Raw genomic sequence first — 57671 nt, forward strand, 5'->3', positions numbered from 1 at the left:
GCCGAATGAGCAACACCGACAGTGGCGTCCCAGTCGGTAGTAAGTGAAAAATATACTCTTACCCGATCATTGAAACCATCGCTTGCGGTGCTGAGTTTCACCCACGAATCTCCTTCAAGATAGTAGGTGGAAATTGCGCCGTTTTTTCGGGCAATTTTAAAAGAACGGAATGGCTCGCCTGATAGAGACTGGGAATTGAACCTTCCCCAGGATGCGCCTATGCACATGTCTGTGTAGACGGCGTACTGTCCTCCCGACCACCCTGTAATTCCTGCAGTTTTCTGGAGAATCCCAATATAAGCCTGGTTTGTTCTCTGACCCGACACATCGGACACCACAGAAAAAGTAGCATATCTGTTCTGTCCCTGTTGAAGCGTTTTTTCGGACATGCGGATACTCGCGGTTATTTCAAAATCACCGGTCAGGGCTTTTTTACTGACCGCAGAATATCCGGCAGGCTTTTCGTCCGTTAACTGAAGACTGACCTCGCTTCCGTTTATGGTAAAATTGCCCATCCGGTTAGAATCCTGTTCTTCCGGAATAAAAAACATCCCGACAGTTCCCGGGTCTCCGGCTGCAGGGGCTTTCAGGTTCGCACCGATCCATGCAACCGATTTGCCATCTTCACAAACCACCACCATAGCGCCGGATACCGGATCAAAGGAAATCGCTCCGGGGCTGGGAAGACCGGTGATTACCGCGGTGGTTTTCCCGTCCTCGATTTTCAGAATCTGACCGGCTTGCGAATCGCTCACATACAGGGCTTTCCCGAAGGCGCCTCCCCTGCTCATGGCTATGGAAGAAAAACTCCCCTTGATAACCTGCGTTGCAACGCCGTTCGATCCGATCTCGTATACGGCATCCTCACCTCCGAACGGCCAGCCGCTCCCCTGCCAGTTCAAGGCATAGATAGTGTCGTTCAAATCATTGTATGTTATCGTTCCCAGACCCGGCGGGATATCACTTTCAAGAATCGGAATCTCGTTTTTTCCTTCAGCCGGAACAAACCAGACGTTATCGTATTCAAAATCGGAAAAATATAAACCTTTGAAAGATTCTGAAGGTTCGGGCTGCGCAGTGAAAGAGGTTACGTTGCTGCCAAACCACACGATATACTGGCCATCGCATACCACGACCATGTTCCCCGTAACCGTATCGAATTTTATTCTTCCGGGATTTTTGAGCCCCGTAATAACCGGTGTCAGGGTTTTGTTTGATTCCACTCTGAAAATTCTGCCGCCCAGGCTGTCAGTCACATAAAAGGAGTTCCCGAATATGCCGCCTCTGGCGGCAGCTATGGAGAACAACCGGCTTCCTTCAGGCGCCTCGACAACAAGCTCTGCAGAATCGCCTGCCAAACGGTAAACCGCATTGATTCCGCCGTTGGACCACCACTCGCCGGGTATCCAGTTCACCATATATACATCGCCGGCATCGTTTGCAGCGACCGACCACGGCGCAACCGGAGATTCTTTAAACAGGGGTGTTTCAGCCTGATCCGGTGTCGTGATGTGCCAGATATTGTCATTTTCAAAGTCGGTAAAATAATAACCGCCCTGCGGGGCGGAAATGAGATCACTGATACCGCCGTGCCCCTGGGACAGATTCCATGTGGAATAGGTTCCGTCATTATTCATGACGTAAATTCCTCCAAACTGATTACCGGCATCAGGAGCATAGTCAACCGATACAACATATCCGTTTTCGTACAGAGCTCCGGCTCGTAAGTTTGTGCCCACGAGAATATCGGATTCCGCTGCCGCACCTGAAGAACCGTCCGCCGCAATTTTTGCAAGCATTTTCCTGTTGGCGCTGCTGGTAAACGCGTAGAGGCTTCCGTCCGGTCCGAAGAAAAAATTGCCAACCGGACCGAAGGTATAATTTGATTTGAGAACCTTGGCGGTTATACCCTGCTGCATACTGACACCCGCAGGAAGGGAAGCAGGTAAGAACAAACTGTTTTTGACTCCGGGTATAACAAAATTGGTTCCACCATGACCCTGGGATAATTTCCATTCGCTGAAGGTCCCGTCTTTTGCAAGCTTATACAAGGCTGAGTAGTTCGCTCCACCACTGGGATTATAATCAATAACAACGACCATATTATCGCCATAAACCATTCCGCTTCTTGAGCTTACACCTGCCAGAACATCGGAATCTGTATATGTCACGGCATTCCCTGCAGCATCCATTGTGATAAGCTTTTTTTCGGAAGGATCGTTTGAAAGTATATAAGCATCAGGAGTTTTGCCATCAAAGAATGAACTCGCGAGAATCATGGGAGCACTGTACAATCTTATATCTGTTCCCTGCGGAATCCGGACATCTGTTGAAGGAAGAACCACAAGCGGTGAAACGATTCCACAATATGCTCTCATGGGTATTCCTGCTGCCAGAATTGATATTATAACTGCTACAGTCAATATTCTTTTCATATAAAGTACTCCTTGGATTGTCGGCTGTTCAACAGTCGAGGTTTCAGGTAATAACCATAATTTTTTAGTTCATCCGGTAAATGCGTACCCGGATTCCCGGTAAACGTGCTGTACGTAAATGCCTGTCGTTACTCAGAAGGCAGGATATGCATATCACGATTTTTTCTTAACCGCATTGTTTTACAATGTGTTCTCTCACCCTTTAATTCCCTCTCACATGCATGGGAGAGGATTCAACTTTCAGCATCCGTTTGGAAGCTCTCCCTCGCCCGCGCGAAACGGGGGGTGAGGGCAAAAAAACAAGCTTATAATTCATGAATCGTTCAGGTACTCATTATTCGATGACCCAATCTTTTAGTGATTGCATCTCAGATTCAGTAAAAAAATGTTTACATAATCGACTGATACATGATTACTTTCACCTTCAGCCTGTTTATACCATATTTTGCTTTCACCTGACCTTTTTTTAGATTGTTGATAAACAAAATATCATAAACTACCTTCCATTTTTTTTTAAACCTTATAAGAGTTATAATTGAACTTGATCTTAATCGATCATCAATTATATAAAGCGATATGATATAATGCCATCCGGGAAAAATCAATACAAAAATAGCTGCTTATTAGAATACTTAAATCTATTGTTTATCTCGGAGTTTTACGATTGATTCAAAAAAACTCTCTTCCTTTCGCTTCATGACATCACCCATGTAAGGGGACAGGACAAGACTGCAAGAACCTTGCTGTTGCCTCACCGTTGAAAACGGGTGTTCATATGCTGAAGAGGGCTTGAGTAAAAAAAGAAAATTGATTGAATCGGGAATTGGGGAGATTCATTGAAACCCACACCGCGCTGCATTATGCCGATGATATGAAACTCATCCGGACGGTTCTGACATGAAAAATCACAATTTATTCATGATAGCATAAATAATCCTTTATATTTGTATCTTGATGCCTTCATACGGTGTTGCAGCGAGACGCGTCGTGTGTGCTGATCCTTTTTTATGAATAACGCCTATGACCATAGATAGTCATAACGAAGGAAGAAAATGTATGCAGATTGTATATGGATTCCCGATTAAAGATTCGGGAATGACTGCATCGCAGGGACTCCCGTCATCAGGCCGGGGCTTTGGCACCGTGAACTGCACATGCATTTTCAGAATAATCCGGGATAAAAGGGAAATGAAATAGTATATTTCACACCCTCTTTGATGATATGTTCGAAAATTAAAATCCGTGTATATCCGCCTGATCCGCGTGAATCCGTGTTCTATTGAATCGTGTAGACAGATATATACAGATCGGAAAGGATACGAATCGATGGGTAATATCGAAAAAATAGTCGTTCTCGATGGCTATACGCTCAATCCCGGAGACCTGAGCTGGGATGCCCTCCGGGAGCTCGGCGACTGCGACATCCATGACCGCACCGGCCCCCCCGATGTGCTCCGCCGTGCAGCGGGAGCGGGTATCGTGCTGACCAACAAAACCGTGCTCGACCGTCCCGTTATCGACAAGCTCCCCAAAATGAGATATATCGGCGTCATGGCGACAGGGTACAATGTCGTCGATCTCGATGCCGCCCGCGAACGGGGTATCCCGGTGACCAATGTTCCGGCATACAGCACGATGTCCGTGGCGCAGATGGTGTTCGCGCTGCTGTTCGAGATGACCCAGCATGTCGCCCATCACTCCGGTACCGTCCGCATCGGCAGATGGACATCGAATCCCGATTTCTGCTACTGGGACTACCCGCTCATCGAGCTCGACGGCCTTACGATGGGTATTGTCGGGTTCGGCAGGATCGGCAGGACAGTTGCCCGTATAGCATCGGCGTTCGGTATGAAGGTGCTCGTATACGACATCAGCCCGTTTCAGCCGGACAGCGCCGGTGTGATATTCACAGACCTCGACACGGTATTCATGACAAGCGATGTGGTAACCCTCCACTGTCCGCTGACACCCGAATCGGAGGGCATGATCAATGCAGCCCGTCTTGCGCTCATGAAGCCGTCGGCATACCTCGTCAATACCGGCAGAGGACCGCTTGTGAACCCGTACGACCTTGCCGAAGCGCTCAATACCGGGAAAATCGCGGGCGCCGCCATGGATGTGCTGCCGGTCGAGCCTCCCCCAGCGGATAATCCGCTCCTCAACGCGAAAAACTGCATCATCACCCCGCATATCGCGTGGGCGACGAGGGCTGCGCGGTCACGGCTCATGGGCATCGTGGTCGACAACGTTCGGGCGTTTCTCGCGGGAAACCCGAAGAATGTGGTGAACGGGGTGTGAATGAAAAAGTACAACAGTGTAACTATATCCATAGATGATCATGTAAAAGAAACCCTAATCACTTACTAAAGTAAAAAAGATATAAAATTGTATCAATAAATTTTTATTGAAATCTTTTCAGTATATTATTATATTATAAAGGCAAACTTTTTATTAACATTCCACAGACTAAATCTGCTCATTTTAAAAAATATTGAAAAAATATATTCAAATGTTTAATATTATTAATATTCAAGGGAGATAGTATGGAAAAAGAATGGGATCAGGAAATAATTCAGCACTATATTGATAATGGAATAGAAGAAAGTACAGGTTTAGAGTATAAAGGTGCTGATTCACTCGATAAAAGTGACGGTAAAAAGAAAGAAATAGCAAAAGATGTTTCCGGAATGGCGAACGCTTCCGGGGGATTGATATTTTACGGTATACAGGAATACCAAGAAAAATCTCACAAACATAAACCTGAAAAAATTGATCCCATCGATCGCACACAGTACTCTAAAGAGTGGCTGGAACAAGTTATTGCATCCAATATTCAACCTCCCATATCAGGATTTACCATTTATCCTGTGCCAATAAATACCGGAACAGATCATGTCGTTTATGTTGTTGAAGTTCCACAGAGCATGACTGCACATCAGGTTACTCAAAATAAAGATTATAGATATTACATTCGATTGAATTTCGAAGTTATACCAATGGAGGATTATCAGATAAGAGATGTAATGAACCGAGCTAACAAACCTGATGTTGTTGTTGAATTCAAATATATCGTAATAACAGATATTGGTAGTATTCATGAATATAAATTAGGAATAAAGATAATAAATAAAAGCCATTTGTTGGTAAATCATTGCATGCTGGAATTCTCATTTCCTGATTTAAAAAAACATGACGGAAGTGATGCCGTTATGTATGAAGTTATACCTGATTATTCCTCTGATAAGATTTGGGTAAAAAAAGAATCAGGATCAATACATGTAGTTTACCGTTCCGATGATGTTTTATTTCCAAAACAAGAGAAAGAGATTGGAGATATATTTACTTTACAATACAAGTTTAATCGTGATATTTTTAATAACTTAAATAGATATCCTAAAATAAAATGGACTTTATATGCCGATGATATGATACCTAAAAATGGGGAAATGTCTGTACCACATTGTTTTTAATTCGATTAATTCAGATATTTAAAGTTGAATTTTATTATCATAAAGATCCCCCCTGCCTTTCGGTATCCCACTTAGTTTTGTAAGGGGGAAACGGTGCAGCCGAGGGGATCAATTAAGTTAACTATTTTAAAAGGGATATACAGATTTTTATATCAAGTAGGATAACTGTCCGGTAAAAATATTTATTATCTCGTGTTTATAGCAGACTATGACAATTACCACCTTTATAACAGGAACTCACCCCGCGCATATCACTTTGATAATACAGATATTGGTGGCGCTTCCCCTCTCTTTGAAAGAGAGGGGATTGAGGGGTGAGTTCGGGTGGAGAAAAGGGGTAATAATCACATCCAAAACACTCCACATACTTATAAATAGACTATTTACACGATATTTCCAGCTTTATTAGAATTTTAACAGGACACTATTGATCAAGCAGATATTTACGTGTCATTATTGAGAACATACCATACTATTACATTCACTTTCCCTGAGCGTATCGTTCTGTCTGACTTACCAGCCACTGTGCGATCGTATCCAGCACAACGGGGGACATGGTTTCCTCGATGTCTTTGTATTCCTCCACAGCGCCGGTCTTGTCCGTTACCTGGAAAAGATGGTTCATATCCGGCATTTCTTTCACGGTGTACCGGGTGTTTCCTGCGGCCTTCAGCGATTCCTCGATTCCTCTGAGGTTTTCCTTTGCGGAAACCTGCACGTCCTTGCTGCCGTTCAATGCAAGCACCGGGCATGTTACTTTACGCAGCGTCGGCCGGGGATCGCCGGCTATGAATTCCCTGAACCACGGTGAGGAGAGGTCGGCGTCGATGGCGTGTCTTGGTGTGGGAACAATCCTTTTTTCATCTTCGGTCATATTGTCAAACAGGCTGTTCAGTTTCTTTCTGGCGACATCATCATCCTTTTCGTCTCTGAGAATGACATGATATCGTTCGATCCAGTCGTGGAATATCACGATGTCGGCTTCGCTCATGCCTTTCGCCCGCCTGATGGCGCAATTCTGTAAAACGATACCCTCACAGTTGCTGATTCCCGGCCCGGCGAGCATAACGATGAAGGCCACATCCGGGGATTCGGTAGCAATCATGGGAGCAATCAGGCCTCCCTCGCTGTGCCCGACAATGCCGACAGCACGCGGATCGACATCGGGGCGGCTTCTCAGATACCGGAACCCGGCAAGGGCATCGCTGGCAAAATCGGACGGTTTTGCCGAGTGATGATCCCCGGTGGACCTGCCTACTCCGCGCTTGTCATAACGGAGAACCGCGAACCCGTTCCGTGTGAGATAATCGGAGAGCACGAGGAACGGTTTGTGGCCGAATGCTTTTTCGTTACGTTCCATGGGACCCGAACCCGACAGGAGGAGAACCGCAGGATGCGGCCCCGGGGACCGTGGTATGGTCATCGTACCGGCGAGTTTGACCCCAACCGCGGGATTATCGAAAACAACCGTCTCTTCATCATAAGGATAGGGTTTTACCGGGTCCTGTTTCTTCGGGATAACGGGAAGTTCCTCAACGATTTTCAGGGGCAGGGGTATGGTGTTCCCCCCCTGCGTGAACTGTGCATCGATCGAGAGGTCATCCTCGTTGATCGGACCTTCGATGACAATATCCGCAACCTTTATTACAAATCGGGCAGTTCCGTTTTCAAAGGAAAACTCATCGGCCAAAATGCCGATATCCCTCTGGTCGATACTGGTCAAAAAAGCGGCAAGATTCCCGTCCGCTTTACGCAACACTTCAATCGCTATCCTGAACTGAGCATGGCCAGAGACGTTGAGAACACCGAACCATATATGTTCCCCGATCTCCTCCGTGGTCAGTGCCGCGAAGGAGATACCCGGGCAGAACAGGACAAGAACAATGATCGCGACAGCCAAAATTTTCAAGAGATTTTTCATGATACTCCCCTTTTTGGTGTTTCAAAATAAGAATAGTGTGTTATAAGCATGCTTTAAGAGGGCTGTGAAAAAGTATATATTTCACGAGCCCTATGACGAAATGTGTTGTTTTGTTGCTGTCAAGGGCATGTAAGCTTGTCCCCGAATCATTAATCGGGGATCGGCACTTCGTGCCGACCCTTGACAGCTTATATCCAAACTTACAGACTTTATCACAAGACTTTTAAAGCATTTGACGTGTGGGGTGAAATCGGAATTTCTCCGCCCTCTTAATTATTGTTCAAAAACAGTATTCCGTCTATTTACTGCTGACGTATTTTCCTGTCTGACCGGTCAACCACTGTGCGATCGTATCCAAAGCTGACGGGGCAATGGTTTCCTCGAGTTTCGAGTATTCATCGGGAGAACCGGTTGTGGCTGTCTGGAAGAGATGGTTCAGGTCCGGCATTTCTATCACAGTGTACCGGGTATTCCCTCCGGCTTTCAGCGATTCCTCGATCCCTTTGAGGTTTTCTTTCGGGGGACACTGGACATCTTTGCTGCCGGTCAGCGCGAGCGTCGGACATGTGACCTTCCGCAGTATCGGCTGCGGATCACCGGCTATAAATTCCCTGAACCACGGCGAGATGGCGTTCTTTGCCTGGAGAGTCCAGCCCATATTCCACTCGTTTTCGCCGATAAGACGTTTCTCGTCGTCGGTCATATTCGCGTACATGTCCCGCATTTTTTTCTCGGCGACCGCGTCATCCTTTTCGTCCTTCGCAATGGCATAAAACCGTTGCGACCAGCTGCGGATTACCGCGATGTCGGCATCGCCCAAACCTTTCGACTGTCCTATTTCCGCGCAATCCTGTAAAACCTCAAGATCGTAGTGGTTGATTCCTGTCCCGCCGAGCATCACGATAAAGGCCACATCGGGGCTTTCGGACGCCACCTGCGCAACGATAAAAGCTCCCTCGCTGTGCCCGATCATGCCGACTGCCCCGTGATCGATATCGGAGTGTCTCATGAGATACCGTACCCCGGCAAGGGCATCACCGGCGAAATCGGTCGTTGTTGCCGAACGATAATTCCCGGTCGAACGCATGATTCCGCGTTTGTCATACCGGAGAACGGCAAATCCGTTCCGCGTCAAATAATCGGCGAGCAGCCAGAAATGTCCGTACGATGTTCCATTGCGGTCATTCGGCCCCGAACCCGCCACGAGCAGGACTGCCGGATGCACCCCCTGTGTCCGGGGAATGGTCAGAGTGCCGGACAGTTTGACACCACCTTCGGGATTATCGAAAACTACAGCTTCCTCGATATAGGGATAGGGTTTTACAGGGTCCTGTTTTCTTGGAGGGCGGGAAGGCACCTCTTCAACAATTTTCAGGGGAAGAGGTAACGATTCGCTGCCCTGCTTGAACTGCGCATCGATCGTCATGTCTTTATCGTTGATCGGACCTTCGATAACAAGATTTGCGGCTTTTATTACAAAACGCGCGGTTCCGTCCGCAAGGGAAAATTCATCGACCGGGATACCATATGCGCCCTGGTCGGGACTACTGAGTGCAGCCGTAAGATTCCCGTCGGCTTTGCGGAATATTTCAATCACCATTCTAAGCTCAGCGTTGGGAACCTTCAGGACACCGAGCCAGATATGCTCTCCCGTCACGTTTTCGGCAGACGGCGCTGCGGAAGAAATGCATGGACAGATCGTAACAAGAGCGATAATCACAACGGCTGTTCTTCTCAAAAAGTCTTTCATATACTCTCCTTATTCGTTACAGTGTTTCAGAATATGAACAGTGTGTTATAAGCATGCTTGAGTGTATTTGACGAGGGGAGAGAAACAAAAATTTCAGGGGAATCGGTTTTCCCATTGATATATAGGAATTTTATGAATGATACCAAAAAAAATCCCCCCTTGAATAATGATCCAAGGGGGGGGTAAACTCTAAAACCGGTTATGACATCAGACAGTGAAAACTATATGTGGTATGTTCATACCAATTCGTATTTAAATATTCACTTTTAATCCAGATATGATTTACAATTAACGAATTATGGAGGTATATCATTCCAAAATCGTAAATCTAAAATCGTACATCGTAAATGCTTTTATTCCTTTATGAACGCAATGTGGTATGTTCACATCCATTTTCCCAGAAACTCCACGATCTCCTTCCGCATTGTCGCAGGCTCGAAATGGGCGATATCGTAGACTGTCAGCTTCCATGCTTCGGGTGCGTTGTCACGGCGGTAGACTTCCTTCATGTCGCGGTCGATGCGCTCGAGACCCCTGACCGGCGTAAGGGAATCATACCGTCCCGCGACCCCGAGATGCGGACGGGGCGATATGAGCCCGTTGATCTGCGATGTGGTGAAATGCCTGAGGAGGCTCGGAACATAGTAGTAGATGCCGTGCCCGTCCAGCCCGCGGGCCTCGATGAGGGCATCGAAGTCGGTCAGGCAGCAGATGTCCACACAGACCTTTATCCGCGTATCGAGCGCCGCTAGCCACCACGACATGGTGCTTCCCATGGACATTCCCATGGTTCCGATGCGCTTTGAGTCTATATCGTCCCGCGACACGAGGTAGTCGAGCGCGCGAATGTTGTCATAGACCATCATTCCCCACATGACCTGCCCTGTCCAGAGCATCTGCTTGAAAATCTCGCTTTCGGTCCTGCCGCGGCGTTCGCCGAATGCCCATGCATCGATGCAGAGCGCCGAGTACCCGCGGCGGGTCAGCTCTTCTGCGTATGGCGGTTTCTGCATCTCGAAACGGCCGAGAACGAACTCGTTCTTGCCCATGTCGTATTCGCCGAAATGGGCGTGGTTGTAGAGAATGACCGGTGTCCGTCCGCGGGCATCGAGCGGCCGGACAAAATAAGCCGGAACCGGCTCGATGCCGTTGAGGTCGAGCACGAGCTTTTCCAGAATGTACTTTTCGGTCTTTTCCTCAGAGATTTTCTGAACAGTGATCGGGCGATTACGGTCGGGGAGGTCGCCAAGGAGCGAATAGAGCTCCTTACGGCGTTTTTCCTTGTCCCCGGAATACGGGGAATCCGGTGATACATGGGCATTCCCCGCTGCGGGCGACAGAAATGACGAAATGGCTGTCAGGGCAACACTTCCGGCAATTCGCGAGCATGCATCACGGCGCGAGAGAGCAGTGAAGACGCTTTTTGTTAACAGGTGTTCAGACATGGTATAATCCTCTTTTTTGCACGGGTTTATCTGAAAATATTTTACCACGAAGACACAAAGACACAAATAGAGATAAGAGATTATTTATATTATATTTAGTAATTATCATTCGTTTACATGAAAAAACGATATATAAAGAAAAAAATCCGCGTATATCCGTCCAATCCGCGCAAATCCGCGTTCTATTCATCGTGAGATTTCTGTCCTGACCTCGGCGGCTAACTTACATCCATATATACGGGAGTTTCGCGTTGTTTTTCAACAGGTTTTTAACCGGTAATCAACACAGACGGCTTTCCTGGTTACGGGCAGCGGATGAAGATGTCTCCCGGCTGCTCGCATGAATTTTACCGGCAATTATCAGAGATACCGCTTTATCCGGCAGGAATAATGTGGTATTTTAGTGCCTTTAATTCCGCGCTGTCCGCGGGTTTTCAACATTTCAACACACAGGGGAGCACATGACAGCGGTTCTTGCGATTACAAGCATATACAGTCTTGGTATGATCGGCACCGTTATCGGCGCTTTCAAGCTCGAACTGGCGCGATCGCTCGACATCGACAATGCACGTGTCGGCGGGCTCATATCCGTCATGACCTTTACGAGCATGGTGGTGTCGCTTGTGCTCGGAGTTCTTGTCGATACCATCGGCTACCGTCCCGTGGCAGCATCAGGGTTTGTCCTTGCCGCGATTTCGGTATATATGCTCGTTTCCGCCCGGAAATATGGCAGCGCCGTGTTTGCATGTTTCATCATGGGTACAGGCTGGATGAGCCTCATGACATTCGGCAATAACCTCATCACCCGTGTGCTGTTCGACGGCCTGAATCCTTCCGCCGCGCTCAATTTCGGCCATGTTTTCGGCGCGCTGGGCGCCCTGACCCCGCCGCTCGTGATCGGACTGTTCGTTCGCCGTTTCGGATTCCGTCACACGGGGAATTTTTTCACGGTTCTGCTGCTGATTCCGCTCCCGTTTGTGCTGTTTACGGTGTTTCCGGATATTCACAGCCGGTTTGTCCCTGCGCAGGCTCTTGTGCTCCTTTCCAATCCCGCCGTCATCATTTTCAGCTGCGCCCTGTTCTGTTACGGCGGTATCGAAAGCTCCTTTTCCTCGTGGATTACCACATATGCGAACAGCCTGAAATTCACCGACCGCGCCGCGAACATCACGCTTTCGATTTTCTGGCTGAGCCTTATGGGCGGCCGGCTCGCTGCAGCGATGTATGTGTCTCCCCTCACAGAAACGGCCGTATTGATCACGTGCATCATTATCGTGGTTCTGGTTCTCGTGATTCTGGTAAAAAACGAGCATAAGGGTATTGCCACTGCGGCGGTGATCGTTGCAGGCTTCACACTCGGCCCCATGTTTCCCATAATCGCCGGGAAGGCGGTGGCAAAAGTCGATCCGCTCTTCCGCGGGAGCGCTTTCGGGGTCATCTTCGCGGCGGGAGTACTCGGCGGGAGCACCATTCCCGCGCTCATCGGTATTCATTCCAGATCGGGGAAACATTTCCGCAAAAGCCTCGTAATACCCCTTGCTGTTGCCTGCACGCTGTGTGCTATTCTCATGTCCGCCCGTCATATGTAACAGGAAAACAGTGGCATCTGCCGGAGAAATTGAATATATATTCGTATATGTAACCACGACCGGGCTATAATGCAGGAACGACGAGAAAAGTCAACAGGCTGACACAGAGCGGTTATGAAGACCCATCCCACGAACAGAACCACGGTATTCCGCCGGGCTTTGCTCATCTCACTCATCATTCATGGACTGCTTACAGCCCTGTTTACCGTTTACCGGTTTTCGACGCCCCGCAAAGAGACCGTATGGGAGGTGATACCGCTTGTCGAATTACCTCCGGAACCGGCCGAACCGGAGCCGCAGGAAGAACCATCGCCCCCACACTTACCCGAACCGGTTTCCGAACCTCCCTCACCTCCTCAACAGAACATCGAGCCCGAACCCGCCATATCACCCGAACAGCCCCGGAATGCGAAACCGGCTGTCGAACTCCCTCCTGCGGCAGATATTAAACCGGCTGAATCCGGTGAACAGCTGCCGCCCGACTATTTCCTCCTGAAGTCCGCACAGCCCGGTGAAACGCTGCCTCCTGCCGAAGTTCACGATACCGTTGAAATTTCTGATACCACTGATACTCCTGATACCACGGTAAAACGGGGTCCCGTATACTCGTTCGACACAACCCGGCATTATGGTGAAAAACCCGAAAAGAACAAACCACCCATGATAAATCCGATTGAGCTGATGATTCGGAAACTTCAGGGAAATCCCGAAGATGAACGGAGGAATTTTTCCGGTAAATTCCTGGGGCTTCCCATACCGCTCGGCGGTCCGGTGGGTCTGGTTCTGCTTACTGCCCAGCACGCCACAAAACGGCTCTTCTGGGCGGGAAAGGATCGCCTGAAAAAACGTAAAACCGAGGAAATACGGGAACAGCAATACATCATGCTCGATGAACGGGGTCTGCGCTTTCTTATCGTACTCTGGAGGGATGGCCTCGTGTATCCCGAACGCCTGTCCCATACCGACCGTGTGTTTCTGTGGGAGGGCGTTCCCTCCGGCGAACCGCTCATGACAAACCGCGCGTACCTTGAATCCATGGAAGAACAGGGGCTTGTGACGTCGCTCAAAAAAGGGGGAATAATCCGGTTCCGGTCGAATATCACCCGTGACGAGGTGCTCCATACCTTATCGATAACAATGCCCACAGCCGTCAGTGAAACGGAACAGGAAACGTTTCTCAGGTATATCGAGCTTATCGACCGGTGCTATGACTTCAGGAAACAACGGGTTGTCATTCCCCGGTGACTGTTCATGAATCCGGTTCGTGGGAATACACCGGAAACCGCACAGTTTATAATTGCCAATATTTTCTTGTTTTCACCGGACTTTCATAATTTCCCAGATACAGTGATATCCACCGAAAAATTCCTTTATAATTTGTAAGGTTGTCCTTGCGCGGCTTTTCAGGAATGCTATATTTGACAGGATAAAAAATGATGCACAGGAAGCGAACGGCAACAAAAAGATCGTATCAACGCAGAAAAATCCATACAGTCGGAAGTGAAACCGCATCACATTCTATTGTTTATGGGGTTTTCCGGGATGAACCTTCACCACGGCGTCCGCAGTCTCTGTTTTTTTGTCATGCTTTTGGCCGCGCACCGCTCGTCCGCCCAGATTGTCTATCCCTGCGATCACCGGTACGGCGCTGTGGCATCATGGAGCCAGTGTACCGATGTTCTTGTGCCCTCGACACGGTATGATGCGGAGCTGTGGGGTTTCAAATACAACCTCGCCCTCACGGTTTTCGATTCGCCGTTTTCCATAACTGTCACCACCGACAAATCAGAATGCTCGCAGACTGGAAGGCTGAGCTGGGAAGTCTATTTTCAGATCGACCGGTGGGTCAATCCAGACGGCTGGGAGTACCCGAAGGATTACAAGTACTATTCGGAAAAAGATTATCCGTATATCCCCGATTATTTCCTTAAGGAATGGACCGAAGTCGGGCAACATTATTTCCCCGATGTGACTGTCGGGGCAGTGAAACCCTACAAATACCCCAATCACGGCCAGCAGCTTTATGATCTCAGCGGCGGCAGGTACGGTTACAACTGGCAGAACGGCAGATCGGGGGAAATCGATGTGGTGAGCGATCTTATAGTCTATCACCGTGAATGGGTGAAGCAGATATCCGGCCGTTATCCCTCGTGTTTCAGTTACCGTATGGGAGAAATCGGCGTACGGTATGCCATGGAAAAATGGTTTATTGCGGGGAGGAATTCCGCTTTCAACGCTTCGGGAAAAAGCAGAACTTCGTACGGTGTCTCAAAGATCACCGGAAAGTACCTCGGGTATCCCGACAGGTTCAATTATACCGCCGATGAAGCGATCTGCCAGCCCTCCTCGACACGGTACTGGGACTGCTGGAATACAAAGCTCAGTTCACAGGCTTTTGAAACACGGATAGAGGGAATCGCATACTGCGAGTCGGTTCTCGAAAAGACGCTCGAAAACCACGGCTGGTATAACGATTTCACCCACTGGCACGATACCTGCAAGGACGATCTCGAAGTTTTTTTTGCCAGCCAGCGATTCGCGATTGGCGATGCATTCGTGTTTACGGGGGGATATGGGGAGTGCATGCAGCACCGGTTTCTCCGCGACTCTGTGGACAACATCACAACTCGCTGGGAAGGCAATACGTGCATTATCGAGGTGCATGAAAGCAATTGGATCGGAGGTCTTCCGATCGAGGTGTTTTCCATTCCCCTTTCAGTCCAGGTCGATCTCAGCGGAACGGCGCTCGCTGGGAACGACATAACATCCAATGACTCGCCGGGCATACGGAAGATAGCGCCGAATCTCTTCAGCGTCGATGTGCCTTTTACGGCGCAGGGCAATTTTCTCCCTGTTCACATCGCACCGACAACGACACCCCATTACCTTGATTTCGTAAGGCCCAACTTTCTCTCGATCACCGCCGCGGACAGGATTCTCACAGTAGAGACCGACAAACCCGTGCGGCTTGCACTGTTCTGGACTAAGCGCGATGAGCCTGAGTACGAGACGGTCATTCTCTGCCGGTGCAACGATCTTGCTACAAAACATGTCATCGACTTCAACGATACGGCTCTGCTCACCTACGGCGGCAAGCGGTCATGGACGGATGTCGAGACAGGCGACATCTATATCGGCGCAATCACCGAAACGAAACAATCCACCCTCTCTAACGTGTATCATTACGGCGAGGAGTATGTCAGTGTTGAATCCCCTTCCCTGCCGCTCCGGTTCACCCTCTCGCAGAATTATCCGAATCCGTTCAATTCCTCGACAACCCTCCGTTATGAAATCCCCGAAGAAGAGAGAGTCGCCATCCGGGTCTACAGTATCCTCGGCCAGGAGATCAGGACTCTCCTCGATGAGACGGTTCCCCCGGGAGTTCACACGGCGATATGGGACGGCAGGGATGACAGGGGCGGGGATGTGAGCAGCGGGGTCTACATCTGCTCGGTCCAGGCGGGAGGGAAAAACATGGTGAGGAAGCTCGTGCTCATGAAATAGAAGACAGTGATTTACACGTGACAATATAATTCGAATATATCCTGAAACGAGTTCAGGATGACGGTCATGCCGAACTCGTTTCGGCATCTATTTCAAAAATATACGCAATGAAATATTTCGTCATGTACAAACGAAGAGAGCCGTTTCGGAGGACTGCTTCTATTTTATCTCCCGTATCCCGATATTCCTGAACCACGCTTTCGAGCCGTGGGTCTGGAGGGCGATATAACCCTCGCGGGGTCTCGACGAGAGCGGCTGCCGCATCCGGTCGAACCAGCTGAACGGCGTATGGTATGTCCGCGCATCGATATCGAGAACTGTTTCCCCGTTGTATTCGAGTGTGATTTTCGGGCCGATGCAGGTTATCACGAACCTGTTCCATGTACCCGGGCCGCGGAACATCCGTTTCGATGCTCCGACAACGGCGTAGATGCCCCCGCTCAGCTCGATGGGGTCCTTCCCGAGGTATGACGGCCCGCTGTCGTCGCAAATCTGAATCTCGATAGCGTCATAGGCCGGATTCTGGTCGGGATCGTCCGCCATACGGAGGTAAATCCCGCTGTTGCCGTCCACCGCGATTTTCCATTCGCAGGACAGCACGAAATTCCTGTAGCGCCCCTTTGTGCCGAGCCAGCCCCGTTCATGTCCCTCCCCGTTGAGGATTATGACGCCGTCCCCGACCTCCCAGATATCCGCGGGTCCCTCCCTGACTTCCCATCCATCGAGGGTTCTGCCGTCGAACAGCGGCGTGAATTTCGTCCGCGCCGCACAGCCGTAAAACAGGCACACCGCGACGGCAAACATCATGATCATCAGACGCTTCATCCGGTATGCTCCGATATGTGAAAGGACAGAGGCACGAACATTACGAATACCGCTCGGCGATGTTGCGGATAACAGGAAGGCTTTCCAAAAGAGCGTCCACGACCTCGGGATCGAAATGGGTTCCCCGCTCACTCTGAATCGTCGCCATAACACGATCCTGATCCCACGCATCTTTGTAGATGCGTTGAAACGAAAGGGCATCGTACACATCCGCGAGCGCGACCACACGGCCGAAAATGGGAATCTCCCCGCCCATTTTCGGGAGCGGTTTCCCGCTGCTGTCGGTATGCCCTTCGAGCGGCAAACCGGTCATCAGGTCCACATGACCCGGGTATCCGGTGCCATCGAACCACTCGTGGTGGTTGAGGGCGACAATCTGGGCGGCTTTTTCGTACTCGGAGGTCGGGCTGCTGAAAAGCTGGGCGCCGAAGATTGTGTGCCGTTTCATGGTTTCGTATTCATCGGGAGACAGCTTTCCCGGTTTTTTCAGAATCAGGTCGGAAATAGCGGCTTTCCCCACATCATGGAGCATGGCGGCCATATGGAGGATATCCGCAGAATGGAGTATCTCCTTATGGGAAATGCCATGGTTTTTCGCCCATTTTTCGTATATCTCGAGCGAGAAACCGGCAACCCGGCGGACATGGTCTCCTGTCTCGTTCGGGTCGCGGAGCTCGGTCATCTTGATGAGACGGAGAAGAATTGTCCTCGTGAGAAGAGCCCGTTCGAGCGCGTTTGCGGCGCAGTTGGCGAAGTAATCGACATAGGGCTCGAATTCCTCCCTGAACGGAACAGCTTTGCCGCGCGGATTGAGCGCATTGATAAGCTGAAGAATACCGACAATATCGCCGCTGCTCGTTTTCAGGGGGACTGTCAGGATGGATCGGGTGTTGTAGTGGGAAAGCTCGTCATAACTCTTGTCAAAATGGAACGGCAGATTCGGCGGCAGGGAATATGCATCCTGAATGTTGAGGTTTTTCCCCGTCACGGCGACATATCCGGCAATCGAATTGTTGTCTATGGGAATGGTATGGGTTGTATAGATGAGCTTCTGGCCGGGAGCGAGATTCTTCCGGAGAGTATCGTTCTGCGTATAGCTGAAGACGAGGTTGTTTTCACGTTTTATGTAGATGGAACCCGCATCGCAGTTTACAAATTCACGGGCGGATTTCAGGATTTTCTCCATGAGAACGTCAAAATCGTTTACCTCGGCCAGCTCACAGCTGAGGAAGATGAGTTCTTTCAGGTGCTGCTGTGCATCAACGTTCATAATACACAACCAATCCGCCGCCCGTCTCCGGCCATCGTAAATGGAGTCCGGCGGCACAGTGCCGTCTTTTTTCTGCCCGTCCCTCTAATATATAAAGATAGTATCGAAATAAAAGAATAAAACTTGATTAATGTTCATAATTTTTTTCGTTATTTCCCGTTTTCAGTCTGATCCTTCCCATTCACAAAATCTGACAGAACGCGGATATATTAAAGATTTGAACGATTACTTATGATAGTATAAATAATAATTTATGTCTATTCGTGCCTTTGTGGTAATATTTTTCATGAATAATTCTCATGAACATAGATTGTGACAATAAAAGATGAAAACGTATATTAAATAAATCCGGTTATACGGTTAAATCTGCTAACATGATTGATCCCCCTCGGCTTCGCTGTATCTCCCTTATAAAAAGAAAGGGAGATGAAGAAAGTGCCCTAAAAGCCGCTCCCCCCTTAAAAAGGTGGGATGCCGGAAGACAGGGGGGATCTTTTGTGAGAATAAAATTCAAATTGATACATTAATCAGGATAAATGTGCGTTGAGAACCCGAACTGACATGGAACCGTTCTCTTGCCGGTAAGATATGCCGTCCGGTATGCTTTTATTCGTAGCGCCGGCTGATCGCGTGTATCGAGGGCAGCGCGGAGAAAAACGCGGCGGCTATTTCCGGGTCGAAGTGTTTGCCGCTCTCTTCATGGATTATCGACAGAACGCGGTCTTCGTCGAAAGCTTTCTTGTACGACCGCTGTGACGAGAGCGCATCGTAGACATCGGCGAGCGCGACAATGCGGCCAAAGAGCGGAATGTCTTCGCCCCGTTTCGGGAGGGGCCTGCCGTCGCTGTCCGTTTTACCGGGAACCGGCTTCCCCGTGAAGGGATCGACATGCCCCGGATACCCGGCGCCGTTGAATTTTTCATGGTGATTGAGCGCGACATCCCGCGCCGCAACCTCGAGGTCCGAAAACGTGTTCAGAAACAGCCGCGCCCCGAGCACGGTATGCATCTTCATGGTTTCGAATTCCTCTACGTCGAGACGGCCCGGTTTTTTGAGAATCGTGTCGGATATGGCAACCTTCCCCACATCGTGGAGCATGGCGGCCATACGGAGCGTGTCGCGCTGTTTGTCGATTTCCGTCCGGGATAGCCCGTTTTCACGCGCCCATTCGTCGAATATTTCCACGGAATAACCTCCGACCCGGTTGACATGGATGCCTGTCTCGCTCGGGTCACGGAGTTCCGCCATGCTTATCATGCGGAGCAGAATACCCCTCATGAGCTGCGCCCGTTCGAGGCCGACCGCCGCGTTGCTGGCAAAATACGTGACATAGAATTCCACTCCGGGATCGAAGGGGATGATCGTTCCCTCGCTTGACCTGGCGTTGATGAGCTGGAGAACGCCGATGACCTGATTGTTGTTCTTCTTGAGCGGCACGGTGAGGATGGAGAGGGTACGGTAACGGGCGTTCTCGTCGAAACTCCTGTCAAAACGGTACGGGAGACTGCCGCTGAGCGCGTAAGCGTCCGGAATGTTGAGCATCTCGCCGGTAAGCGCCACATAACCCGCGATGGATTCGTTGCTGATGGGAACCGTGAAGGTATTGTATAAGAGCTTCCTTCCCGTTTCGAGCCTTGACTGAAGGGTATCGTTCTGCGTGTAGCTGAATTTAAGCCGGTTGCCTTCCCTGATATAGATAGAACCCGCATCGCAGCCGACAAAATCACGGGCTGCCTTGAGTATCCGCTCCATGAGCACATCGAAGTCCTTGACCTCGGCGAGATCGGTGCTCAGCTTCAGCAGCTCCTGTAAACGTTCGTATTCATGCTGTATCATGGGTTTTCACGCTCCCTGCCGGAACGAGCCATCAATAGGGAAATGCGCCATTTCTCCGCACTGGGATAGAGAGATTATCGGAGCAAAACGTGTAATATGGTTATTGAACGCCTGTAAGGAAAAAGGGATGCACCCGGCATGTAAAGGGGATGTATTACGACGGATTACAAGTCCTTGTAGATTTCCTCGGAAAAATACAGCTCGACCAGGTCCTTGTCCAGTCTGCCGTGGTCGGCTTCCTCGCGCAGAATTTTCTCGGTGATGTTCAGCGGCAGCGGAGGTTTGTATGGCCTGTCCTTGGCGGTCAGCGCATCGAAGATGTCAGCAACAGCGAGCATCCGCGCCTGAAGGGGGATATCCCCGGCAGCGAGCTTCTTCGGATATCCGGTGCCGTCGAGCATTTCATGGTGGGTTGCGGCTATGACGGGGACACGCACGAGCTCTTCGGTGAACGGTATCTTTTCGAGAATTTTAAGGGTATGAAAAACATGACTTTCGATCTCGGTGCGCTCTTCCTGGGTAAGGTTGCCCTTCCGTACGAGGAGGTTGTCCAGTTCGAAAGGGGTCAGTAACGGCTGCTCGATTCCGGCCCAATCGACATACGTTTTCTGCCCGATTGTTTTCAGACGCTCGCCTTCCTCATCGGAGTAATATTTAGGACGGTTCAGGCTGAGGATCAATTCAAGGTCGGAGTCGACTTCGGCAAGCGCCGCGGCTGTAACAGCATCATTTTTCCTGTCATCGTCGGGAGAACGATCGGGCGTGTTCAGTTTGCGGAGATTCTCCCGGTTTTCGATATCGCGCTTGACAAAGCTGAATCTGTTGACAATGGCTTCGATTCTGTCATCCGACAGTTTGTTGACTTTATCGAGCACCCTTTCCCGAACACCGATTTTACCGATGTCGTGAAGGAGCGATGCGATCCGCAGCTCGTTGAGCTCTTCCGCCGAAAAGGTCACACCGGCGAAGGGTCCACCTGTCTGCCTGTTTATACATTCCGCCTGAAGCATGACAAGCTTCGAGACGCGTTCGGAATGTCCGGCGGTATGCGGGCTTCGGGCATCGATTGCCTGTGCCGAATAGGTGACGATGCTTTCGAACAGATTCTTGATATCCTGTATCAGCCGTGAATTACAGATTGCCACCGCAGCCTGTGAGGAAAGCGAGATTACGAGCTCTTCGAGGTCCTTGTTGAACGGTACGGGATTCCCGTTTGAATCGAGGGCGTTTATGAGCTGGAGAACGCCGATGATCTCGTCCTTGTGATTGCGCATGGGCACCACGAGCATGGAGACCGACTTGTACCCCATCTTCTGATCGAATTCGCGCATGGTCTTGAGGCTGTACGGAACATCGTCGCCAACCTCGTCGAGATCGGAAACGTTGATGATTTCACCGGTCGACTGTACATATCCGGCTATGCTCTTGTGACTTATGGGAATTTTGATGGATTTGAACGGAACTTTTCCAAACCGGCGGGTGAACGTATCGTTCTGGGCAACCTCAAACGAGAGCTCATCGCCATCCCGTATGTAGAGACTTCCGCCGTCCGAGCGGGTGAACGATCTCGCTTCCCGCACGATCAGATCGAGAAGATTGCCGAGATTGTGCTCGGAGGAAAGCGCAATTCCGATTTTGTTGAGCTTACTGACCAGCGACTCGAAACTTTGATCCATTGTCTGTCTTCCCTGGTATTCTAAAAAATTCTATCAGACTTTTATAATACTCTCGGAACAGTATGTCAAGGACATTTTAATATTCAAACGAACGGCATATTTGAAAAAATGATGTTTTTCGTAAAAAAAATCTCTTTTTTCAAGATTTTTTTATGCAATTCTCCTCTGTCTGTCCGAATTGTGTATTCGGATCATCGTGTGATGTTTTGTGAATCTTTCCGGTGCTGGCGGGATGACATCGCCGCAAAAAGCGCTATTCCCAGTACATCCGCCGCAAAATCAGCAATATCGCACTGACGGCCCGGCACAAAGAGCTGGTGAATCTCGTCGAGCGCGCCGTATGGGATGCCCGCCGCCAGCGACAGCATGTACGGATGCCGCAGAGGCCGGTAGAGACGGAATGCCCTGTACAGAAATATTCCCAGAAGCCCGAATTCCAGAACATGCAGCAGCTTGTCGAAATACGGGAAAGGGTACAGCCTGATGGCGCTCCCCGGCAGTGAAGACATGCCGAAAATGATCACTCCGTATCCTATGGCGGGGCCACAGTAAACAAGGAACGGATTCCGTTCATGCATCGCCGTGAACAAGACGAACCTCCCGTGACCCGGGCACAACACGGCCTATCTCGTAAACTTCTTCGCCCGATGAACGGAGAAGATTCGCCGCTGCGGCTGCATCCTTCGCGCCCACGGTGACTGTCAGGCCGATTCCCATGTTGAACGTACGGTACAGCTCCTTTTCGCTGAGACCGCCTGTTTTCGCCATGAACCGGAACAGAGGCGGGACAGGCCAGCTGTCCAGATCGATGAGCGCATCGAGGTGTCCCGGAAGAGTCCGGTCGATGTTTCCGGTGAATCCCCCGCCGGTGATGTGCGCCATTGCATGAATGGTGGTATCATCGAGGAACGGGAGTATGGAAGGACCGTACGAGCGGTGTACCGCGAGAAGGGCATCCGCTACTGTGGTTTCGGTTCCCGGCAGCATATCCCCGGGAGCAAGACCCGCTGTCTGAAACAAAAGCCTGCGCGCCAGGGAATACCCGTTTGTATGGAGACCGGTCGATGCCAGCCCCAGGATACGGTCGCCATCGGACACCCGCGAACCGTCCAGAATACGCTGTTCGCTCACGACACCGACGATTACTCCCGCAAGATCGTATTCTCCCGGATGGTAAACATCGGGAAGCTCGGCCATCTCACCCCCGACGAGGGCGCAGCGGTTTTCCCTGCATGCGCGGGTCATCCCCGAAATCACCGAACAGACCATGGTATCGTCATGACGGGAATATGCCAGGTAATCGAGGAAAAACAGGGGGCGCGCACCCATCACAAGGATATCGTTGCAGCAGTGGTTGACCAGATCGGCTCCCACGGTGTCGTGACGGCCGGTCATGCATGCCACCTTGAGTTTTGTGCCCACGCCATCGGCCGAAGAGACCAGCACCGGCTTGACGATCCCCGAAAAGTCGGGTTTGAAAAGACCGCCGAACGAGCCGATGTCGGTAAGGACTTCGGGCCTGAAGGTCGAGCGGACCATGTCCCTTATGGTGCGTTTTGTCGCCATTGCGGCATCGATATCGACACCGGCTTCCCTGTATGCATCATGCTCCATGATTTACCTCCTTAAACCCAAATATATACCGGTAATCGTTCCACTTCAAGACAAGAGTTGACAGAAACGTTTAAAAAATGCGAAAGAGAGAAGAAGCCTTACTGCGACGGGGGTGAGTTTCTCATCAGCTATACCTCGCAGCATATGGCTCGGCACTGCATTATTAAAAAATGCCCGAAATTATATGAAATAGAAAATATTTTATATACATATTTTTTTTAAAAATATACAATTATTGAAAGAAAATTTAAAAATTTAAAAAAAAATAAATTATTTTATTTGTGTTCCGCGATATTTATAGTATATTAGCATATTACATTGTATTAGCCTGTAATTATTAACCAGATTGACGGAGGAATAACGTGGTACGTTCATCATCATCAGACCTGATCAAAGAAAACGAGCTCGAGAAAATGTCCGAAACATTAAAAGCAGTGGCTCATCCTGTCCGGCTTCAGATTGTCAACATTCTCATGAGCGGCGAGCGTTCTGTAGGCGAGCTTGTTAAAACACTGGGAACCAAGCAGTCCCTTACCTCACAGCAGTTGAGCATCCTGAAGTCCAGAGGGGTTCTCAGATCGAGAAGGAACGGCAACGTCGTCTATTATTCTCTCGAGAACAGCGGTGTCAAAAATATAATGGCTTCGATTCTCAGTGAACTTGCATAAGATAACTTTTTTTAGCAAAAAAAGCTCCATGGTATTTCTCCTGGAGCTTTTTATTTTTCCGGTTATTCAATAAGCTCATAATCACTGATTTATTGTGCGAGTATTGTCATTCCCAGGCATGAAGTGAATTGGAAATCCAGTATCAACATACCTCTGTCATGAGCATCGGATGATGGATTCCCCCCCGATTAAAGATTCGAGGGTGATGTCTTTCACGAGAATGACACAGTAACAGGCAAAACATCTCATCCATAAGTTTTATGCCCTCATTGAATAACCGGATTTCTTTCTCCTCCTGTCGGTCTGATCCTGCTTTATTCCATCCTTTACCCGAGCACAACCTTTGACCCTCTTTTTACCGGAACGAGAAAGCGTGACTCGGGCGGTAATCCCCCTCTTGCTGTCGTTTGTGAACACTACTCCGCATCCGGAACGGACCGTAATTTGAAAATCGGTACGGCAGTAAAACACATGATCGTGACTCCCGTCGGGGCTATTTCTATAACAAATTGTATAATAATAATTTATATCTTTCATTCTCTTGGGAAATTTTTTTCCCGGAATGGATATTTTTTGCTTGCAGTTCATGAAAAAAAAGGATATACTCTTTCATGTTTTTTCTAATTATAAATTCATGATATAGAAAAAAGAGGTGGCACAAATTGAATCAGAAAATCCCTAACGGGCAAAAGGGCAAATCTGTCAAAACCGTTCCCGCCATAACGAGAACCTGGGGACCTGTCTCAGACCTGGAACGTCATCTTCCATCCGAATGGTGGAAGACACTGTTCAACTCTCTCTATCTTAAAACCGATGGCGATGTCGTTGAAAATCCTGACAACACGAAACGTGACATCGACCTTGTCATGCAGATTGCAGCATTGGAACCCAATGACCATATTCTCGATCTCTGCTGCGGTCAGGGGCGGCATTCAATGGAACTGGGAAGACGGGGCTTCCGTAACGTAACCGGCATCGACCGTTCGCATTACCTTATTCGGCTTGCCCGGAAACGTGCAAAATCCGAAAAGCTCTCCATAACATTCCGTGAAGGTGATGCCCGCAGAGTTCGTTTCCAGGGTGAACAGTTTCACTGTGTGATGCTGCTCGGCAACTCGTTCGGGTATTTTGAGCAGAAGAGCGACGACGAGATGCTGTTGAACAATGTTACGAACCTTCTTATTCCCAATGGGATCCTTGTACTCGATGTTGTCGATGGCGAATGGATGCACGATCATTTCGAACCCCGTTCTTGGGAGTGGATAGACCAGAATCATTTCGTCTGCCGTGAGCGCGCTCTTGCCCAGGACGGTGAGCGAATCGTATCGCGCGAGTTGATAGCGCATGCTGAAAAAGGAGTGCTCGCCGACCAGTTCTATGCCGAACGTCTCTACACCCGTGATCAGCTCGAGAGTCTCCTCGATACGTGCGGTTACCGTCTGGTGCATTTTCACAGCACGATCGAATCCGACTCCACGAGGGGTCAGGACCTCGGAATGATGGCTCACCGTCTCATCCTCACCGCACAGGCGCCGAAACGGGTGGTGAAAATGACCCGCAAAAAAGCGCCGTTGTTTCCTCATGTCACCGTACTCATGGGTGATCCCACCCTTCCCGACCGTGTCAAGCTGAACGGGAAATTCAACAGCGAGGATTTTGAGACCATCCTGAGACTGAAATCGGCGCTCGAAGAGCTCGATGATTATACATTCACATATATGGACAACCATCAGAATCTTATCCGTACTCTTCTCAAAAATCCGCCCCAGTTTGTGTTCAATCTCTGTGACGAGGGATTCAGGAACAACCCGTTTATGGAGCTCCATGTGCCCTCTGTTCTCGAAATGCTCGATGTCCCCTATTCCGGAGCGGGTCCGGCCTGTCTCGGGCTCTGTTACGACAAGAATCTGACCAGGGCGGTCGCGGAATCCCTCGAAATACCGGTTCCCCTCGAATCGGTTCTCGGACCGGAAGACATAGCGGTGACCCTGCCGGCAACATTTCCCGCGCTCATCAAGCCCAATTTCGGTGACAGCAGCATGGGAATCACCAAGGATGCGGTCGTCAACGACACCATGGAACTCATGAATTATGTGGACTGGTTACGGAAAACATACGGCCAGTGTTCCATCCTTGTGCAGGAATTTCTGACCGGCCCGGAATATTCCATCAGTGTTATCGGAAATCCGGGGTTGACATACAGGACGCTCTGTCCGCTCGAAGTAGATTATTCGGGACTGGAAGCTGGCCTTCCGCAGATTCTCGGGTATGAATCAAAGTGGGACCCCGAATCGCCCTACTGGACACAGGTTTCTTACAAGCCCGCCAACCTCGGGGAAGACATACAGCGTCAGCTGATCGATTATTCCGTCAAGCTTTTCGAACGTCTCGGATGCTGCGATTATGCCCGGTTCGATTACAGAACCGACAGCCAGGGAACGATCAAGCTTCTTGAGGTCAATCCCAATCCCGGCTGGTGCTGGGACGGCAAGGTGAATATCATGGCCGGGTTCGACGGTCTCCGGTATGCCGATCTTCTGCGGATGATCATCGAAGCCGCGCAAGAGCGGATCGCCGCACAGTAAAACGGGAATATGACCGGTCGCAGCTGAACCCTGCGTTTTTTCAAGATCATACACAGCGAACATGCCCGTCATAAACTTCGGGGGATAAAAGCAAACCTCACCCTTCGATTCCCTCTCCTTGAAAGGAGAGGGCCAAAATCGGGTATGTTTTGAGGCCCTCCTTCGCCCGCGAGACGCAGGGGAGAGCGAGTCGGGAGGGTGAGGGCAGAGAGCATTTACGGGCCTTTCTCGGAAAGAACGATTGACTCCCTCCGTTCCTGTTCATATTTTTTACTCATCACCTTCACTGTTCGTATTGACCTTGCTCACGGGAGAGTCTGAGTTTACGAATTATGCCCGGCTCTGCGCTTACATATTCCAAATCCGAGATCAACACCGGTCTCAGGGGGTTTTTCAACTGGATCGTCTTCATGGGCGGCTACTGGCAGACAACGCTCGCCAGCTCCCCCATATTCATCGGGTTTGTGCTTGCGCTCGGCGCAAGCGAATCCACGCCTTCGAATTTCATCTGTTTTCTCTACCTCACCGGGCTCATCCAGATAATCAGCCATCTTGTCACCAACCGTTTTAAAAACAAGAAATGGCTCGTCATAATTTTCGGCGCCATGGAAGGGTTGATCCTCACCCTGATCATCGTGCTGTCGATGTCGATCTCGCGCGACTCGCTGATACGGATCATTCCGCTCATCATCATGATGTCCGCCGCATTCTCCCATATCGTCAATCCGCTCCTCAACGCATGGTACGGGGCTCTCATACCGGACAGCATCCGCGCTTCCTACATCGGGCGAAGGATCATGATGTCCCAGATTGCCGGGATAGTCTCGCTCACCGTCGCGGGGAAGGTCGTGGATGTCATGAGCGGCCTCAACGGATTTTATCTTGTTTTCGGAATCGGCATAGCCATGGTGGTCGCCGCGTATTTCTCCCTCAGCCCTGTCCGGTTTCCCGCCGAAGTGAGCAGGAAACCGTTGAGCTTCGGGGATATCATCAGCATCGCTAAAAACGACAGGCAGTTCATCATCTTCAGCCTCTGTTACGGCGCATGGAGCATCGGATATTACAACGCCCTTCCCAATCTCAACGTCCTCCTGATCAGGCAGCTCCACCTGTCCTACTCTCGGGTGGCGTTTTATCAGAACTGCCAGTTTTTCTTCATGCTTGTCGGATATGCGCTCTGGCCGCGCTATATCCAGAAATTCGGCACCCGTCCGACCATGAGCCTCAGTCTCGTACCGCTCATATTCATCCCGCTCATCTGGCTCACCGTCGAATCGTTCAATCACCAGCTCCTTATCCCGGTCATGATGGTGTATGGGATCGGCATATCGGGGGTCATTTTAGGCGCGAGCACGCATCTTTTCACCATCATTCCGAAAGACGAGCGTTCACCCGCCTACCTTGTGTGCTGGTCGGTGATCGTGTTTCTCTCGATGGCGATCGGCCCCAAACTCGGCGCAGGAATCATGGAAATGTCCGAACAGGTCCGTTTTACCGTCTGGCACTTCACCATCATGAACATAAAGCTCGCGCTGATTGCGGTCAGCGTGTTCTATTTCATCGCGTTCGTGCTGCTTGGACGGCTCCGCGGGAAGAAACCCGTTCCGGCCACCGTGCTCGTCGACCAGATTTTCCGGCACAATCCCATTTCTCTTGCCTATAACCTGTTCGTGCTCGAAAAGTCGACCCACGAGGAGCCGAGAGCGGACGCCATCGAGAAACTCGGCAGGTCGGGCGGAGCCATGGCGCTCGATTCGCTCATCAACTCGCTGACCGATATCAGCCCTGTCGTCCGCCGTCAGGCGGCATCGAGCATCGGTGAGGTAATGCATCCCGAGGCTGTGGGCCCGCTCGCCCGTTTTGTCCGCGACCCCGAATCGGATATCAGGGGCGAGGCGGCTTCTTCGCTCGGCAGGATCGACACACCGGAATCGCGCAAGGCAGTGTGGGGTGCTCTCAGCGACACGAATCCGGGCGTTCGTGCGGCGGCAATACAGGCGCTCGGGAATTTTTCGGGCGCCGAGGTCGACGAGAAGCTCATTGACATGGTGAAGACGGTAAAAGATCCGGTCACCTTCACCGCGCTTGCCGACACCCTTGCGCGGAGGGGAACACTCGATGCGGTGGAATATATTCTCCGCAGCCGGGAGATGTTCGCTTCACAGAGGATACGAAAACAGACCCTCAACGCCGTCGCGGAGATGCTCGGTATGGTGAACGATTTTTACCCGATGATCTCCCAGGGAGCCACTCACGCTGTTGCATCCCTGGAAGAATACCTCGAACGGACGCTCGTTCTGCTTGAAAAAAGCCGCAGTCCCATCGTACCCGAACTGATACCCCCGGTCGAGGGTATGCTCACCGCCTTTGCCGGGAACGATACGGCTGCTTTTCTCGAACGGTCGTCCGAGTTCGCCCTCGGCATACAAAGCAAAGGGTATGAGCAGCCGAGAGTCCGGGCATCGATACGGGCGATAGATACCTTCGTCCGGTCGAAAACGGATAAAAGGGAAACGCATTTTGCCGGAAAAGCCTTTCTCGCCGTCTGCGCCCGTGTGATCATCGACGAGATTCTGAAGGAGAGGAACGGGAAATAGATTACGCCCGATGAAGACACAAAGGCAAGCTGTTACAGCATTTTTATTTTTCTTTACAGATTTTAACCGTGAATTTTATGAATAACGACAGGGAGGTGTCATGAGCCAGCAGACCGAGAGCCCACAGCAGAACCGTCAGGTCAGGATCGAGATAACCGATGATGTGGCGGACGGTATCTATGCGAACATAGCGTTCATCGCGACCAACAACTCGGAGTTCGTCCTCGATTTCGGACGGTTTCTGCCGGGTAATTCGCGGGGAAAAGTGGTCACAAGGGTTGTCATGAATCCCATGAATGCCAAGGGATTCCTCAAGTCGCTGTCCGATTCCGTGGAACGGTTCGAGAAGCAGTTCGGCACCATTTCACCGGAGAGCACGACGAAAAATATCGGCTTTACCATCGATTCAGATAAGGAAGAGAAAAAGAAAAAATCGGAGTAGAAACAACTGTCATACGTTTATATGCGTAATTCAATACGCCGATCGTTCGTGCGAGAAAGATCCCCCCGTCGCTTTCAGCGACACCCCCCTTGTCGAAGTGGGGATAAATACCTGATTTATCAAGGGATTGGGCCATAATGGCCACTTAATCGATGGTGTTTCCCGGCTCGCCGCTCTGTCGCATACCAAAACGGTCATTGGGAACGCACCCTATTTACTGCTCCCCGGATAACCCACAGCCTGCGATACAATTATTTTCTGGTTCGGATCGAGCCCGAGTTTTTCACGGAGCTTTTCTCCGCCCACATCCCGTATCACCGCACCCATCCCATGCGCCGCACAGTAAAGATAAACGTTCTGCGCGATCAGCCCCGTATGCATGGTCGAGTACTCTTCCATGGACGGTTGTCCCCATACCGGATACCGTGCCTTCGAAATATTGTAATCGGCGACATAGATGATATGGAGGGGAACGTTCACAGCATATTCCTGTGTGGAGACAAGTTTCCGCACATCCTCGCCGGTTATCTTTATCAAGGCCTGTTTCGGGGCATCGTACAAAAATACGCCGTCCTTCGTCAGCGCATACAGGAGCATTTCCCTGACAGTGAACGCCGTGGCCGCGGTTCTCCGCCCGGTACGTTTATCGTTGACACCGAATGCCGCCCACAGAACCTCGGACAGGGTCTGCATCGACAGCTCCTTCGTGCTGAACTTTTTAAGCGTGGCACGGTTGTTCAGAGCTTTCATGAGCTCTCCGCGGATTTTCGGATCGGGGAGCGGAATGACCTCCTGAGCCGAAGCGATGACGGGGAACAGCAGGAAAATCAGTAAAACCAGCGGCAGGTTTTTTATATTCATGGGATAATCCTCTGCGTAAAAATATTCTTATGATTTTATCGGTAGTTTATCACCATGTAACCGCTAAATCAAGCCATTTTTACACTTGAAGCCGGTAATGAGATATGCCCGGTATTGAAATGCCGGGCTATTACAGAAAAGTCCCTTTCGGGACTCTTTAAAGCATACAGAACAACGTTCGTAAATATAGTGTCTGAACCACTGATATCTATGATTAACTGATTTCACTGATAAAATACAGTGTCACAGATTTCTATTTTCAATGCTCGACATCGATCGTTCGTACGGGAAAGATCCCCCCGTCGCTTTCAGCGACACCCCCCTTGTCGAAGGGGGGATAACTACCTGATATATCAAGGGATTGAGCCATAATGATTGTATATTCGGAGGTGTTGTCCGACACACCGTTCTGCCGCTCTATCGAAACGGAGAGAGAGGACAGGGGAACTGAAAATTCGTTTGGTCTGTCGCATCACCTCCGGAAAATGGTCTTTTCCCCCTTCTCTTTTCCCTCAGTGCCTTGTTTTTTTCTTTTTCTCACTTTGTCCCTCTGTCCCTTTTTTCTTTTCCCCTTGTGCCTTATGCCTTATGCCTTATGCCTTGTGCCTTATGCCTTTCTTCTTCATTTTTTACTTGACGTTATCCCCAATATATAGTATTGTACTGGGTGAGCTCACACTACATATCCCCCTTTTTGTGCGTACGGGAGACGGATGAAACTCAAACGGCTCGAGATTTTCGGCTTCAAATCATTCGCTAAAAAGCTCGACCTCAGGCTCGAGGGCGGCATCACCGCCGTTGTCGGCCCCAACGGGTGCGGCAAAACGAACGTCATCGACTCCATCCGCTGGGTGCTCGGCGAGCAGCGCCCGACGCAGATTCGTCTCGACCGCATGGAGGATGTGCTCTTCAAGGGCTCCGACAGCCGCCGCCAGCTCGGTATCGCCGAGGTGAGCCTCACACTCGACAACGAGGACCGGCGACTGCCCCTCGACATGCCGGAGATCACCATCACCCGCAGGCTTTTCCGCACCGGCGAATCCGACTACATGATCAACCGCACTTCCTGCCGCCTTTCCGACATCAACGATCTCTTCATGGACACCGGCATGGGCACCGACTCCTACAGCATGTTCGAGCAGAACATGATCAACTCGATCCTCTCCGACAAGACCGAAGACCGCCGCCATATCTTCGAGGAAGCCGCCGGGGTCACCAAGTACAAGGCCCGGAGGAAATCTGCCCTCGGCAAGCTCGCGGGCATCGAGGACGACCTCAACCGCGTCGGGGATATCATCGCCGAGCTCGAACGCCGCGTCGATTCCCTCAAGCGCCAGGCATCCAAGGCGGAACGGTACCGCAAGCTCAAGACGGATATCAGGGAGCGCACGATTTCCATTGCCGCTTTCGAGCTCGGGAAGCTCGGGGAAACAGCAAAGGAGGCCAGAAACAGCCTCGCCGGTGTGCAGGAAACCTCGGAATCCATGAAGACCAGAACATCGCAGCTCTCAGCCGAAAGCGAGCAGCTTTCCCTCGACATCGTGACCATGGAGAAGGAGCTCGAAGAGATTGCCGGGGTATTCACCGCCAATCTCACCGCCATGGGCGAGAAGGAAAAGGAGCTTGCTCGTCTCGGGTCACGGATCGAGTTCCTCGGCGAGCGCGCCGAACATTCCCGCGAGGAGTCGCGGCGTGTGGCATCATCCCTCGAAAAGCTCGCGGAAAGTCATGGCCGCATGGCCGAGGACCTTGCGGCGGTCAGGGAACGGCTCGATGTCGTGAACCGTGACTCGGGCAAGCTCATCGAACATTACAGGGTTTTCGAGGCCCGTGTCAGTGAAAAGAGCGGGGAATACGGGAAGATCGAACAGGAATACCGCCGTGTTGAGCACGTGCAGGCCGAACAGCGGTCGTCGCTCGAAACGGTGAAGGTGTGGGGCGAAAGCGGGCGGAAACGGCTCGCTGAAATCGGCGAGCGGTCCGCGGAGCTCGAAAAAACCATTGCATCCGCCGACTCCGAGCTGAGCCGCATCTACGCCGAGATGGAGCTCGCAAAGGACTGGACCGCCGGAATCGACGAGCGGCTCGGGGAGCTGAAAACGTCCCTCGAAGTCGTCACGGCTTCGCTCGAAGAAGCCGACACCGGGATCAGGGTTCTCCGCGAGGAGCAGACAAAACTCAGGACCGAGCACGATTTTCTCGCCGAAATCGCGCGAACCTATGCCGGATACTCGGAGGGCGTGCGGAACGCGGCTGACCCGAAACGGCGCGAGAACGGGGTGCTCGGCGTGCTCGGCGATGTTATCGCAGCCGATGAAACGTATGTGCGGGCAATCGAGACAGCGCTCGAGGACAGGCTCCAGAACGTCCTCGTGGATACTGGCGGCCATGCGGTCGAAGGCATCCGGTTTCTGTCGGAAGGCGAGCTCGGCAGGGCGACATTCCTGCCGGTCGACCGCCCGGGGAATGCACCTGAGTATCGTGTGCCCGAAGCGAAGGGCGTCATCGGCCCCGCAGCCGATCTCGTAAGGACGGAAGCCCGGTTCAGGCCGCTGGTCGCGCGGCTTCTTGCGGGTGTGATCGTGGTCGATTCCCTGCAAACCGCTGTCGGGCTTCAGCGCAGGAACGACGGGATGACGTTTGTGACACTGGCGGGCGAAAAGGCTGGCCCCCTCGGCGACATAGCGGGAGGCAGAACCGGCGGCGAAGGGAGTTCATCGAACATAGGGCGCACGGAACGTCTCGAAAGCCGTGCGGCAGAACTGGAAAAAAACGCGGCGGAACTGGAAACAAGCATAGAAAACCGTGAACTGTTGGCGAATGAAGCCGACTATATACGTGCAACAATCAGGGAACAGGAGAAAGTCCGTGAGGATATTACTCGTCAGGTACAGGGACTTGAGTCTTCGAGAGCTCATGCTGAGGCAAAAAAAGACGCGGCTGCAGAGATGCTTTCCAATCTCAATGCTGAAGCCGAACGGATTAAAGAATCGTTTGCTGGTTTTACGGCAGAAATCGCAACACTTGAAAGCGATATTTCATTAAAGGGCGGGGAACTTCTGAAGCTCAGGGAACGGCTTCAGGTCATATCCGGGGAGCTTGACGGGCTCAAGACCGAGCTCGAAGAGCGCCGCTCGGAGGTGAACGAGTATACCGTCGAGCGTGCAGCCCTCACCGAGAAAAAGGCCTCCCTCGAACGTGAAACAAAAACCATTCAGGAACGGAGGGAGGCCCTCGCCCAGTCATCGACCCGCATACTCGGAGAAATAGAGGAGACAGAGCAGGAAAGCCTCGAAGCCGGACGTCTCAAGAGCGTCATACGGGAAGATATCGAAAAATTCTCGGCGGAGCACACGCGCATAAAAGCCCGCAAGGACGAGACTGAGCGCCGTCACGCCGGGCTTCTCACCAAAAGGAGCGAGCTCGAGCGCGACCTCCAGAATCTCCGGAGAGAGATGGTCGAGCTGTCACGGCGCGAGTCGTCATATACACTCCAGATCGAACAGGCTTCCATGCGGACGAAGGCCATATACGAGCGGCTCGGCGATGAGTTCTTCGTCAGGCCGGAAGACATGCCGGAGCCGGATTTCGACCATGATTTCGATCCCGAGCAGGAGCGGCTCCTCCTCGAAGACCTGCGGCGCAAGGTGCAGGCCATCGGGGACGTGAACCTGGCAGCCGAGGCCGACTATCTCGAAGAGAAAAAACGTCTCGACTTTCTTACCGGAGAACGCGACGATCTTGTCGAGGCACGCAAGACGCTCACCGAAACCATTATGAAAATCAATAAAATCGCCCGCCAGCGGTTTCTTGAAACGTTCGAGCTCATCAGCATCAACTTCCAGAAAACCTTCCAGGAATTTTTCGATGGCGGCGTATGCAATCTCGAACTCGAACAGGACGAAGACCCCCTTGAAGCCAAAATCCTCATTTCAGCACGTCCCCCGGGAAAGAACATCCGGTCGATCAACCTGCTTTCGAGCGGCGAACGGGCGCTCACCGCTATCAGCCTCCTGTTTGCCATCTATCAGGTCAAACCGAGCCCGTTCTGCATTCTCGACGAGGTCGATGCTCCTCTCGATGATGCCAACATCGACCGGTATCTCCGTGTCATCAGGCATTTTTCAAAAACGACCCAGTTCATCATGGTCACCCACAACAAAAAGACCATGGCCTCCGCGGACAACCTCTACGGTATCACCATGGAGGAGCCGGGCCTGTCGAGCCTCGTGAGCGTGCGCCTTTCGCGCGTCGATTCGGTCGATGAGGATTCCGGGAAAGAGAAAACGGAAGAGGTGTCGGTGGAATAGATGCCGCCGTGGCAGAGTTTCCCTGCCAGAATGGCCGTCATAATTCGGAAACGGTTACCTTTAAAAAGCAGTATGCCGCGAAGATTATTCCCCATTTATTTTGTTTCATGCGCTCTGTCCGCACCGGGATGAAAACAGCAGGAAATTTTTGAGGCCTGCTCCAGAAGCTCGCGGACACGCTTCTTCTCTTGCTCCATTTTAACCGTCAGCGTTTCTATATCGGAATATATAAGCGGTTTTTTCATGACATCGTTCATTCGGATCACTTCCTTCGAACATGATAGTGTCGTCCCGTTTTCCGGGATCGTTCCGATATTTATATAGTGCAACTTTTATGCCAGAAAAACCTTATGTGTGCTATTCCATAGCCCATATGTAATTACATCTTCACCCGCATTTTTTACTGTCGCTTCCCTGTTATCTATATCGGCATTTTTTACCAGTTTAGAAGGTATTTCCGCCATAATGTCACATAATGAGCGGAACACGGGGTGTATCATAAAGTCGGGATTATTGGATGTAGCCCCCTTTCTGTCCTGCGGACATCCTTCCTCCGGAGGGGGCAGTATCCTGCTGTGGCGCAACGACTTCCCTTGCTCCCACCGGGGGAAAGGGGGCTGTAGTATAAACCAGAATGACTTGTCAAATACCTTGCATGATACATAGAGGAACCCTATATTTTTAACTCAATCATACATTTTTCTTTCAAGGAATCTCCCATGCGTGTTCATACAGCAGTCCTGGCGGGTGTGCTTGCCGCTCTCTGCGCCGCGGGATGCGGCAAAAACGGCGGGCAGGATCAATCCGCGAAACCCGGCAGCCGTCTCACCATAGCGGTGATTCCAAAAGGCTCGACCCACGAGTTCTGGAAAGCTATTCATGCCGGGGCGCTCGATGCCTCGAAAGAAGAGCAGGTGGACATCATCTGGAAGGGGCCGATAAAGGAGGACGACCGTGAGGAGCAGATTCAGACGGTCGAATCGTTCATTGCGGCAAAGGTCGATGCCATCGTTCTCGCCCCGCTCGATGACCGCGCCCTCCTGCCGTGCGTCCGCGAGGCAAAGCTGACAGGCATCCCCACCGTGATCGTCGACTCCGATCTCGTGGGGAACGACCACATCGCTTTCATTGCAACCGACAACTACCGCGGCGGTGTTATCGGCGCCGAGCTCGCCGGAAAACTCGTCTCCGGCTCCGGCAGACTCATCATGGTCAGGTGCATGGAAGGCGCGGCATCCTCCACAGCGCGCGAGGAGGGCTTCATCACCACGATACGGTCGAAATTCCCCGGCATAACGGTGCTGTCCGATAACCAGTATGCGGGCGCAACCACCGAAAGCGCCTACAGAACCTGCGAGAACCTGCTCAACCGCTTCGGCGATGTCGAGGTCATCTTCACCCCCAATGAGTCGAGCACCTTCGGCTGTCTCAGGGCGCTCCAGGATTACGGCCTCGCGGGAAAGGTGTTCTTCGTCGGCTTCGATTCATCCGAAAAGCTCATACAGGCGCTCCGGGACGGGGAAATCAACGGTCTCGTGGTGCAGAATCCCTATAAGATGGGGTATGACGGCGTCAAAACGGCGGCTGCGTATCTGAGGCACAAGCCCTTTCAGCAGCACATCGACACCGGTGTCTACCTCGTGACCAGAGAAAACATGGATGATCCGGACATGGTACGGCTTATCAGACCGGCGATCGAGTGACGGGAAAAACAGGGACAAAGAGATCAAAGAATAAAATCTGGTTATTCATTTAGTGCATAAAACTTACGAATAAGATATTTTTACACGTTACCGTGTCATTCCCGTGAAAACGGGAATCCATCATCTCATGCTCATGACAGCGCAATAGTAAGACTGGATTCCCAATTCACTTCGTTCTTGGGAATGACAATACTCGTATATTAGTGATTATAATCTGATTAAATAACCAGATATAACAATACATTTCGAACAATCGGGGAGTGAAACCATGAAAATCGCGGTATGTACAGCCGTTCTTGCAACATTGATGATTGTCGCATGTTTCGATGGAGTAAGCACCGTTTCGGCCCAGGAGCTCGTGCTCGGCTATTATCCGGCATGGGGCAAGGAACGCTATCCGGCCGAGGCAATCAATTTCAGCATTCTCACAAACATCATCCATGCCTTTGCCTGGCCGGATTCGGCCGGAAACATCGTGCTCTGGGAAGGTTTTGCATACCCCGGGCTTGTCGAGGCAACCCACCGCGCCGGGAGAAAAATCACCGTGGCGCTCGGCGGCTGGGGAAACTGCACGGGATTCCCTCCTGTGACGGCCGACCCCGCTCTGAGGGCGCGTTTCATCGCGAACATCATGGATTTCTGCCGGACGAACGGCTATGACGGCATCGATCTCGACTGGGAGTTTCCCGCCAATCCCGCAGAACGCGGTAACCTCACCATTCTGGTGAACGAGCTGCGCAAAGCGGCCGACAAATCCGGGAATCCGTTTCTCATCACCATGGCAGTCTCCGCGGGAACGTGGTCGGGCGACCACAACGATTATGCCGCGCTCAAAGACAAGGTCGACTGGTTCAATGTCATGACCTACGATTTCTACGGCTCGTGGACGGCGGTCGCGGGACACAACGCACCTCTCTACGGTTCCCAGGAATCGGTGAACACGTCCGTCGCGTTTCTCACGAAAAAAATGGGCGTTCCGCCGGAAAAGATTCTGCTCGGCCTCCCGTTCTACGGCCGTCAGTTCAAAACCATGCAGCTTTATGGTCCAAAAACAGGCGGCGACGGAATATCGTACAGGGATATAGTGAAAAGGCTCGACGAGGGCTGGACACGGTCATGGGACGATGTCTCCATGGTCCCGTATCTCGTGAATCCCGAGAAAAACACGATGATTTTCTACGACGATCCGGAGTCCATAGCGATCAAGTGCGCCTATGCCCGCGAAAAGAAACTCCGGGGAGTGATGATCTGGTCTATCGGAAGCGACTACATGGATGGCAGCCAGCCCCTCCTCGAAGCAATCGGAAAGGCAAAGGGCGCAGCCGGCAATTACTGAGCTGCACCGTTTCAGCAGGCGCGTGTTAAAAGAGTCTCCCGTGAACGGGGGAGTGCATTATTTATCGCCCTTCAAAAATGAACGCCATGACACCCATGCGGATCATTTTTATTCCGAGGGCGATCAGGAGAAGCATGGTTATTTTCGATATAACTCTGATCCCGTTCTTTCCGAGGATTTTTTCGATACGGACGCCGTAATAAAAGGCGAGGCCGGTGACGAAAATCATGGTGAGAAACGCCATGAGGGATGGCGCGGTGCCATGAATATCGACCAGCAGCATCATGGTGCTGATGACCGCCGGGCCGATGATGAGCGGTATCCCGAGGGGAACGATGCTGAAGGATTCCGTGGGCTTGCGGAGTTTTTTCTCCTCGCCGAGAAGATCGTCGATGCCCATGAGAACGAGGATAAGCCCGCCGCCGACCTGGAAATCCTCGATGGTTATTTCCATGGCGTTGAGGAGTACTTTCCCGAGAAAAAGAAAAAAGAGCCCCACGGAAAAAGCGGTCAGGAGTCCGAGACGGAGCACCGACTTTTTCCTGTCCTCCGGCAGCTCCTTCACGAGGAAAAGATAGATGGGAAGAATACCGATCACATCCTCGGCAATGGCAATTTTTACAAGACAGACAAAATACGATTTCAAAAAAGGCATGGCAGTCTCACGGAAAAAGACCCGTTCAGTTCTCCACGGTTTTCATGAACATACCGCACCATGCTGCATGACATATATATCATATTTCCGGGATAGGAGAACAAGGAAAATCGCCGGCGGTTCCCTTTTTAAAATACCTCCGGGCACCCGAAGGTAAAAAATACACAGTTTATCACACTGCATAATTGAACTTGCAGTTTTCATATTCTCTATATACATTAGCGTTAATGAATGGATTTTTTACCGGATAATACGCCTTTTATTCAGGTTAATAAACCTTTTTTTATAAAAATGTGACGTAAAATACATCTTTAGCACACTATGGATATATATTATAATGGTTTCGGATGTAATTAACGTATGAATTTCCTGTCCTTCGCTCCGGCGCACGGCGCATAAAATTATCTTGACATAACCGATACAATATGTTGTTATTTACGGAAAATAGATTTATCGCCCATACTGTATTATCCATAACATTCTATCAATGTCGGCTTGAATAATTCGGCTGACGGGAGGAGGCATGGTATGAAAATCGGTAAAGTGCTCTTCGCCCTGCTGCTTGCGATATCCCTTATTGCGGGGATACCGATCACAAGCCGGGCGGAGGTTATGATGACAGCATATGTTACCGGCCTTGGGTTCGATATCTTACCCACGGCGCTTTTTACCGTAGATGACTGGCTGTCAAACCCCAACCTCTGGTCGATAACGATCATCAATACACCGGAAGGCAACAAGACAGTCAACCGTCTGGTAATTGATTTTACGTTGTCGAATGCAATCTGGGGAGATATCGCCACCGGTGAACTTCGTGTAATCGGAGAGGGCGACCAGTATTTTAAACAATCCCTCGCTCCGGGGCAGACATACACGATTGTGAACACGATGCTCACCGAAGAAACCAATCAGGTGATAACGAGCGGGTGGTCACAGAAATTTGTTGACGAGGCAATGCGTATCGGATATATGCCCGAAGGAACCTATACATTTTCCTTTGCGGTCAGTGCATCCAAGAGCTGGTACGATAACTCCGGCGATCCGATTGTCGCGGAACCGATTCTGGAGAGCATAGAGATTCGTAATCCGCTGCCTCCCGAACTGGTTTCACCCGAACAGAATTCCCAGGATGCTCCTTCCATTCCCCGGTTTACCTGGCAGGCACCGCAGGTCACCGACCTGTCCAGACTCAGATCGGTCAAAAGAAACATCGACATTTATTATACCATAAAACTCTGGGAAATGTTTGAGACCAACGGATCGGAACTCACCCAGGAAAATGCGATAACCAGAAAACCGATCTGGACGGTCGAAAAATGGAAATCCACATCAATCGATTTCGATCCCGGTCAGTCACGCCGCGAACTCATCGCAGGAAGACCGTACTGCTGGCAGGTACAGGCGTTTGACGGCACCGGACGTTTTATCAGCGCCTCCAATGAAGGCAAGAGCGATGTGTGGCCCTTTACCATTAAATTCACACCTCCTACCATCAACGAGCCGCTCCTTTTTTACCCGCTCCGTGTCAGCTGGACACCTGCACAGGCGGGAGGAGCTTCGGTTCTCTATAATCTCAGGATTGCCGACAATGCCGATTTTTCCAATGCTTACGTTGCCCTGGGCCTGACGACCACATCATTCACCTATCCGTCCGATGGGCCGGCGCTCCGCTATGGCGTCATCTACTACCTGAGAGTGCGCACGACAGACGAAGCGGGGCTTCCGCTCGGTGAACCGGCGCTTACAACCTTCACGCTTCCTTCCACGGAAATAACCCTGTCTTCTCCTGCCGACGGATCGACGCCTCCGACCATGACACCGGCATTCCAGTGGCAGGGCTCCAACGACTACTACATAGTCACTGTGGCAAACGAGGAAGCGAACTGGTCGGATCGTTCAGGCGCAGTTCAGGGAACATCATGGACCTATGACGGCGAGGAACTCAGACGGGGAACAACCTACACATGGTATGTGACCCCCGCCAACGAGCATGGCGATCCTGTCGGCGCTAACTCCGACAGCTGGTCATTCTCCACATCGCCGGAAGATCAGATCAGCCTGATAAGCCCCATCAATGCCCGGGTTTCGACCATCTTCCCGGTATTCACATGGAACAGTTACACACCCGCAACCGGAAATAATGTCCAGTACAGGATTATCATAACCGACGACAGCGGAAACACCATTCATTCCGAAGATGTTTCTGCCACAACCTATACCTATTCGACAAGCGCTCCCGGGTTGTTGTACGCCGCCCGTTACAACTGGTCCGTTGCAGCCCTTGTCGGCGGCGACGAGATCGGTCAGAGAAGTCAGTCGGTGTGGTTCGTTACCCCCTTTGTCGAAGGCGGAGGTGGACAGGAAGTAACCATTACATCGGTCAGCGATGCTGTCAAGCTCGTATTGAGAGACTATCCCGGATTCGAGCCGTTTGCGAACAAGATATTGACCCAGATACTCGCCGAAACCGGACCGCTGACTCCGGCGGAGCTTATGGATATTATCGATAAATATAAAATCGTAAACGTGACCGCAAAGTGAGGCCGCGATGAAAAGATCGAAAGATAGAAAGACAGGCATGGCTAGAAACAGAATACTACAGTATTCGGGCATTGCGCTCGCGATAGTGATGATGCTTCCTATCATGTTGAGTGTGGTGTCCGCCCAGGAAGGAACGGTAATCGCAGTGGTTGAAAGAATCAACGGCGCCCTGCAGTACCGTGAAAACACCAGCACCGAGTGGAAGGCAGCTAAAGTCAAACAGCCTCTTTACAATGGTTTCCAGCTCCGGACCGAAACAGGAAACAAAGCCTTGATTCTCTATGTCAGCTCCGGAAGCCGTGTGCTCGTCAATGAAAACACCGAGCTCGAGGTTCAGGCGCAAAGCGCCACTCCGGGAGGAAAACCGACCGGTGAACGTACCCGGCTGATGATAGGAGAAGTTTATTCGAAAGTAACTCAGGGTTCGAAGTACGATGTCGAAACCCCGACATCGGTGGCATCGGTTCGAGGCACCGAGTTCAACGCTTCCTTTGACAACGGCGAAGCATCGTATCTGGTGGTCGAGAGTGTTGTCGAGGTCATGAACCAGCTCGGGTCCGTACTCCTCTCCCAACTCCAGGGCATAACAGTCGGCACGGGCGAGGCGCCGGATTCAACGAAGGTTCAGAAACTCTCGCAGGATCAGGTCAATCAGATGACCGGCTGGACCAACCAGGTTGAACCGTCCTGGAAGCTTAACATGAACATCGAGCAGGGCGACACCCACGAAATGGGTACCTCGTTCGCCATGACAATCTTTGCCTCCGACCCCAAGACAGGAAGCATGGATTCGAATGCGGCGTTCGCGCTTTCATCGCTGTCCTCATCGAACGATATCCTCGAGTTCTCGACGGATAACGGCAAGACATGGACGAACGCGCCGCAGGTCAATCTCGTGAGCGGCCAGGCTCGGGTACTCATCCGGCCGACGGCTGAAGGGTCTGCCGATGTCATCGCACAGGCTACAAATTGTGAGCCCGCCGGGGTTACCATTACGGTATCCAAAGCCAAGAAGAAAATAAAAATCGATCTGATTTTCACGGATCCTGATGGGACTAATGAAAAGACATTAACCCTGGAGCTTGAAGAAAAATGACCATATATACCATAAGAGAGGTGAATGAAGCCATGATACGCAGACAGCATACCAAAGTGCCCATGAGTATCATCCTGGCCTTGCTCTTGATGGCCATGTGGGCTCCTTGTGTTTTTGCCGATTCGATGCCGCCGTACATAAGCACGAATATGTACAACGACCGGTACGAACCGGGTGTTATCAAGGCACAGGTGCTGGATGATACACGGGTTTCCAAGGTTACCCTTTTCTATCGGAAACCGGGCGATATCGATTACAACAGCATCGACATGAAATCCAACAGTGATATTTATTACCGTGAACTCAAACGCGAGCTCGGTGTGCGGGGGACAGTGGAATACTATCTCCTCGCACAGGACACCTCGGGAAACGAGAAAACCGAACCGGCGCTGGACGCTCAGGAGAATCCGCTCGTTACATCGATGGACGATGTCGTGAACCAGTCCGCCGATGAGGTCGTTCTCTCGAGTCCTGAGCCGGGGACGCTCCTCGTTACCGGAAACCAGATGATCATCGTGTCGTTCTACAAGACCGACCGTGAAGTGGACATGGGCACCGTCCGCATCAGGATCGACGACCGTGACCGTACCCGTGAGGCGGACATTGTCGGCAACCTCGTCATGTGGGAGCCGCGCCGTCCGCTCGCTGACGGTATCCATGTGGTTGAAATCTATGCAAAATCGACCGCAGGACAGATCGTCGGGCCGAATATCTGGTCATTCCGCGTAAAGACCAAGCTCGAGCTCCCCATGGGCATGACAGGGAACTTCTATGCCGGGTTCCAGCATGACGAACGGTCGGACAATTCGACAAATGTTCCCCTCTGGAACAACAAGATCGATGTCAGCCTCGCGGGTGAAAAGGACTGGCTGAGCTGGGAAGCGGGAGTCATGCTTTCGAGCGAAGAATCAGCATTCCTCACCTCGGAAGACCTTCCGGCCCGTCAGCCCATCAACCGTTATTATCTCGATGCCCGCACACGGCACTGGAAACTTCACCTGGGCGATTCGAACCCGAATTTCAGCGAGCTTTCGCTCAAGGGAGTTCTCGTTCGCGGTCTCGATGCCCAGTTCAAGTCGAACCGCTTCAACGCCGAACTCGTCTACGGCTATAACAAACGTGACATCGGCGAAAATGTCGCTCTCGTCCAAAACGTCTCAAATGTTATGATAAACGGTTACACGGACGAGAGTACAGGCGAGTTTGTCGATATCTCGACCCGTCCCACTCAGGAAATCATTCAGGATTCCAACGGGGAATATCATGTCTATGAATTCAATCCGGGCACATTCAAACGGGATGTGATGGCATTGAAGCTCAATACGCTCCCCGTGAGAAGCCGCTGGCTCAGGTGGGATATCGGGCTGAACCTGTTCAGCGCCCAGGACGATTCGACGTCCCTGAGCACCGTGTACGATCCCGAGACCAAAGGCCGTCTCTACGATTACGGAAACAACGTTCTGTTCCCGACCGGATATGCGCCCAAAAAGAACTGGGTGGGAACGATAGAGACATCCTTCCGGTTCAACAACAACCGTTCGATCCTGTCGGCGGAGTTCGGCGGAACGATTGTGACCGATAATCTCTACGGTGTTGTCACCGATGACATCAGGGACGAGATACCGGATACGATCGACGACAGTGTATTCCGTATCAACGGATCGACCCAGACATCGTTCGACAAGATGAAGCTCAAGGACAGCATCGGCGCGGGTCTTGGCGACGCAATCTTCTCGGTATACAAGTTCAGGTTCATAACGCCGCTGCCGATCAAAGCGACGAGAACCAGCCTGCGGGCCGAACTGTACCGTATTCCGACCCATTATGTCTCGCTCGGCAATCCCCACGAGAAGACCGATGTAGGCGGGTACAAGCTGAACCTCAAAACCCAGTTCCTGCAGGATCAGGTTGGAGTCAGCCTCGACTACAACGCTTACTCGGACAATCTCAACAACGAGACCAAGCAGTACTCGAACACCGAGCAGTCCGCGCAGAAGGATCTGACAAAGGATACCAATGTCGCAAGCGTTACGGTGAACCTCATGCCCAAGATTCTTCCCGATTATGCTCCCGCTTTTTCGGTCGGTTACCGGACATACACGTCCGAGAACAACCTCGACTACAAGTTCAACGAAAAGATGAACAAGGTGAAGATGGCGACGAATACCGCGATGTTCTCGGTCGCCGGTACTCTCCCCGTGGGACTTCAGCAGCACCGCGGTACCCTGAGCTTCACCAACATGGACATCTCCGACGACCGTCCCGTCGCGGACTACGAGCGGAGCGATTCGAAGAACCTCACTGTCCTGTTCAACGTGAACTCGACCATCAATCCGCTTCCGCTCGCGATCAACTTCGCGATCGGCCGCACCGGCAACACGACCTATTTCCCGGTTCAGAAAGTCGACCAGTCGTACTACCGCAAGCAGGTTGACACGGGAATCAACATGGTCAACCTTTCCGGGTCGTACAAGTGGTTCCGCGACAAGCGGCTCAAAACCACGATCGGATTCGGGTACATCGGTTCCTCAAACGGCGAAGGCGGAACGACATACGAGGTCGATAATACCAAGACCTCGGCAAGGATCGAAGCCGATTACAAGTTCAGCAGGATGGCATCGTTCGGCGGGATGATCAAGTTCGTCAGCTTCACCGACAATGTCAACAGCGGCGCAGACTATACCGAGCCCATCATCGGTATCGATCTGAGATCGAATTTCTAAGCTGCTGCTGAAACAGAAACACGGAAGCCGCGTCGAAAGGCGCGGCTTTTTTTATTGCTGCCGAGCAGGCGTTCAAATCCGCCCGAGCCGCATTCTATCATACTTCATGAATAATCTCCATAACCATCCATGGCCACATCGAAGGATGAAAAATGTATGCAGGCACCATATGGATTCCCGATTAGTGATTCGGGAATGACGGCGTTACAGGGATACCCGACACCCGGCCGGGGCTTCGGTACCGGGAACCGCAGATGCATTTTCAGATAAGATCGTGTTCACAAGACCCGGAAATAATTTCTGGGTAATAACACCTCCACCATGCCGAAGTCCCATGAAAAAAAATATTTTCCCCTTGACAATGCCTATCATGTATATTCATTGTTACAGTATCTCATAATAGTACTATTTTCTTCCGATAACCGGGAAAAAGCGGCTGAATCGGAATATGGTTTTGTACATACGGACTTTTATGCTCTTTAAAAGCCTGAAAATAATCGATTTTGCAACCTTTCATGAAAGGATACCGATATGAACAGTCCGGCATATACTCCAAAAAAAATTGATTACGGTATCATTGTGCTGCTGTATGTGATGCTCCTTATCCCGTTCGCCGTCCGGGCACAGGCGGAGATGGTGACGATCGATTACGATGTCCGCGGCATCGCCGAAGATCATGACGGCATCCTGTGGCTCGGTACCGAGGATGGCATTCTCATGTATGACGGTGTCCGGTGGAAACGGTTCACCAACAAGGAAACGGGCAGACCGGGCGGCGTGTCCGCCAATGTTTTTCGCGCCGCGGCGGTCGATCAGGACAATGTCAAGTGGTTCGGATACAAAGCGCCGGTAACCTCGTTCGACGGTATCACGTGGAAGCACTACGAGGGCGACGATATCTGCCCCCAGGAATATTTCATTACGAGAATCGCGGTCGATCTGAACAACGAGAAATGGTTCACCACGTACGGCGGCGGTGTATGGAGTTTTGACGGTACACGCTGGGAGCACTATACGACCGGTAACAGCGGCCTTCTGTCCGGAGAGTTCACCGACGACCAGGGGAATGTATACCCTCAGGGCGATACGATTTATTCGATTGCCGTGGATAAGGACAATGTGAAATGGTTCGGGTCGGATATCGGGCTCTCCCGTTTCGACGGCGAAAACTGGACGACCTATGACCAGTTCGGACTGATCCAGGGATTGTTCGCGGACAAGGATAATAAGCTGTGGATAGGAACTTCGGACGCCGTGTACCGCTTCGACGGACAGAATGCGGAAAAGATGGCCGACAACAGGAACGTCTTTTCGTTCGACCAGGACAGGGACGGCGCGGTCTGGCTGATACCGGGACCCTACAGTTACGACGGCGAAACATGGACGCTCCACCGTGTCGACCGTACAAACATCACGATACGGCCGAAATACACGTGGAGAGTCTTCATCGATCATGCAAACACCAGGTGGATCGGCACCGACAACGGCATTCTGAGCTTCGACGGCGAGACATGGAGGGAATACCAGGTGGAGATCGATCTGAGCAAGTTCCCCCTCTCACCGGATACTGCCGGTCAGTACACGCCTCATCGCATCACAAAGAACGATTTCCCCTTCGATGTCATATCGTCGATCGCCGAGGACCGTAAAGGCAATGTCTGGGTCACCATCAATGAGGGGGGAGCCGCAAGTTACAAGGGCGAAACATGGACGGTCTATAATCCCTCGAACAGCGGAATTGCGACCGACAGCCCCCATGCTGTCGCAGTCGACCTGAACGATACGGTCTGGTTCGGTACATCGGCGGGGGTTTCGCGTTTCGACGGGGCAGCATGGAAAACCTTCACCGTGAGCGACGGTCTTGTCAACGCCGATGTGCGCGCGGCGGCGGTCGACCATGACAACGTGGTCTGGTTCGGAACCATGGGCGGCGTCTCGTGCTTCGACGGTACATCATGGAAGTCTTACGGAACCGATGACGGACTCGCCGACAGCGAGATCGTCTCGGTCGCCGTGGACAGGGACAACGTCAAGTGGTTCGGCGGAAACACGAAGGGAGTCACGAGCTTTGACGGGTATTCCATGCGGATTTACACCACTGCCGACGGGCTGGGCGACAACCATGTTCCATCCATCGCGGTCGATCAGAACAATGTGAAAGTTTTCGCGACGGGAACGGTCACTTTCTTCGACGGGTCCACATGGAGCGAGTTCACCGCCGATGACGGCCTGTGGGAAAACGACATAATCAATGTCTTTGTCGACAGCGACAACAGGCGATGGCTCGGGTCACGCATGAACGACGCGTACTGCATCGACGACAGCAAGCTCTACCAGTATAATTACACGTTCATGTACGGTCACGATGTCAACGTGGTGTACATCGATTCGACGGGACGCATGTGGTTCGCGACATCGTGGGGACTGACGAGTTTCACACCCAGAGGCGCGGTGTCGCTGGCCGATGAAACGGGGACTATCCCTCAACCGCTGCCGGTCATCTCCTCCTTCCCCAACCCCTTCAATCCCTCGACAACCATCGGGTTCACCCTGCCGGAAGCAGGACTGACAAACCTCTCAGTCTACAACATTGCCGGGCAGAAGGTCCGCGGGCTCGTCTCGGAGAATATGACCGCCGGTCATCATACCGCCGTGTGGGACGGAAAGGACGAGAATGGTGTACCGGTTTCGGCGGGAATCTATTTCGCCCGGCTGACCTGCGGCGGGCGGACGGTTTCGGGGAAGATGGTGATGGTGAAATGAAGGAAATGTGTCATTTGTCCTGTCCTGATTTTTATGCGTGCAAGGATGATCCCGGTTATTTCAGGTTTCTGGAAAACATTGAGCAGTATGTAAGGAGGGAACAATTTCATCACCCCCTTCCTGATGGTAATTTTCATCACATTAAAGGTCCTGATTCATGAAACATATGAGAACAGCTTCAGGTGTTATTATTCTTACACTCTGTTTTTCATTAAGTTTCGCAGAAGATACATGGACAACCTACCGTACGAATATTGTCGATACCATTACCGCTCTTGCCGTTGAAAACAATACGATCTGGATAGGAACACCGAACGGCCTTGCTGCATATGATAAAACGACGGGTACTTCCGTGGCCTATACAACCGACGACGGTCTTATTGACAATAGGATAAACGCTATTGCGATTGAACCCGATGGTGTCGTCTGGATCGCAACGGAAAGAGGAATTTCCAAGTTTGATGGTGTATCATTTACATCGTTCGATAACTTGGAATTGAGAGCAATGAAGATACTTGGCGCGGCAGTCGACTTAAAAAATAACAAGTGGTTCATTTCCAGCGATACCGTTATAGAATATGATAATGAAACATGGACCGTTTATAATATCGAAAACGGTCTTCCGGTCAGCTCGTTAACAACGATTGCAGTCGACAGAAAAAATACTGTCTGGATTGGAACCAATAAAAAAGGGATTGTAAGCTTTAATGAAACTGAATGGTCACTCAATGATGAATACCGTGAAAATATCGTATCCATAGCTATTGGAGACAATAACACAAAATGGTTTGGAGAATATCACGGTTCGGTTATTTCATTCGATGATGAACACTGGGATCAAACACAAATTATTAATTCCATGTGGTTTCTTTTTTCTCTTGCTGTCACTCCTGATAATACTCTCTGGGCCAGTACTAACATGGGACTTTATCGTATCAGTAATGGAGAAAAACAGTTATATGACCAAACATCCGGGTTGGAAAGATCGTATTGCAGGGCTATTGTCTCAGACAGGAGCGGTGATTTGTGGATTGCGGGATACTGTAGTCTGACAAGGTTCGATGGTGAGAGATTCACTAACTATCTTGGTTTTACCGGACCATCGGGGAAAACAATTTATTCAATAGCCATTGATCATGACAATGTTAAATGGTTCGGCCATAATACAGAATATATTTCAAATTTTAATGATACATATTGGTCGGGATTTAGGATTGATGGATATGAAAATATTGGTGAAAGCATTGTCGTTGATTCAAACAACGTGAAATGGTTTTCCGCGGGCTGGGATGGTGCGGTTAATTACAACGGCTCAGACATTGGTACATTGGAAATTAAAGGACAGAACGCCTATGAAACCTATTATAATATATATACCAGATGGCTTGCTGTAGATAGTAATAATATTTTATATTTAGCAACATCATTGGAAGATGATGACACACTTTTTTTACAAGAATTTTTTGCATGCGATTATATATATAAAAATGACCAACTAATACCTTTTAGTAATTTTATTGTTTCAATAGCAGTTGATTCTCAAAACAATATATGGGCTCTTAAACCATATAGATATAATTTTTCACGAAATACTTTTGGTGTCTATTATTATGATGGAGTTTTATGGTACTCAAAATTACTCATAAAAGATTTTAATATGATAATAAATAAAATATATATAGATTCGAACGATACAATATGGGGGCTTTCAGATACAGGGATTACCTTCAATGATGGTTCTGAATGGATAATATACACAACCTACAACTCCGGCCTTGTAAGCGATAATGTTTTATCCATAACCATCGACCACAATAACACCAAATGGATCGGCACCGACTCCGGTGTCTGCCGTTTCGACGGCGAAACCTGGACAACATTCAACACATCAAACAGCGGCCTCTGCGACAACAAGGTCAATTGCATCGCTGTCGAGAAAAACAACACCATCTGGTTCGGCACTGACAATGGAGTCTCCCGATACACCGGAGAAGTTATTATCACTTCAGTGGATGAAAACGAAACGAAACCTGAAACGCTCCCGGTTATCCGTTCCTACCCCAACCCCTTCAACCCCTCGACAACCATCGAGTTCACCCTGCCGGAAGCAGGACTGACAAAACTCTCAGTCTACAACATTGCCGGGCAGAAGGTCCGCGGGCTCGTATCGGGGAATATGACCGCCGGTAATCACACCGTCGTATGGGACGGCAGGGACGACAGCGGAGCGCCGGTCTCGGCGGGAATCTATTTCGCCCGGCTGACCTGCGGCGGGCGGACGGTTTCGGGGAAGATGGTGATGGTGAAATGAAGCTGATAAAAAGCTGTGTTCAATGAAGTATAAAGGGTGCAGTAGACCCTGAAATAAATTCAGGGTGACATGAGCGCCGTCATACCGAACCTGTCTCGGCATCTATCACTGCTTTTATTGCCCGGATATTTAACAGTGACATCAAGGTTTAACCATGCGTCGAATATATGCGCGTTACGTGTCCCCCTTTCGATAAGGGGGGACTTCAGGGGGGATCTTCGTAACCCCTTTCGGCATCTATCATTGTTTTTATTTCACTTCTCAGTTCACCATGACCGCCGGCTGGCCGGTTGCTTCGAGGACTCCGAGCCACTCCGGGCCGGAAGGATCGATCTGCTTCCGTTTCGAGATGACCGCGCTCATGGGGACATGGGTAAAGGTATTGTTCCAGACACCAACGACCATCTTGGTGCGGCCCGACATGGCGGCATGAACCGCTTTCTGCCCGAGCTGGCTGCAGAAGATGCTGTCCTCGGCGTTCGCAGGTGATGACCGGATGATATAACTCGGGTCGATGTATTTCACCGTGGCGGCATGCCATCCCGACTTGAAGTGATCGGCGATACGGTCGCGGAGATAGATGCCGATGTCCGCGAGCTTCACATTCCCCGATGCATCGTACTGATTCTGGACGTTTTCCCTCCTGAGGAGGTCCTGCCCGGCGCCTTCGGCCACAACGACAAGTGCGTGTTGACGGTCTTCAAGGCGCTCTTCGATTACCCGGAGCAGCCCCTTTTCGCCGTCCATGTCGAAGGGGATTTCGGGGACGAGCACAAAGTTGGCGTCGCCGTTCGCAACCGCCGCCATAGCAGCGATGAATCCCGAGTGACGGCCCATGAGCTTGACCACCGCGACGCCGTTGTATGCGCCGCGCGCTTCCTCGTGACCGGTGCTCAGCACCTCTTTGGCGATGGATACGGCCGTGGTGAATCCGAACGACCGCTCCACGAACGAGATGTCGTTGTCGATGGTTTTCGGTATGCCGACAATCCCGATTTTAAGCTTGCGGCGTTCGACTTCGGAGGCGATATCGAGCGCACCCCGCTGGGTGCCGTCGCCGCCGATCACATAGAGGATGTTGATACGCATGCGTTCGAGATAGTCCGTTATCTCGCCCGGTTCCTGCGGACCTCTTGATGAGCCAAGGAGAGTACCGCCCTCGCGGTGAATATTGGATACTATTTCCGGTGTCAGCGATATCGGCGGCTGACCGACACGGGGCACAAGCCCGCTGTAGCCGTACCTGATCCCGAGAACCTCCTTGACACGGTAGCGGTAGTGCATCTCCATGTAGAGCGCTCTGACGACATCGTTGAGCCCGGGACAGAGCCCGCCGCAGGTGACAATGGCTGCCCGGACATCGGAGGGATTGAAGAATATCTTTCTCCGCGGCCCGGCAACCTCCATCGAGGGAGGATCGCCTCCTGCAGCAAGGGTGCGTTTGATGCTGTCGATACGAGCGTCATATACGATCCGGGCGGTATCCTCCACAAATCCCTGCAGTGTGTTCATGGGATCGAGATGTTCGAGGAGGGGCGAGTCATATTCCGGCTTGCCGAGCTTGTCTATGGTGAAATCCGGCAGGCCCTGCTGAGAAGCGGTATCGGGAATGATTTTCTTTGCCATGGTATCTCTCCTTGTTGTTACCGGTCATATTATCATCTTTGTTCGTTAAGGTCAAGATAAAAAACATCCTCGTTATCAACGACGTCTCATAATAACGGGGAAGAAGTCGATAATCATGACCGCATATTGTCATTATCGTGAGAATTTATACAGGCAAGCGCCATGAGCACAAATGATTGAATCATGCTGATATTTTGAATTGTGAAAACAATCACAAATTTTGGTTGCTTTCCGGCTGTTTTTTTTGTACCTTGCCTATCTGTTATATTTCATTGTAAAAAACTTATTCTGCCTCCGAATGTGATGAGAAACAATGATTGTTATCTCCGGGAGTGAGCTTCTTTTCCGGAGAGCGTACAGGGGCAGTGTTTACCATAAAACTTGCAGAAATTCATTGTTGTTTTCATGAATAGGAACAAGGCACCGGCTGAATACGGTGAGAAGGAGAACGAGCGACGGGCACATTTTTATCAACATATTTCGAACTGAAACACGTAAAGGAGGTACTGTTGTGAGGAAAATCGTTATTGTCGATGACGATCCGGATATTCAGGAGTCGATAAAAATGGTTCTGGAAAATGCCGGATATGAATTCCGTGCTGCAGGCGACCGTGAGAGCGGCATGGCTCTCGTTAAAAAGGAAAAGCCTGATCTGATGATCATCGATGTCATGATGGAACAGCCGGACGATGGATTTTTCATGGTTCAGGAGCTCCGGTCACAGGGAGTGAAAACTCCGATAATCATGCTGACTTCGGTGAGCAGTGTTACCGGAATGAAATACGGTAAAGACAACGAGCTTGTCTCCGTTGATGCTTTCGAGGAAAAACCGATTGCTCCCCAGAAACTTCTTGAAAAAATCAAAAGCCTGCTCGGGGAGGGAGGGAATAAGTAATGCTGGTAACAGAACGTCAGACCCAGGCTGAAGAGATAAAAGCACTGGCTGAAAAGTACGAGAAGAACCGTTCGAGCCTTATGCCCATTCTTCAGGCGATTCAGGCAAAGTACAGTCATATATCGGACTTTGCCATGCAGGAAATCGCCCGGCATCTTGATATACATCCGGTCGAAATTTACGGTGTCATATCGTTTTATGCGTTCCTGCGGACTGAACAGACCGGAAAATTTGTCATCCGTCTCTGCAGAACGCTCTCCTGTGATATGGCTGGCAAGGCCCGCGTGGCCCGTCAGCTCGAAAGCGAGCTCGGAATTGTCTTTGGCGAGACCACATCCGACGGTCATTTTACCCTGGAATATGCCAACTGTCTCGGGCTGTGCGACCAGGGTCCCGCGATGCTCGTGAACGATACGGCATTCACCGGAGTCACTCCTGAGAAGGTGCATGAAATCATCAAGGGGTGCAAGCGAACGTTCAGTGTTTACGCTCAGGAGGGACTGAAACATGCCTGATAGGAAAGGACAAATAATCTTTATCGAGATCAAGCCGAACACCGGTATCAAGGCCGCGCTTGCGAAGGCACGGGCCGAGGTTATCGCCGAAATCCGTAATTCCGACCTCAGAGGCCGCGGAGGCGCGGGTTTCCCCACCGGTGTGAAGTGGAATCTTGCCGCTGCCGCAAGCAGCGAAAAAAAATACGTTGTCTGCAACGCCGATGAAGGCGAGCCCGGCACATTCAAGGACAGGGTACTCCTCACCGAGTACGCCGACGATCTTCTCGAAGGCATGACCATAGCGGGATACGCAGTCGGCGCCGATACCGGAATCATCTACCTTCGCGGCGAGTACGAATACCTCAGGAAGCATATCGACGAGGTTATCGAAAAACGCCGTAAGGACGGCTGGCTGGGCAATAACATCGGCGGTAAGAAAGGATTTACTTTCAACATCGAAATCAGGATGGGTTCCGGCGCCTATGTCTGCGGCGAGGAGACCGCCCTCATCGAATCGCTCGAAGGACAGCGCGGCGAACCCCGCAACCGTCCCCCCTTCCCTGTCGACACGGGATTCATGGACTGCCCCACCACTGTCAACAACGTCGAAACGCTCATCACCGCGTCCCGTATCTGTGCAAAAGGCGCGGAATGGTTCAAAAAGTACGGTGTCGGAAGAACGACCGGCTCCAAGCTCTACAGTGTTTCCGGTGACTGTGAACGCCCCGGTGTATACGAGTTCCCCATAGGTGCAAAGATCGCCGAGATACTGAAAGAGGTCGGCGGTATGAACGCCCAGGCGGTAATTATGGGCGGCGCCTCGGGAAAAGCGGTCCCCGCAAAAGTTTTCGCCGATACCGTGGCGGTCGTGGATGCACCTACCGGCGGCTCGGTCATCGTGATCGGCCCGCAGCGTGACATGCTCGATGTCGCCGAAAATTTCCTCGAGTTCTTTGTCGAGGAATCATGCGGCCAGTGCACACCGTGCCGCGAGGGGAATTCACTCCTGCTCGATGTCGTCCACCGTCTCAAGAACGGCACCTGCTCCATGGAGTACCTCAACGAAATAGAGTCGCTCGCCGAGACCATGCAGCTCGCATCGAAATGCGGCCTCGGTCAGTCGAGCCCGAATGTTTTACTGTCGATAATCGAGCATTTCCAGGACGAGATTTTTGGACGTATACCTGTTGCATGAATCACGAGGAAAAATTATGGAAGACAAGAAAATACATGATGACGCGTCACGTGCTCCGAAAAGCACGGCTCCCCATACGATCTCGGTCGATGAAACCGAAGGCATCGGGGGTAAGGTCAAGGTCACGATAGACGGCGTCGAAGTGAGAGTGCCGTTCGGGACCACCATCCTCGATGCGGCAAAGATGATCAACATCCGCATTCCGACACTCTGTTATCACGAAGACCTCTGCGTCGCAGGCGTATGCCGCGTCTGCGTGGTCGAGGTGGAAGGCCAGCGGACGCTCCAGGCCGCGTGCGCCTACCCGGTGACCCAGCCGATCGTGGTAAAAACCACATCCGCGAAGGTACGCCGCGCCCGGAGGAACATTATCGATCTTCTGCTCTCCAAGCATTACGGCGAGTGTTACTCCTGCGTGCGGAACAACAACTGCGAGCTGCAGTCACTCGCGAAAGAATACGGCGTCGACACCTACCGTTTCGGCCATGTGACGAGCCGCCGTTTCGAGGTCGACGAGAGCAGCTACTCAGTCCGTCGCGACATGGACAAGTGCGTGCTCTGCCGCCGCTGTGTGCGGACCTGCATCGATCTTCAGGAGGTCGGTGTTCTGGAAGCCATAAACCGGAGCAACCAGACCAGAATCGGCACCTTCATGGACAAGCCGCTCGCCGATGTCATCTGCATCAACTGCGGCCAGTGCATCAACCGCTGCCCGACCGGAGCGCTCAAGGCAAACGACCCCTCCGATGAAATCTGGGCGGCTATCGACGACCCGACGAAGCATGTGGTCATGCAGACCGCGCCGAGTCCGCGCGCCGGTATCGGCGAGGAATTCGGCCTCGAACCGGGTCATCCGCTCACCTTCGAGCTCAACACCGCTGTCAGGCGCTGCGGTTTCGACAAGGTGTTCGACACGAATTTCACCGCCGACCTCACCATCATCGAGGAAGGCACCGAGCTCATCCTGCGTCTCTACAACGCCCTTGTGAAGAAGGACCCGCAGGCGGTGCTCCCGCAGTTCACATCCTGTTCGCCGGGCTGGGTGAAGTACATCGAGCATTTCTATCCCGAGTACCTCCCCCATGTATCGTCAGCCAAGAGCCCGCAGCAGATGTTCGGCTCGGTCATCAAGACCTACTACGCCAAGATCAACAACATCGATCCGGCTGACATCGTGACCGTGGCGCTCATGCCGTGCTCGGCAAAGAAGTTCGAGTGCAACCGTCCCGAGATGTCCGATTCCGGTTACAAGGATGTCGATTACGGCCTCACGACCCGTGAGCTCGCGCAGATGATCCGCGAGGCGGGCATCGACCTGCCCAAGATGCCGAAGAGCGATTTCGACGACCCGTTCGGAACTGCGACCGGCTCGGGAGTCATCTTCGGCGCGACCGGCGGCGTGATGGAAGCGGCGCTGAGAACCGTGTACGAGCTCGTGACCGGCACAATCGCCGATCCGGACGTCCTTGCAGGACAGGTGAGCGAAATCCGCGGTTTCGACGGCATCAAGTACAAGGAACTGACCCTTCCCGACAAGCTCGGGCCGGTTCCCGATCTCCTCAAGATGAACAAGGGCCTGCCGTTCGACAACTGGGACTGGCTCAAGGGCGCAACCCTCAAGCTCGCGGTCGCCCACGGCACCGCGAACGCCAAGAAGGTGCTCGAAAACATCATCGCCGGCGGGAAATTCAGCGAATGCCACTTCATCGAGTTCATGGCATGCCCCGGCGGATGTCTCGGCGGCGGCGGTCAGCCCATTCCGACGAGCCCCGAAATCCGCAAGGCGCGCGCGAAAGCCATCTACGACGAAGACCGCGCCTACGAGATCAGGAAGTCGCACGACAACCCGGCGATCATCGAAATCTACACGAAGTTCCTGACCGAGGGTCCCAACGGCCATCTCGCGCACAAACTGCTCCATACGCACTACACCCCGCGCGGGAGATACATCGTCTGAGACTCTTTCGGGCGGAAGTTTAGAAACAGAAAGGCCCTCTCCTGAAAACAGGGGAGGGCTTTTTTATGTGGTTTATATTTGAATTTTGAAAAAATTACATTTTTTCCAGTATTCTCTTGAATTGTTCGGGAGTTATTTCTATCTCACGCAGTATTTCACGGATTAATGGTCTGGCTAAAACTCTGCAGGGATGACAGGGAACAGTGGTATATCTGCCGTCTGAATGGCGGAAGAATACATGGCTTCCTTTTTGTCTAACGATGGCAAATCCTATATTTATGAGAAGTTTTTCAAGCGTACCGTATGTGACAATAGGCAGTTTTGTCATAAAGCAACTTCTATTTGCTGCAGGCCGACAAAATGGGGCAGACTGTCAGCGGGTTTTCCGTATTCCTCAAAACATATCTCCAGAACTTCCTTGAGGTTCTTCTGGAGTTCATCAAGAGATTCCGCCTGAGTATGCGCTCCGGGAATTCCGGGAACCATTCCGACATAAAGGCTCGTCTCAGGATCCCATTCAACATATGCAGTAAATGTTTTCATACAGTATTCCCCATAGTATTACTAACTTCGTTGTGATGTTCTGACATGTATAAAATTACAGCTATTGTTAATTCCTGTCAACTTGTATTTCAGAATCGCAGGAATCACCTGTCAGTCGAACTCCGCCGGAAGTCCCGGTTCGCGCCAGTGTTTGAACACATCGGCGATGTGGCGTTCGTTGGTCCGCTCCCATGAGAGCGGGGGGAGATTATCGGGGGAGAAAAAACCAACATCTGATGTCTCGTTGCTTGTTTTGAGCTCGCCGCCGGTTCTGTCGCAGAGAAAGACGAGCTTGTAGGCATGATAGAACGGCAGCGGTTCGCGCCTGTTGGCATCGTAAACGCCGACAAGCGTGCGGGGGACGGCGATAATGCCGCTCTCCTCGAACACCTCGCGGGCTGCAACCGCGGAGGGACGCTCACCGACATCGGCCCAGCCGCCGGGCATGCACCAGCCGCCGTCCTCGATCTCGCGGACGAGGAGGATTTTCCCTTCGCAGACCACAGCGCCGCGGACGCCGACTTTCGGAGTCGCATAACCGGGCTGGGAAAGGAAATTTTCGAGGAGCGGTTCCTTCGGCAGTCCGGTATGGCTCTCCACTATTTCGGCGGCAATCTCCGCAAGACGGCGGTAGCGCTGGTTGTTGTACTCGTTGTCGCTGTAGGCAAGCCCGGTCTGGCTGATCGCCTGTATCTCGCGCGCCCATTCGAGCCAGCGGGGCAGATTCTCTTCCGTCACTATTTTAAATCCTTATGTACAGGAGTTTAACCACGGAGAAACACGGATGAACACGGAGAAAAAATGAATCAATGTATGATTTATACATACGTGGTATATAACCGCAACAATACTGTGTTCCCCTGGTGTACCGGAATAATCCTCGGCACAGTACAATAATCGGCTATTTCCCCCCTTCTTTCAAAGGGGGGAAACGGCGCAGCCGAGGGGGTCAGAGACAGACGGATTATTTCAGATCATCGAGATTTTTCGGTGGATCGTACCGTGCAAGGAACGGCCGTGTTACCGGTTTGC

38 protein-coding genes and 2 pseudogenes (1 of these 40 running past the window's edge) are annotated in these 57671 nt (G+C 51.4%); 21 read left to right on the forward strand and 19 right to left on the reverse strand.

Annotated features, from left to right (window positions below; translation table 11 throughout):
* A partial coding sequence (locus tag LLG96_17750; GenBank protein ID MCE5252052.1) for a hypothetical protein occupies positions 1 to 2435 on the reverse strand: 2435 nt, incomplete at its 3' end.
* A 1326-nt stretch (positions 2436 to 3761) separates the two neighbouring features.
* On the opposite strand from LLG96_17750, the gene LLG96_17755 reads away from it, so the two are divergent.
* Both LLG96_17755 and LLG96_17760 read left to right on the forward strand, forming a co-directional pair.
* Positions 3762 to 4733 (forward strand): D-2-hydroxyacid dehydrogenase, encoded by a 972-nt coding sequence (locus tag LLG96_17755; GenBank protein MCE5252053.1) that lies wholly within the window; start codon positions 3762 to 3764, stop codon positions 4731 to 4733.
* Positions 4734 to 4978: 245 nt separating this feature from the next.
* Positions 4979 to 5905: an ATP-binding protein gene (locus LLG96_17760; GenBank protein ID MCE5252054.1), complete on the forward strand. Its 927-nt coding sequence runs from the start codon at positions 4979 to 4981 to the stop codon at positions 5903 to 5905.
* Positions 5906 to 6386: 481 nt separating this feature from the next.
* Here LLG96_17760 and LLG96_17765 read toward each other — a convergent pair whose 3' ends face one another.
* The 3 genes from LLG96_17765 to LLG96_17775 all read right to left on the reverse strand — a co-directional run bounded on the left by LLG96_17765 (position 6387) and on the right by LLG96_17775 (position 11021).
* Positions 6387 to 7826 (reverse strand): alpha/beta fold hydrolase, encoded by a 1440-nt coding sequence (locus tag LLG96_17765; GenBank protein ID MCE5252055.1) that lies wholly within the window; start codon positions 7824 to 7826, stop codon positions 6387 to 6389.
* Between the two features lie 298 nt (positions 7827 to 8124).
* Entirely contained in the window at positions 8125 to 9576 is a 1452-nt protein-coding gene (locus LLG96_17770) for an alpha/beta fold hydrolase (GenBank protein MCE5252056.1), read from the reverse strand.
* Between the two features lie 383 nt (positions 9577 to 9959).
* Positions 9960 to 11021 carry a dienelactone hydrolase family protein gene (locus LLG96_17775; GenBank protein MCE5252057.1) on the reverse strand — a complete coding sequence of 354 codons (1062 nt, stop codon included), beginning with the start codon at positions 11019 to 11021 and terminating at the stop codon, positions 9960 to 9962.
* A gap of 461 nt (positions 11022 to 11482) precedes the next feature.
* Between LLG96_17775 and LLG96_17780 the strand changes: the two genes are divergently transcribed.
* The 3 genes from LLG96_17780 to LLG96_17790 all read left to right on the forward strand — a co-directional run bounded on the left by LLG96_17780 (position 11483) and on the right by LLG96_17790 (position 16114).
* Positions 11483 to 12610: an MFS transporter gene (locus tag LLG96_17780; GenBank protein ID MCE5252058.1), complete on the forward strand. Its 1128-nt coding sequence runs from the start codon at positions 11483 to 11485 to the stop codon at positions 12608 to 12610.
* Between the two features lie 114 nt (positions 12611 to 12724).
* On the forward strand, positions 12725 to 13855 hold the full coding sequence (locus LLG96_17785; protein MCE5252059.1) for a hypothetical protein: 1131 nt from the start codon (positions 12725 to 12727) through the stop codon (positions 13853 to 13855).
* Positions 13856 to 14152: 297 nt separating this feature from the next.
* Positions 14153 to 16114 (forward strand): T9SS type A sorting domain-containing protein, encoded by a 1962-nt coding sequence (locus LLG96_17790; GenBank protein MCE5252060.1) that lies wholly within the window; start codon positions 14153 to 14155, stop codon positions 16112 to 16114.
* Between the two features lie 159 nt (positions 16115 to 16273).
* Here LLG96_17790 and LLG96_17795 read toward each other — a convergent pair whose 3' ends face one another.
* From LLG96_17795 to purM, 7 genes and pseudogenes are all read right to left on the reverse strand, one after another.
* Entirely contained in the window at positions 16274 to 16939 is a 666-nt protein-coding gene (locus tag LLG96_17795; protein ID MCE5252061.1) for a DUF1080 domain-containing protein, read from the reverse strand.
* A 40-nt stretch (positions 16940 to 16979) separates the two neighbouring features.
* Positions 16980 to 18209, reverse strand: a complete 1230-nt coding sequence (locus LLG96_17800; protein MCE5252062.1) for an HD domain-containing protein — start codon at positions 18207 to 18209, stop codon at positions 16980 to 16982.
* Between the two features lie 606 nt (positions 18210 to 18815).
* Positions 18816 to 20045, reverse strand: coding sequence for an HD domain-containing protein (locus tag LLG96_17805; protein MCE5252063.1), 1230 nt, complete (start codon positions 20043 to 20045; stop codon positions 18816 to 18818).
* 281 nt (positions 20046 to 20326) lie between these two features.
* Positions 20327 to 21055, reverse strand: a pseudogene (locus LLG96_17810) (HD domain-containing protein).
* Between the two features lie 126 nt (positions 21056 to 21181).
* Positions 21182 to 21721 (reverse strand): annotated as a pseudogene (locus tag LLG96_17815) (GAF domain-containing protein).
* Positions 21722 to 21912: 191 nt separating this feature from the next.
* On the reverse strand, positions 21913 to 22311 hold the full coding sequence (locus LLG96_17820; protein MCE5252064.1) for a VanZ family protein: 399 nt from the start codon (positions 22309 to 22311) through the stop codon (positions 21913 to 21915).
* The gene (gene purM / locus LLG96_17825; GenBank protein MCE5252065.1) at positions 22292 to 23335 is read right to left on the reverse strand and encodes a phosphoribosylformylglycinamidine cyclo-ligase; all 1044 of its coding nucleotides are present in this window, start codon (positions 23333 to 23335) and stop codon (positions 22292 to 22294) included. The genes LLG96_17820 and purM overlap by 20 nt, the downstream gene beginning before the upstream one ends.
* Before the next feature lie 362 nt (positions 23336 to 23697).
* Here purM and LLG96_17830 point away from each other — a divergent pair, with 362 nt between their 5' ends.
* From LLG96_17830 to LLG96_17845, 4 genes are all read left to right on the forward strand, one after another.
* Positions 23698 to 24003, forward strand: coding sequence for a metalloregulator ArsR/SmtB family transcription factor (locus LLG96_17830; GenBank protein MCE5252066.1), 306 nt, complete (start codon positions 23698 to 23700; stop codon positions 24001 to 24003).
* Positions 24004 to 24665: 662 nt separating this feature from the next.
* Positions 24666 to 26588: a methyltransferase domain-containing protein gene (locus tag LLG96_17835; protein ID MCE5252067.1), complete on the forward strand. Its 1923-nt coding sequence runs from the start codon at positions 24666 to 24668 to the stop codon at positions 26586 to 26588.
* A gap of 332 nt (positions 26589 to 26920) precedes the next feature.
* Entirely contained in the window at positions 26921 to 29185 is a 2265-nt protein-coding gene (locus LLG96_17840) for an MFS transporter (GenBank protein ID MCE5252068.1), read from the forward strand.
* A gap of 100 nt (positions 29186 to 29285) precedes the next feature.
* Positions 29286 to 29627 (forward strand): DUF3467 domain-containing protein, encoded by a 342-nt coding sequence (locus tag LLG96_17845; GenBank protein ID MCE5252069.1) that lies wholly within the window; start codon positions 29286 to 29288, stop codon positions 29625 to 29627.
* 210 nt (positions 29628 to 29837) lie between these two features.
* Here LLG96_17845 and LLG96_17850 read toward each other — a convergent pair whose 3' ends face one another.
* Positions 29838 to 30488 carry a nitroreductase family protein gene (locus tag LLG96_17850; protein ID MCE5252070.1) on the reverse strand — a complete coding sequence of 217 codons (651 nt, stop codon included), beginning with the start codon at positions 30486 to 30488 and terminating at the stop codon, positions 29838 to 29840.
* Between the two features lie 713 nt (positions 30489 to 31201).
* Here LLG96_17850 and smc point away from each other — a divergent pair.
* Entirely contained in the window at positions 31202 to 34798 is a 3597-nt protein-coding gene (gene smc / locus LLG96_17855; protein MCE5252071.1) for a chromosome segregation protein SMC, read from the forward strand.
* A gap of 95 nt (positions 34799 to 34893) precedes the next feature.
* On the opposite strand, the gene LLG96_17860 is transcribed toward smc, so the two are convergent.
* Positions 34894 to 35055 (reverse strand): hypothetical protein, encoded by a 162-nt coding sequence (locus tag LLG96_17860; GenBank protein ID MCE5252072.1) that lies wholly within the window; start codon positions 35053 to 35055, stop codon positions 34894 to 34896.
* 462 nt (positions 35056 to 35517) lie between these two features.
* On the opposite strand from LLG96_17860, the gene LLG96_17865 reads away from it, so the two are divergent.
* The gene (locus LLG96_17865; GenBank protein MCE5252073.1) at positions 35518 to 36501 is read left to right on the forward strand and encodes a substrate-binding domain-containing protein; all 984 of its coding nucleotides are present in this window, start codon (positions 35518 to 35520) and stop codon (positions 36499 to 36501) included.
* Between the two features lie 268 nt (positions 36502 to 36769).
* Positions 36770 to 37837, forward strand: a complete 1068-nt coding sequence (locus LLG96_17870) for a glycoside hydrolase family 18 protein (protein MCE5252074.1) — start codon at positions 36770 to 36772, stop codon at positions 37835 to 37837.
* A gap of 61 nt (positions 37838 to 37898) precedes the next feature.
* Here the strand turns inward: LLG96_17870 and LLG96_17875 are convergent, their stop codons facing one another.
* A complete protein-coding gene (locus tag LLG96_17875; protein ID MCE5252075.1) occupies positions 37899 to 38492 on the reverse strand; it encodes a MarC family protein in 594 nt (197 codons plus the stop codon).
* A 528-nt stretch (positions 38493 to 39020) separates the two neighbouring features.
* On the opposite strand from LLG96_17875, the gene LLG96_17880 reads away from it, so the two are divergent.
* The 5 genes from LLG96_17880 (at position 39021) to LLG96_17900 (ending at position 49926) form a co-directional block, all read left to right on the forward strand.
* Entirely contained in the window at positions 39021 to 41033 is a 2013-nt protein-coding gene (locus LLG96_17880) for a hypothetical protein (GenBank protein MCE5252076.1), read from the forward strand.
* A 37-nt stretch (positions 41034 to 41070) separates the two neighbouring features.
* The gene (locus LLG96_17885) at positions 41071 to 42129 is read left to right on the forward strand and encodes a FecR family protein (GenBank protein MCE5252077.1); all 1059 of its coding nucleotides are present in this window, start codon (positions 41071 to 41073) and stop codon (positions 42127 to 42129) included.
* Between the two features lie 32 nt (positions 42130 to 42161).
* Positions 42162 to 44852, forward strand: a complete 2691-nt coding sequence (locus LLG96_17890) for a hypothetical protein (GenBank protein MCE5252078.1) — start codon at positions 42162 to 42164, stop codon at positions 44850 to 44852.
* 531 nt (positions 44853 to 45383) lie between these two features.
* Positions 45384 to 47615 carry a T9SS type A sorting domain-containing protein gene (locus LLG96_17895; GenBank protein ID MCE5252079.1) on the forward strand — a complete coding sequence of 744 codons (2232 nt, stop codon included), beginning with the start codon at positions 45384 to 45386 and terminating at the stop codon, positions 47613 to 47615.
* Between the two features lie 157 nt (positions 47616 to 47772).
* Positions 47773 to 49926, forward strand: coding sequence for a T9SS type A sorting domain-containing protein (locus LLG96_17900; GenBank protein ID MCE5252080.1), 2154 nt, complete (start codon positions 47773 to 47775; stop codon positions 49924 to 49926).
* Between the two features lie 261 nt (positions 49927 to 50187).
* Here the strand turns inward: LLG96_17900 and LLG96_17905 are convergent, their stop codons facing one another.
* Complete coding sequence (locus tag LLG96_17905) at positions 50188 to 51552, reverse strand: ATP-dependent 6-phosphofructokinase (GenBank protein ID MCE5252081.1); 1365 nt, start codon at positions 51550 to 51552, stop codon at positions 50188 to 50190.
* Positions 51553 to 52063: 511 nt separating this feature from the next.
* Between LLG96_17905 and LLG96_17910 the strand changes: the two genes are divergently transcribed.
* Genes LLG96_17910 through LLG96_17925 form a run of 4 tightly spaced genes read left to right on the forward strand, consistent with a single transcriptional unit; the run spans position 52064 to position 56096 of the window.
* The gene (locus LLG96_17910) at positions 52064 to 52447 is read left to right on the forward strand and encodes a response regulator (protein MCE5252082.1); all 384 of its coding nucleotides are present in this window, start codon (positions 52064 to 52066) and stop codon (positions 52445 to 52447) included.
* The gene (locus tag LLG96_17915) at positions 52447 to 52962 is read left to right on the forward strand and encodes an NAD(P)H-dependent oxidoreductase subunit E (GenBank protein MCE5252083.1); all 516 of its coding nucleotides are present in this window, start codon (positions 52447 to 52449) and stop codon (positions 52960 to 52962) included. The genes LLG96_17910 and LLG96_17915 overlap by 1 nt, the downstream gene beginning before the upstream one ends.
* Positions 52955 to 54139, forward strand: a complete 1185-nt coding sequence (locus LLG96_17920) for an SLBB domain-containing protein (protein MCE5252084.1) — start codon at positions 52955 to 52957, stop codon at positions 54137 to 54139. The genes LLG96_17915 and LLG96_17920 overlap by 8 nt, the downstream gene beginning before the upstream one ends.
* A 16-nt stretch (positions 54140 to 54155) precedes the next feature.
* Positions 54156 to 56096 (forward strand): [FeFe] hydrogenase, group A, encoded by a 1941-nt coding sequence (locus tag LLG96_17925; GenBank protein MCE5252085.1) that lies wholly within the window; start codon positions 54156 to 54158, stop codon positions 56094 to 56096.
* Positions 56097 to 56190: 94 nt separating this feature from the next.
* Here LLG96_17925 and LLG96_17930 read toward each other — a convergent pair whose 3' ends face one another.
* From LLG96_17930 to LLG96_17945, 4 genes are all read right to left on the reverse strand, one after another.
* A complete protein-coding gene (locus LLG96_17930) occupies positions 56191 to 56424 on the reverse strand; it encodes a type II toxin-antitoxin system HicA family toxin (GenBank protein ID MCE5252086.1) in 234 nt (77 codons plus the stop codon).
* The gene (locus LLG96_17935) at positions 56421 to 56639 is read right to left on the reverse strand and encodes a type II toxin-antitoxin system HicB family antitoxin (protein ID MCE5252087.1); all 219 of its coding nucleotides are present in this window, start codon (positions 56637 to 56639) and stop codon (positions 56421 to 56423) included. Before LLG96_17935 ends, LLG96_17930 begins: the two co-directional genes overlap by 4 nt.
* A 111-nt stretch (positions 56640 to 56750) precedes the next feature.
* Positions 56751 to 57377, reverse strand: coding sequence for an NUDIX hydrolase (locus LLG96_17940; GenBank protein MCE5252088.1), 627 nt, complete (start codon positions 57375 to 57377; stop codon positions 56751 to 56753).
* A gap of 226 nt (positions 57378 to 57603) precedes the next feature.
* On the reverse strand, positions 57604 to 57671 hold the end of the coding sequence (locus LLG96_17945) for a hypothetical protein (GenBank protein ID MCE5252089.1). 1231 nt of this gene lie beyond the right edge of the window; 68 of the gene's 1299 nt are visible here — the last part of the coding sequence; its start codon lies off the right edge, out of view; it ends in the stop codon at positions 57604 to 57606.

Source organism: bacterium, assembly GCA_021372535.1.
Classification (GTDB): Bacteria; Latescibacterota; Latescibacteria; order Latescibacterales; family Latescibacteraceae; genus JAFGMP01.

Bases quoted from the DNA above. Each gene is read 5' to 3' on its own strand.
- LLG96_17755 (MCE5252053.1), top strand. From the start codon at position 3,762: ATGGGTAATATCGAAAAAATAGTCGTTCTCGATGGCTATACGCTCAAT.
- LLG96_17760 (MCE5252054.1), top strand. From the start codon at position 4,979: ATGGAAAAAGAATGGGATCAGGAAATAATTCAGCACTATATTGATAAT.
- LLG96_17765 (MCE5252055.1), bottom strand. From the start codon at position 7,826: ATGAAAAATCTCTTGAAAATTTTGGCTGTCGCGATCATTGTTCTTGTC.
- LLG96_17770 (MCE5252056.1), bottom strand. From the start codon at position 9,576: ATGAAAGACTTTTTGAGAAGAACAGCCGTTGTGATTATCGCTCTTGTT.
- LLG96_17775 (MCE5252057.1), bottom strand. From the start codon at position 11,021: ATGTCTGAACACCTGTTAACAAAAAGCGTCTTCACTGCTCTCTCGCGC.
- LLG96_17780 (MCE5252058.1), top strand. From the start codon at position 11,483: ATGACAGCGGTTCTTGCGATTACAAGCATATACAGTCTTGGTATGATC.
- LLG96_17785 (MCE5252059.1), top strand. From the start codon at position 12,725: ATGAAGACCCATCCCACGAACAGAACCACGGTATTCCGCCGGGCTTTG.
- LLG96_17790 (MCE5252060.1), top strand. From the start codon at position 14,153: ATGAACCTTCACCACGGCGTCCGCAGTCTCTGTTTTTTTGTCATGCTT.
- LLG96_17795 (MCE5252061.1), bottom strand. From the start codon at position 16,939: ATGAAGCGTCTGATGATCATGATGTTTGCCGTCGCGGTGTGCCTGTTT.
- LLG96_17800 (MCE5252062.1), bottom strand. From the start codon at position 18,209: ATGAACGTTGATGCACAGCAGCACCTGAAAGAACTCATCTTCCTCAGC.
- LLG96_17805 (MCE5252063.1), bottom strand. From the start codon at position 20,045: ATGATACAGCATGAATACGAACGTTTACAGGAGCTGCTGAAGCTGAGC.
- purM (MCE5252065.1), bottom strand. From the start codon at position 23,335: ATGGAGCATGATGCATACAGGGAAGCCGGTGTCGATATCGATGCCGCA.
- LLG96_17840 (MCE5252068.1), top strand. From the start codon at position 26,921: ATGCCCGGCTCTGCGCTTACATATTCCAAATCCGAGATCAACACCGGT.
- LLG96_17845 (MCE5252069.1), top strand. From the start codon at position 29,286: ATGAGCCAGCAGACCGAGAGCCCACAGCAGAACCGTCAGGTCAGGATC.
- LLG96_17850 (MCE5252070.1), bottom strand. From the start codon at position 30,488: ATGAATATAAAAAACCTGCCGCTGGTTTTACTGATTTTCCTGCTGTTC.
- smc (MCE5252071.1), top strand. From the start codon at position 31,202: ATGAAACTCAAACGGCTCGAGATTTTCGGCTTCAAATCATTCGCTAAA.
- LLG96_17860 (MCE5252072.1), bottom strand. From the start codon at position 35,055: ATGAACGATGTCATGAAAAAACCGCTTATATATTCCGATATAGAAACG.
- LLG96_17865 (MCE5252073.1), top strand. From the start codon at position 35,518: ATGCGTGTTCATACAGCAGTCCTGGCGGGTGTGCTTGCCGCTCTCTGC.
- LLG96_17870 (MCE5252074.1), top strand. From the start codon at position 36,770: ATGAAAATCGCGGTATGTACAGCCGTTCTTGCAACATTGATGATTGTC.
- LLG96_17875 (MCE5252075.1), bottom strand. From the start codon at position 38,492: ATGCCTTTTTTGAAATCGTATTTTGTCTGTCTTGTAAAAATTGCCATT.
- LLG96_17880 (MCE5252076.1), top strand. From the start codon at position 39,021: ATGAAAATCGGTAAAGTGCTCTTCGCCCTGCTGCTTGCGATATCCCTT.
- LLG96_17885 (MCE5252077.1), top strand. From the start codon at position 41,071: ATGGCTAGAAACAGAATACTACAGTATTCGGGCATTGCGCTCGCGATA.
- LLG96_17890 (MCE5252078.1), top strand. From the start codon at position 42,162: ATGATACGCAGACAGCATACCAAAGTGCCCATGAGTATCATCCTGGCC.
- LLG96_17895 (MCE5252079.1), top strand. From the start codon at position 45,384: ATGAACAGTCCGGCATATACTCCAAAAAAAATTGATTACGGTATCATT.
- LLG96_17900 (MCE5252080.1), top strand. From the start codon at position 47,773: ATGAAACATATGAGAACAGCTTCAGGTGTTATTATTCTTACACTCTGT.
- LLG96_17905 (MCE5252081.1), bottom strand. From the start codon at position 51,552: ATGGCAAAGAAAATCATTCCCGATACCGCTTCTCAGCAGGGCCTGCCG.
- LLG96_17915 (MCE5252083.1), top strand. From the start codon at position 52,447: ATGCTGGTAACAGAACGTCAGACCCAGGCTGAAGAGATAAAAGCACTG.
- LLG96_17920 (MCE5252084.1), top strand. From the start codon at position 52,955: ATGCCTGATAGGAAAGGACAAATAATCTTTATCGAGATCAAGCCGAAC.
- LLG96_17925 (MCE5252085.1), top strand. From the start codon at position 54,156: ATGGAAGACAAGAAAATACATGATGACGCGTCACGTGCTCCGAAAAGC.
- LLG96_17930 (MCE5252086.1), bottom strand. From the start codon at position 56,424: ATGACAAAACTGCCTATTGTCACATACGGTACGCTTGAAAAACTTCTC.
- LLG96_17935 (MCE5252087.1), bottom strand. From the start codon at position 56,639: ATGAAAACATTTACTGCATATGTTGAATGGGATCCTGAGACGAGCCTT.